Origin of the sequence: Rhodovarius crocodyli, assembly GCF_004005855.1 — a bacterium.
GTDB classification, from domain to species: Bacteria; Pseudomonadota; Alphaproteobacteria; order Acetobacterales; family Acetobacteraceae; genus Rhodovarius; species Rhodovarius crocodyli.
Genome location: NZ_SACL01000012.1, coordinates 1 through 56,515 on the forward strand (window position 1 = coordinate 1; position 56,515 = coordinate 56,515).

The 56,515-nt window shown below is 69.9% G+C and carries 50 protein-coding genes (1 of these 50 cut by a window edge); 14 read left to right on the forward strand and 36 right to left on the reverse strand.

The window, feature by feature from the left end:
* Positions 1 to 206: 206 nt before the first annotated feature.
* The 8 genes from EOD42_RS22925 to fliF all read right to left on the reverse strand — a co-directional run bounded on the left by EOD42_RS22925 (position 207) and on the right by fliF (position 10,276).
* Positions 207 to 2,129, reverse strand: a complete 1,923-nt coding sequence (locus EOD42_RS22925; RefSeq protein WP_127789928.1) for a PhoX family protein — start codon at positions 2,127 to 2,129, stop codon at positions 207 to 209.
* A gap of 30 nt (positions 2,130 to 2,159) precedes the next feature.
* A complete protein-coding gene (locus EOD42_RS22930) occupies positions 2,160 to 2,933 on the reverse strand; it encodes a nucleotide-binding protein (RefSeq protein WP_127789929.1) in 774 nt (257 codons plus the stop codon).
* Entirely contained in the window at positions 2,930 to 3,736 is an 807-nt protein-coding gene (locus EOD42_RS22935; RefSeq protein ID WP_164868084.1) for a flagellar biosynthesis protein FlhF, read from the reverse strand. The genes EOD42_RS22930 and EOD42_RS22935 overlap by 4 nt, the downstream gene beginning before the upstream one ends.
* Positions 3,737 to 3,827: 91 nt before the next feature.
* Positions 3,828 to 5,894 carry a flagellar biosynthesis protein FlhA gene (flhA, locus tag EOD42_RS22940; protein ID WP_127789931.1) on the reverse strand — a complete coding sequence of 689 codons (2,067 nt, stop codon included), beginning with the start codon at positions 5,892 to 5,894 and terminating at the stop codon, positions 3,828 to 3,830.
* Positions 5,891 to 7,288 (reverse strand): sigma-54-dependent transcriptional regulator, encoded by a 1,398-nt coding sequence (locus tag EOD42_RS22945; RefSeq protein WP_127789932.1) that lies wholly within the window; start codon positions 7,286 to 7,288, stop codon positions 5,891 to 5,893. The genes flhA and EOD42_RS22945 overlap by 4 nt, the downstream gene beginning before the upstream one ends.
* Positions 7,288 to 7,590, reverse strand: a complete 303-nt coding sequence (gene fliN / locus EOD42_RS22950) for a flagellar motor switch protein FliN (RefSeq protein ID WP_408902182.1) — start codon at positions 7,588 to 7,590, stop codon at positions 7,288 to 7,290. Before fliN ends, EOD42_RS22945 begins: the two co-directional genes overlap by 1 nt.
* A 20-nt stretch (positions 7,591 to 7,610) precedes the next feature.
* Complete coding sequence (gene fliG, locus EOD42_RS22955; RefSeq protein ID WP_240655261.1) at positions 7,611 to 8,609, reverse strand: flagellar motor switch protein FliG; 999 nt, start codon at positions 8,607 to 8,609, stop codon at positions 7,611 to 7,613.
* A complete protein-coding gene (fliF, locus tag EOD42_RS22960; protein WP_127789933.1) occupies positions 8,606 to 10,276 on the reverse strand; it encodes a flagellar basal-body MS-ring/collar protein FliF in 1,671 nt (556 codons plus the stop codon). Before fliF ends, fliG begins: the two co-directional genes overlap by 4 nt.
* A gap of 237 nt (positions 10,277 to 10,513) precedes the next feature.
* Between fliF and EOD42_RS22965 the strand changes: the two genes are divergently transcribed.
* The 5 genes from EOD42_RS22965 to EOD42_RS22985 all read left to right on the forward strand — a co-directional run bounded on the left by EOD42_RS22965 (position 10,514) and on the right by EOD42_RS22985 (position 16,363).
* Positions 10,514 to 11,308: an enoyl-CoA hydratase gene (locus tag EOD42_RS22965; RefSeq protein WP_240655262.1), complete on the forward strand. Its 795-nt coding sequence runs from the start codon at positions 10,514 to 10,516 to the stop codon at positions 11,306 to 11,308.
* Positions 11,309 to 11,310: 2 nt separating this feature from the next.
* Positions 11,311 to 12,279 (forward strand): Bug family tripartite tricarboxylate transporter substrate binding protein, encoded by a 969-nt coding sequence (locus EOD42_RS22970; protein ID WP_240655263.1) that lies wholly within the window; start codon positions 11,311 to 11,313, stop codon positions 12,277 to 12,279.
* 280 nt (positions 12,280 to 12,559) lie between these two features.
* Positions 12,560 to 13,609 carry a GHMP family kinase ATP-binding protein gene (locus EOD42_RS22975; RefSeq protein WP_127789936.1) on the forward strand — a complete coding sequence of 350 codons (1,050 nt, stop codon included), beginning with the start codon at positions 12,560 to 12,562 and terminating at the stop codon, positions 13,607 to 13,609.
* The gene (locus EOD42_RS22980) at positions 13,606 to 14,832 is read left to right on the forward strand and encodes an HAD-IIIA family hydrolase (protein ID WP_206020445.1); all 1,227 of its coding nucleotides are present in this window, start codon (positions 13,606 to 13,608) and stop codon (positions 14,830 to 14,832) included. The genes EOD42_RS22975 and EOD42_RS22980 overlap by 4 nt, the downstream gene beginning before the upstream one ends.
* Positions 14,833 to 14,887: 55 nt before the next feature.
* On the forward strand, positions 14,888 to 16,363 hold the full coding sequence (locus EOD42_RS22985; RefSeq protein ID WP_127789937.1) for an amidase: 1,476 nt from the start codon (positions 14,888 to 14,890) through the stop codon (positions 16,361 to 16,363).
* A gap of 198 nt (positions 16,364 to 16,561) precedes the next feature.
* On the opposite strand, the gene EOD42_RS22990 is transcribed toward EOD42_RS22985, so the two are convergent.
* The 12 genes from EOD42_RS22990 to EOD42_RS23045 form a co-directional block, all read right to left on the reverse strand.
* Positions 16,562 to 17,356 carry an FAD binding domain-containing protein gene (locus EOD42_RS22990; protein WP_127789938.1) on the reverse strand — a complete coding sequence of 265 codons (795 nt, stop codon included), beginning with the start codon at positions 17,354 to 17,356 and terminating at the stop codon, positions 16,562 to 16,564.
* Positions 17,357 to 17,391: 35 nt separating this feature from the next.
* Complete coding sequence (locus tag EOD42_RS22995; RefSeq protein WP_456308127.1) at positions 17,392 to 19,737, reverse strand: xanthine dehydrogenase family protein molybdopterin-binding subunit; 2,346 nt, start codon at positions 19,735 to 19,737, stop codon at positions 17,392 to 17,394.
* Positions 19,738 to 19,886: 149 nt separating this feature from the next.
* The gene (locus EOD42_RS23000) at positions 19,887 to 20,390 is read right to left on the reverse strand and encodes a (2Fe-2S)-binding protein (RefSeq protein WP_127789940.1); all 504 of its coding nucleotides are present in this window, start codon (positions 20,388 to 20,390) and stop codon (positions 19,887 to 19,889) included.
* Positions 20,391 to 20,447: 57 nt separating this feature from the next.
* Entirely contained in the window at positions 20,448 to 20,750 is a 303-nt protein-coding gene (locus EOD42_RS23005) for a hypothetical protein (protein ID WP_127789941.1), read from the reverse strand.
* Positions 20,747 to 21,784 (reverse strand): ABC transporter ATP-binding protein, encoded by a 1,038-nt coding sequence (locus EOD42_RS23010; RefSeq protein ID WP_127789942.1) that lies wholly within the window; start codon positions 21,782 to 21,784, stop codon positions 20,747 to 20,749. Before EOD42_RS23010 ends, EOD42_RS23005 begins: the two co-directional genes overlap by 4 nt.
* On the reverse strand, positions 21,781 to 22,776 hold the full coding sequence (locus tag EOD42_RS23015; protein ID WP_127789943.1) for an ABC transporter ATP-binding protein: 996 nt from the start codon (positions 22,774 to 22,776) through the stop codon (positions 21,781 to 21,783). Before EOD42_RS23015 ends, EOD42_RS23010 begins: the two co-directional genes overlap by 4 nt.
* Before the next feature lie 4 nt (positions 22,777 to 22,780).
* Complete coding sequence (locus tag EOD42_RS23020; RefSeq protein ID WP_456308128.1) at positions 22,781 to 23,716, reverse strand: ABC transporter permease; 936 nt, start codon at positions 23,714 to 23,716, stop codon at positions 22,781 to 22,783.
* Positions 23,713 to 24,654, reverse strand: coding sequence for an ABC transporter permease (locus EOD42_RS23025; RefSeq protein WP_127789944.1), 942 nt, complete (start codon positions 24,652 to 24,654; stop codon positions 23,713 to 23,715). The genes EOD42_RS23020 and EOD42_RS23025 overlap by 4 nt, the downstream gene beginning before the upstream one ends.
* Positions 24,655 to 24,815: 161 nt before the next feature.
* Positions 24,816 to 26,396 (reverse strand): ABC transporter substrate-binding protein, encoded by a 1,581-nt coding sequence (locus EOD42_RS23030; RefSeq protein WP_127789945.1) that lies wholly within the window; start codon positions 26,394 to 26,396, stop codon positions 24,816 to 24,818.
* 183 nt (positions 26,397 to 26,579) lie between these two features.
* Entirely contained in the window at positions 26,580 to 28,151 is a 1,572-nt protein-coding gene (locus EOD42_RS23035) for an ABC transporter substrate-binding protein (protein ID WP_127789946.1), read from the reverse strand.
* 237 nt (positions 28,152 to 28,388) lie between these two features.
* The gene (locus EOD42_RS23040) at positions 28,389 to 29,963 is read right to left on the reverse strand and encodes an ABC transporter substrate-binding protein (RefSeq protein ID WP_127790019.1); all 1,575 of its coding nucleotides are present in this window, start codon (positions 29,961 to 29,963) and stop codon (positions 28,389 to 28,391) included.
* A gap of 77 nt (positions 29,964 to 30,040) precedes the next feature.
* Positions 30,041 to 30,661 carry a DUF1194 domain-containing protein gene (locus EOD42_RS23045; protein ID WP_127789947.1) on the reverse strand — a complete coding sequence of 207 codons (621 nt, stop codon included), beginning with the start codon at positions 30,659 to 30,661 and terminating at the stop codon, positions 30,041 to 30,043.
* A gap of 81 nt (positions 30,662 to 30,742) precedes the next feature.
* On the opposite strand from EOD42_RS23045, the gene EOD42_RS23050 reads away from it, so the two are divergent.
* The 3 genes from EOD42_RS23050 (at position 30,743) to EOD42_RS23060 (ending at position 34,390) form a co-directional block, all read left to right on the forward strand.
* A complete protein-coding gene (locus EOD42_RS23050) occupies positions 30,743 to 32,158 on the forward strand; it encodes a DUF4214 domain-containing protein (RefSeq protein ID WP_164868085.1) in 1,416 nt (471 codons plus the stop codon).
* Positions 32,159 to 32,285: 127 nt separating this feature from the next.
* Complete coding sequence (locus tag EOD42_RS23055) at positions 32,286 to 33,263, forward strand: Bug family tripartite tricarboxylate transporter substrate binding protein (protein WP_164868086.1); 978 nt, start codon at positions 32,286 to 32,288, stop codon at positions 33,261 to 33,263.
* On the forward strand, positions 33,263 to 34,390 hold the full coding sequence (locus EOD42_RS23060) for a CaiB/BaiF CoA transferase family protein (protein WP_127789950.1): 1,128 nt from the start codon (positions 33,263 to 33,265) through the stop codon (positions 34,388 to 34,390). Before EOD42_RS23055 ends, EOD42_RS23060 begins: the two co-directional genes overlap by 1 nt.
* A gap of 33 nt (positions 34,391 to 34,423) precedes the next feature.
* Here EOD42_RS23060 and EOD42_RS23065 read toward each other — a convergent pair whose 3' ends face one another.
* From EOD42_RS23065 to def, 4 genes are all read right to left on the reverse strand, one after another.
* A complete protein-coding gene (locus tag EOD42_RS23065; protein WP_127789951.1) occupies positions 34,424 to 36,787 on the reverse strand; it encodes a methyl-accepting chemotaxis protein in 2,364 nt (787 codons plus the stop codon).
* 173 nt (positions 36,788 to 36,960) lie between these two features.
* Positions 36,961 to 37,536 (reverse strand): hypothetical protein, encoded by a 576-nt coding sequence (locus tag EOD42_RS23070; protein WP_127789952.1) that lies wholly within the window; start codon positions 37,534 to 37,536, stop codon positions 36,961 to 36,963.
* Between the two features lie 134 nt (positions 37,537 to 37,670).
* Complete coding sequence (locus tag EOD42_RS23075; protein ID WP_127789953.1) at positions 37,671 to 38,216, reverse strand: COQ9 family protein; 546 nt, start codon at positions 38,214 to 38,216, stop codon at positions 37,671 to 37,673.
* Complete coding sequence (gene def / locus EOD42_RS23080) at positions 38,209 to 38,706, reverse strand: peptide deformylase (RefSeq protein ID WP_127789954.1); 498 nt, start codon at positions 38,704 to 38,706, stop codon at positions 38,209 to 38,211. Before def ends, EOD42_RS23075 begins: the two co-directional genes overlap by 8 nt.
* 171 nt (positions 38,707 to 38,877) lie before the next feature.
* Here def and rpsU point away from each other — a divergent pair, with 171 nt between their 5' ends.
* Both rpsU and EOD42_RS23090 read left to right on the forward strand, forming a co-directional pair.
* A complete protein-coding gene (rpsU, locus tag EOD42_RS23085; RefSeq protein ID WP_019459559.1) occupies positions 38,878 to 39,081 on the forward strand; it encodes a 30S ribosomal protein S21 in 204 nt (67 codons plus the stop codon).
* Positions 39,082 to 39,236: 155 nt separating this feature from the next.
* Positions 39,237 to 39,986, forward strand: coding sequence for a hypothetical protein (locus EOD42_RS23090; RefSeq protein ID WP_127789955.1), 750 nt, complete (start codon positions 39,237 to 39,239; stop codon positions 39,984 to 39,986).
* Here the strand turns inward: EOD42_RS23090 and EOD42_RS23095 are convergent.
* The 10 genes from EOD42_RS23095 to EOD42_RS23140 all read right to left on the reverse strand — a co-directional run bounded on the left by EOD42_RS23095 (position 39,983) and on the right by EOD42_RS23140 (position 51,144).
* The gene (locus tag EOD42_RS23095; protein WP_127789956.1) at positions 39,983 to 40,489 is read right to left on the reverse strand and encodes a hypothetical protein; all 507 of its coding nucleotides are present in this window, start codon (positions 40,487 to 40,489) and stop codon (positions 39,983 to 39,985) included. The genes EOD42_RS23090 and EOD42_RS23095 overlap by 4 nt on opposite strands.
* Positions 40,490 to 40,574: 85 nt before the next feature.
* Positions 40,575 to 42,191: a caspase family protein gene (locus EOD42_RS23100; RefSeq protein ID WP_127789957.1), complete on the reverse strand. Its 1,617-nt coding sequence runs from the start codon at positions 42,189 to 42,191 to the stop codon at positions 40,575 to 40,577.
* The gene (locus tag EOD42_RS26560; protein WP_127789958.1) at positions 42,188 to 45,352 is read right to left on the reverse strand and encodes a caspase family protein; all 3,165 of its coding nucleotides are present in this window, start codon (positions 45,350 to 45,352) and stop codon (positions 42,188 to 42,190) included. The genes EOD42_RS23100 and EOD42_RS26560 overlap by 4 nt, the downstream gene beginning before the upstream one ends.
* Before the next feature lie 8 nt (positions 45,353 to 45,360).
* Positions 45,361 to 46,512, reverse strand: a complete 1,152-nt coding sequence (locus EOD42_RS23110) for an SH3 domain-containing protein (RefSeq protein WP_127789959.1) — start codon at positions 46,510 to 46,512, stop codon at positions 45,361 to 45,363.
* A 171-nt stretch (positions 46,513 to 46,683) separates the two neighbouring features.
* Positions 46,684 to 47,433 (reverse strand): SDR family oxidoreductase, encoded by a 750-nt coding sequence (locus tag EOD42_RS23115; protein ID WP_127789960.1) that lies wholly within the window; start codon positions 47,431 to 47,433, stop codon positions 46,684 to 46,686.
* A gap of 223 nt (positions 47,434 to 47,656) precedes the next feature.
* Positions 47,657 to 48,604 carry a beta-ketoacyl-ACP synthase III gene (locus tag EOD42_RS23120; protein ID WP_127790021.1) on the reverse strand — a complete coding sequence of 316 codons (948 nt, stop codon included), beginning with the start codon at positions 48,602 to 48,604 and terminating at the stop codon, positions 47,657 to 47,659.
* A gap of 11 nt (positions 48,605 to 48,615) precedes the next feature.
* Positions 48,616 to 49,677 carry a phosphate acyltransferase PlsX gene (gene plsX / locus EOD42_RS23125; protein ID WP_276318167.1) on the reverse strand — a complete coding sequence of 354 codons (1,062 nt, stop codon included), beginning with the start codon at positions 49,675 to 49,677 and terminating at the stop codon, positions 48,616 to 48,618.
* A 93-nt stretch (positions 49,678 to 49,770) separates the two neighbouring features.
* Positions 49,771 to 49,971, reverse strand: coding sequence for a 50S ribosomal protein L32 (gene rpmF, locus EOD42_RS23130; protein WP_127789961.1), 201 nt, complete (start codon positions 49,969 to 49,971; stop codon positions 49,771 to 49,773).
* A 121-nt stretch (positions 49,972 to 50,092) separates the two neighbouring features.
* Positions 50,093 to 50,599: a YceD family protein gene (locus EOD42_RS23135; protein ID WP_127789962.1), complete on the reverse strand. Its 507-nt coding sequence runs from the start codon at positions 50,597 to 50,599 to the stop codon at positions 50,093 to 50,095.
* Positions 50,596 to 51,144, reverse strand: coding sequence for a ubiquinol-cytochrome C chaperone family protein (locus EOD42_RS23140; RefSeq protein ID WP_127789963.1), 549 nt, complete (start codon positions 51,142 to 51,144; stop codon positions 50,596 to 50,598). The genes EOD42_RS23135 and EOD42_RS23140 overlap by 4 nt, the downstream gene beginning before the upstream one ends.
* A 75-nt stretch (positions 51,145 to 51,219) precedes the next feature.
* On the opposite strand from EOD42_RS23140, the gene EOD42_RS23145 reads away from it, so the two are divergent.
* From EOD42_RS23145 to EOD42_RS23160, 4 genes are read left to right on the forward strand one after another with little or no spacing between them, the layout of a single operon-like run.
* A complete protein-coding gene (locus EOD42_RS23145; protein ID WP_127789964.1) occupies positions 51,220 to 51,774 on the forward strand; it encodes an outer membrane protein assembly factor BamE in 555 nt (184 codons plus the stop codon).
* A 4-nt stretch (positions 51,775 to 51,778) separates the two neighbouring features.
* Positions 51,779 to 52,690 carry a TylF/MycF/NovP-related O-methyltransferase gene (locus tag EOD42_RS23150; RefSeq protein WP_127789965.1) on the forward strand — a complete coding sequence of 304 codons (912 nt, stop codon included), beginning with the start codon at positions 51,779 to 51,781 and terminating at the stop codon, positions 52,688 to 52,690.
* Positions 52,690 to 53,571 carry a class I SAM-dependent methyltransferase gene (locus EOD42_RS23155; RefSeq protein WP_127789966.1) on the forward strand — a complete coding sequence of 294 codons (882 nt, stop codon included), beginning with the start codon at positions 52,690 to 52,692 and terminating at the stop codon, positions 53,569 to 53,571. The genes EOD42_RS23150 and EOD42_RS23155 overlap by 1 nt, the downstream gene beginning before the upstream one ends.
* Entirely contained in the window at positions 53,568 to 53,894 is a 327-nt protein-coding gene (locus EOD42_RS23160) for a DUF167 domain-containing protein (RefSeq protein WP_127789967.1), read from the forward strand. The genes EOD42_RS23155 and EOD42_RS23160 overlap by 4 nt, the downstream gene beginning before the upstream one ends.
* Here the strand turns inward: EOD42_RS23160 and EOD42_RS23165 are convergent.
* Both EOD42_RS23165 and EOD42_RS23170 read right to left on the reverse strand, forming a co-directional pair.
* The gene (locus EOD42_RS23165; protein WP_127789968.1) at positions 53,865 to 54,548 is read right to left on the reverse strand and encodes an isochorismatase family protein; all 684 of its coding nucleotides are present in this window, start codon (positions 54,546 to 54,548) and stop codon (positions 53,865 to 53,867) included. The two genes, EOD42_RS23160 and EOD42_RS23165, sit on opposite strands and share 30 nt — an antisense overlap.
* Positions 54,549 to 54,583: 35 nt before the next feature.
* Positions 54,584 to 56,515: the 3' portion of a response regulator gene (locus tag EOD42_RS23170; protein WP_127789969.1), read on the reverse strand. It continues 87 nt past the right edge of the window; only the last 1,932 of its 2,019 coding nucleotides appear in the window; its start codon lies off the right edge, out of view; the stop codon is at positions 54,584 to 54,586.

A 56,515-nucleotide genomic window follows, 5' to 3' on the forward strand; every position in this document is an offset into this window, starting at 1 on the left:
CAAAGGGCTCCGCCCTCTGGACACCCGCCAGGAGCCTGTGGCCCCTGGACCCACTTGAGTTAATTGAAAAAGCCGGAGAGGGACGATGTCCCTCTCCGGCTTTTTCAACTCCCGGTTTCCAAAGGCCTTTCGGCCTTTGGCGGGTCCAGGGCAGAGCCCTGGTGGGGGCCCGGGGGTGAAACCCCCGAAGCGCGCCCTCCCCTGCTTCAGCTCCCGACCGCGCCGCCGCCCTTCTTCACGATGGCGATGACGGAGGAGCGGGCCGGCAAGGCCGGGTCGAAGTCGGGCCAGCGGGTCGAGGGGTTTTCGTAGCTGCTGCCTTCGGCCGGGTGCTGGATCGCCAGGAACAGGGTGGTGTCGTCCGGCGTGAAGCAGGGCCCGCAGACCTCGGCGCCGACGACGGTCTGGTAGAACAGCCGGGTCAGGCCGCGGCCGGCGCCCGAGGTATCGGCGGCGTAGACGGCGTCGGCCACGCCCGCGGCGCTGGGGGCGCCGTCGGTCGCGATCCAGATGCGGCCCTTGCTGTCGAAGGTGCAGTTGTCCGGGCAGGACAGCCAGCCGTTCTCGCTGGTGGCGCGGTGATAGCGCGCGCCCGCGTCGATGCCGGGCTTGCCCGCCATCAGGAACATCTCCCACCGCGCTTCGTTGGCGGCGTGGTCCACGCGGGGCGTGCCGGCGCCGGGGGGGATGATCTCCACGACATGGCCGTGGATGTTGCGCGGGCGCGGGTTGGCGGCGTTCAGCCGGTCCGCCGCGCGGCGCGCGTTGTTGGTCAGCATCACATAGACGCGGCCGTTGACCGGGTTGGCTTCCACGTCCTCGGGGCGGTCCATGGGGGTGGCACCCAGCAGGTCGGCGGCGCGGCGGGTCTCGATCAGCACATCGGCCTGGCTGGCGAAGTTGTTGGCGGCGGTCAGCGGCCCCTCGCCGAACACCAGCGGCATCCACACCAGCTTGCCGTCATCCTCCAGGCGCGCGACCGAGAGCGTGCCTTCATCCAGCAGGTCGCGGTTGGCGGCCGGGTTCTCGCGGTTGAAGGGGCGCGCGGTGACGAAGCGATAGACGTAGTCGTTCATCTCGTCGTCGCCCATGTAGAACACCACGCGGCCGTCGGGCGCCATCGCCTGGGTGCAGCCCTCATGCTTGAAGCGGCCGAGGGCCGTGCGCTTGATGGGCGTGCTGTTGGGGTCGAACGGGTCGATCTCGACCACCCAGCCGAAGCGGTTGGGCTCGTTGGGCTCGCGGTCCAGGTTGAAGCGCAGCTCGAAACGCTCCCAGGCGTTGGGGGAGGCGGGCTGGATGCCGTAGCGGCGATAGGCCGCGGCCTGGGCGCCGGTGCGGGCGGCCTCACCACCGAAATAGGTGTTGAAGTTCTCCTCGCAGGTCAGGACCGTACCCCAGGGGGTGGTGCCGCCGGCGCAGTTGTTCAGCATGCCCAGCACCTGGGTGCCGTTCGGGTCCGCGCTGGTCTTCATGCGCTCATGCCCGGCGGCGGGGCCGGAGATGCGCATGGGCGTGGAGGCGGTGATGCGGCGGTTCATCGCACCGCCGGGCACGGGGGCCCACTTGCCGTCCTTGCGCTGGATTTCCACGACGCTGCCGCCATGGGCCATCATCTCGGTGCGCGCCTGCAGTTCCGTCTTGGCGGCGCGGATGGCGCTGTTGCCGGCCGGAAGGCCCGGGAACATGGAGCCGGTCGAGCAATATTCGTGGTTCACCCACAGCAGCCCGTGATCCGAGCCGTTGCTGCCGCGCGGCAGCGGCATGAAGGCCAGGAAGTCGTTGTTCTGGCCGAACTGGCGCGCCTGGGCGTCGGGCGTCTGGCGCGCGGGGTCGAAGGCGGGGGCGCCGGCCAGCACCGCGTCGCCCCAGCGCATCACCACCTGCACCTCATGGCCCTCGGCCACGGAATCGGTCTGGGCGAGCTGGTGCGTCAGTTCCGGAAAGGCGAGGGTCGAGGGGCCGCCGGTGCGGGGCACCTGGGCCTCGGCGGCGGTGGCCGTCAGCGCCGCGGCGCCGCCCAGAACGGCGCGGCGGCCGAAGCGGGCGGCCGCGATCTCCTCGAAGCGGCGGCCGGGGGCCGGGTTGCTGCCGATGTCCTCGATTTCAACAATATCATCATCATGCATGGGTCATGTTCCGGCAAAGGATCGGCCGGTTCATGCGCCCGAGGCGGCCAGCGTGGTGTGACGATTCGATGAAAGACCTTCCGCCGCCAGCCCGGCCGCGACGCGGCGGATGTCCTCCGCCGCCCCGCAACCGGGGTGGCGGGACAGCAGCGGCTGCTGGTGGCGGATCGCGTCCGCCACCTTGCCGTCGCGCCGCACATGGCCGGCCTGTACCACGCCGCGCCCCAGGAAATTGCGCGCCGCCCCGTCCAGCACCTGCCACACCCGCAGCGCCGCCGCGCCCTGGGCCATATTGGCCAGCACGCGCGCATCGGCGCCCGGTGCGTCGCGCCACAGCAGCTTCAGCACGGCATAGGCGTCGGTCAGGCTCGTCGGTTCCTCGGTGGCGACCAGCAGGGTGGTGTCGGCCATGGCCACCAGGCGCCGCTGGGCGCGCTGCACCCCGGCGCCCAAATCGACCACCACCTGGTCATGGGTCTCGGCCGCCCGGCGCAGCAGGGCCTCCAGCGCCTCCGCCCCCACCCCGGCCAGCGCCCCGCTGCCGGAACGCCCCGGCAGCACCGCGAAGCCACTCGGATGCCGCTGCACGGCCTGTTCCAGCGTGGCCTTTCCCGCCAGCACCTGGCCCAGATCCGCACCGGCCGGCAGGCCCATCTGCACATCCACATTGGCCAGGCCCGTATCGGCATCCACCAGCAGCACGCGGCCGCCCTGCTCCGCCAGCGCCTGCGCCAGCCCGATCGCCAGCGCCGTCTTGCCCACGCCCCCCTTGCCGGAGGCCACGGCAACAATTCGCCCACTCATGCGCTTCTCCCTTGCAGGCGTGTCGCCACCCAGTCCGGGGTGATACGCACCAGATCATTTGCCGGGTCGGGGCCGGTCCCCGCCTCGGTCAGTGTCAGCCCGGCGCGGGCGGCGGCCAGCACGCTGCCGCCGCGCCGCGCCACATCCATGCGGGTGGGCAGCAGATGCCGCGCCCCCATGGCGTGAAAGGCCCGCGCCTCCTCCTCCGCTTCCTCCGGGCACAGCCCGCCGGGCTGCACCAGCACCGGGTGGCCCAGCCCATGGATCAGCCCCAGCAAGGCCCGCACCCGAGCATCGTCGAACGGGTTGCAGCCGGCGGTATCGACCAGCACCGGCTGGCCGGGCACCGCGTTCTCCAGGGCGCGGACCAGCGCGGTGCGGCTGCCGGCGACGGCCAGCGCCAGGCCCAGCGCGCGCATGCAGGCGCCCAGCTGCTCGACCGCCCCCGCGCGCTCGCCATCGGTGGTGACCACCAGCGGCTGGCGCCCGGCCAGAACATGGCGGGTGGCCAGCTTCACGCAGGTCATGGTCTTGCCCGCGCCAGGCGTGCCGATCAGGAACAGCGGCGCGTCCTCGGGCAGCGGCCCCAGCTGGTTGTCCCTCGGGCGGTTGTCGGCGGGCACGGCGGGCACATTGGCCAGCCAGGGCTCGTCGTCATCCTCATCAGGGGGAATGGCGGCGGTGATCTCGACGCCGCCGCGACCGCTGCGGGTGTCCAGCAGCACGGCGTCGTCGCCCAGCTCACGGCGCAGCGCCGCCATGGCCTGCGCCATAGTGGGCGCGCGAAAGACGGAAAGCCTCATGGCCGTGTCGCCCTCCCCGGGGCGTGGGTCCGGTTCGGCGCGGGCGGTGGGGGGCATGGCCGCCCGGCGCGGGTTTCAGAAAAGGGCAGCATCAGATGCTGCCCAGGGAGCGGATGCGGACCCGCGGGTGGATCTCGGCCTGGGACAGCACGGCGGTCGCCGGGCGGAAGCGCTCCAGGATGGCGCGGATATGCGGGCGCAGCGCGGCGGAGGTGACGATCGCCGCCGTCTCGCCCTGCGCATCGGCGTTGTCGAGCGCGTCGCGCAGCCGGTTCAGGAACTCCGACAGCTTCACGGGCTCCATGGCCAGCTGCCGGTCTTCCGGCGGGCCGACCAGCGCCTCGGTGAAGGCCACCTCCCAGTCGGGGGACAGGGTGATGATGGGCACATGGCCCATGGCGCCGCGCGCGGCCTCGCTGATCTGGCGGGCCAGCTTGGCGCGCACCACGGCCACCATGCCGTGCAGGCTGCGCATGTTGGCCGCCATGGCCTCCTGCATGCCTTCCAGGATGGTGGGCAGGTCGCGCACCGAGACGCGCTCGGCCAGCAGCGATTGCAGCACCCGCTGCACGGTCGAGACATTGACCTGCGCCGGGATCAGGTCGGTGACGAGCTTCTGCTGCTCCTTCGGCAGCTCATCCAGCAGCTTCTGGGTCTCGCTGAAGGACAGCAGCTCGGGCATGTGCTCGCGCACGATCTCGGTGATGTGGGTGGCCAGCACGCCGGGGCAGTCCACCACCGTGACGCCGCGCGCCAGCGCCTCCTCGCGGTTGCGCTCCTCGATCCACAGGGCGGGAAGACCGAAGGTGGGCTCGCTGGTGCGGTCGCCCTGCATGTCCGGCAGGCCGCCATTAGGGTCGATGGCCAGCAGCAGCGGCGGGCGCAGCTGGCCGCGCCCGGCCTCGATTTCCTTCACGCGCAGGATGTAGGTATCGGGCGGCAGTTCCAGATTGTCCTGGATGCGGATGCTGGGCAGGACGAAGCCCATCTCCTGCGCGATGGAGCGGCGCAGCCCCCTGATCTGCTCGGTCAGGCGCGGCGCGTCGCCGGCCGCCAGCGACAGCAGGCCATAGCCCAGCTCCAGCCGCAGCAGGTCCATCCGCAGCACCTGGCCGATAGGCTGCTCCGTCTCGGCGGAGGGCGCCGAGTGGCTGACCGTGTCCTCCTTCGGGGCGGTCTGTTCCTTGCGCTTGTACCAGGCGGCCACGCCCGTGCCGCCGGCCAGGATGGCGAAGGGCAGCAGCGGCATGCCGGGCAGCACGCCCATCATCGCGGATGCGCCCGAGGCCACCGCCAGCGGCTTCCAGCCCGAGAGCTGGTTGGCCATCTGGATATCCGCGCGCTCATCGCTGCCGCCCTTGGTGACGACGATGGCGGCCGCGACCGAGACCAGCAGCGCGGGGATCTGGCCCACCAGCCCGTCACCCACGGTCAGGATGGAATAGGTCATGACGGCATCGCCCGCCGACATGCCATGGCGCAGCGTGCCGATGGCGAAGCCGCCCAGCAGGTTGATGAAGGTGGAAACCAGGCCCGCCGTCGCGTCGCCCTTCACGAATTTGGAGGCACCATCCATGGCGCCGTGGAAGGAGCTTTCCTCCTCCAGCTCCTTGCGGCGGCGGCGGGCCTCCTTTTCGTCGATGTTGCCGGCGTTCAGGTCGGCGTCGATCGCCATCTGCTTGCCGGGCAGGCCGTCGAGGTGGAAGCGCGCCGCCACCTCGGCCACGCGGCCGGCACCCTTGGAGACCACCACATGGTTCACCAGCAGCAGGATGGCGAAGACGATCATGCCCACCACGATGTCGCCGCCCATCAGGTAGCGGCCGAAGGTGGCGATGATGGCGCCCGCCGCATCCACGCCCTGCTGGCCGTCGGCCAGGATGGCGCGGGTGGTGGCCACGTTCAGGCCGAGGCGGAACAGGGTGGTGATCAGCAGGATCTGCGGGAAGGAGGCGAATTCCAGCGGCTTCACCAGCAGCAGCGCTACCATCAGCACCAGCACCGAGATGGTGGTGTTCAGCGCCTGCGCCGCATCCAGCAGCGCCGAGGGCAAGGGCACCACCAGGATGCCCAGCACCAGCGCCACGCCCGTGATCAGCGCGGCATCCGACCCAACCCGCAGATTGGCCAGCCATGGCGGCAGGGCGAGGGCTTTCATCCGGGCAGCATCTCCCCAGGCGCCAGCTGGCTCGGCGCCGGCGGCACCGGCACGCCCTGGCCGCGATACTCATGCAGCTTGTTGCGCAGGGTGCGGATGGAGATGCCCAGGATCTCGGCCGCGCGGGTGCGGTTGCCGAGGCAGCGCGACAGCGTCTCCAGGATCAGGTCGCGCTCGACCTCGTTCATCCGCTTGCCGACCAGGGCCGAGATCGGGTTGGCCGGCGGCTTGGGCACCGGGGCCGCGCTGGCCGGCAGCAGGACAGGCGTCGGGATCGGGATGGGCGCGGCCGAGGGCACCGCCGTGATCTCGATGGCCTCGACGCCCAGCTCCCGCCCCTCGGCCAGCAGCACGGCGCGGTGGATGGTGTTCTCCAGCTCACGCACATTGCCCGGCCAGGAATGGCCCAGCAGCATGCCCCGTGCGGCGGGCGAGAGCGGGCGCGCCGGCAACCCGTTCACCTGGGCATAGCGGCGGGCGAAATGCTCTGCCAAAGGCAGGATGTCGGCCAGGCGTTCCCGCAGCGGCGGGATGCGCAGGTTGACCACGTTCAGGCGGAAATACAGGTCCTCCCGGAAGCGGCCGGCCCGCACCTCGGCCGCAAGATCGCGGTGGGTGGCGGCGAGGATGCGCACATCGACCTTCACGGGGGCCGAGCCGCCGAGGCGGTCGATCTCGCGCTCCTGCAGGGCGCGCAGCAGCTTGGCCTGCAGATGCGGCTGCATCTCCCCGATCTCGTCCAGCAGCAGGGTTCCGCCATCCGCCTGCTCGAACTTGCCCTTGCGGCTGGCGACCGCGCCGCTGAAGGCGCCCTTCTCATGGCCGAACAGCTCGCTCTCCAGCAGGCTTTCCGGCAGGGCCGCGACGTTCAGCGCCACGAAGGGCCCCTGGGCGCGGCGAGAGGCCGCGTGGATATGGCGGGCCATCACCTCCTTGCCGGTGCCGCTCTCGCCGGTGATGAGCACGGAGGCCTCGGCGCGCGCGACTTGGGCCGCGCGTTCCAGCAGGGCCTGCATCGCGGGGTCCTGCACCACCGGGGCCTCGGCCTCCCCGGTCACGGCGGCCAGCATGGCGGCGATGAGTTCCGCATCCGGCGGCAGGGGCAGGAAATCCTTCGCGCCGGCCCGGATGGCGCGAAGCGCCGCATCGGCATCCCGCGTGCGGCCGCAGGCGATGACGGGGGTGGCGATCCGCTCCTCCGCCATGGTCTGCACCAGCCAGGCGACGTCATAGGTGATGTCGCAGAAGACCAGGTCCGCGCCCTGCCCGCGCAACACGTCCAGGCCGCGCGTGGCGCCCTCGGCCAGCAGCAGCTTGGCGCCACGCGCCTGGGCCAGCTTGGCGGCCTGGCCCAGCTCGCCGCTCAGGCCGCCGATGATGAGAAGCCGCGCCATCAGCCGCCCGCCCGGTCGGACTTGATGATTTCCGTCATGGTCACGCCCAGGCGGTTGTCCTCGACCATCACCACCTCCCCGCGCGCGACGAGCCGGTTGTTGACGTAGATGTCCACCGCCTCGCCCAGCTTGCGGTCCAGCTCGACCACGGCACCGCGTCCGAGCTTCAGCAGCTGGCTGACCTGCATGGTCGCGCGCCCCAGCACGGCGCTGACCTGGACGGGGATGTCATAGACGGCCTCCAGGTCACGCGGGGCGGAGGCCGCGCGCGGCTGGGCGACCTCGGTCACCGGGGCGGGGATGAATTGCTGGGGGGTGTCGCTCAACCGACCATCTCCTCGTCAGGGCCATTGGCCATGTTGATCTGGCCCTGGGCGGCCAGCTCCTTCGCGGTGGTCACGATGCCCACCTGGGCCTCGTCCACCTCCTTCAGCCGCACGGGGCCGAGGGCCGCGATGTCGTCGCGCAGCAGCTTGGCCGCGCGCTCGGTCATGTTGCCCAGGAACAGGCCGCGCAGATCCTCGCTGGCGCCCTTGAGCGCGAGGGCCAGGCGGTCCTTCTCCACGCTGCGCAGCAGGGTCTGCAGGCTGCCGCCATCCAGCCGGCGCAGGTCGTCGAAGGTGAACATCAGGCTGCGGATGCGCTCGGCGCTCTCGCGGTTGCGCTCCTCCAGCGCGGACATGATCCGGCCCTCGGAGGCGCGGTCGAGGTTGTTGAAGATCTCGGCCATGACCTCGTGGCTGTCGCGGCGGCTGCTGCGGGCCAGGTTGGACATGAACTCGGCCTTCAGCGTGCGCTCCACGCCTTCCAGCGCGTCCTTCTGGACGTTCTCCATGCGCAGCATGCGCATCACCACTTCCATGGCGAAGCCTTCGGGCAGCAGCGCGATGACGCGGGCTGCGTGGTCGGGCCGGATCTTGGACATCACCACGGCGACGGTCTGGGGGTATTCGTTCTTCAGGTAGTTCGCGAGAACCGCCTCGTTCACGTTGCCCAGCTTGTCCCACATGGTGCGGCCGGCGGGGCCGCGGATCTCCTCCATGATCTGCATGACCCTGTCCTTCGGCAGGGTCTTGAGGAGCATGCGCTCCGTCGTCTCGAAGGAGCCGATGAGGTGGCCGGTGGAGCCGAGCGCCGAGGAGAACTCCTTCAGCACCTCCTCCACCAGTTCGGCCGTCAGCGTGCCGAGATTGGACATGGCGAGCGACATGTCGCGCACCTCGTCCTCATGCATGCGGCCGATCAGCAGGGCCGCATCCTCCTCGGCGAGCGCCAGGATCAGGGCGGCCGCCTTCTGCTGGCTGGTCAGTTCTCGGCTCACAGGTCATCTCCCGGGGTCAGCCAGCGGCGCAGCACGGCCAGGGCCTCATCGGGCTGCTGGCGCACGAGCTCGGACAGGCGTGCGATGGAGGAGGCCCGCATGCGGCCCTCGATGTTGGCGACACTCACCATGTCGTCCTCGCTGAGCGGCGTGCCGTCGGGGTGGGTGGCACCCGGCAGGGCGGCCCCCGGCAGGCTGGCCACGGGCTTGCCGTCCGCGCCGATCGCGGCCGGCACCGGCTGGCCGTCCGGCCCGATGGCGGCGGCAACGCCGCCCGGCCCGGCCAGCGCCGCGGCCGGCGCCAGTGAGATGGCGAGCCGCCGCGCCACCGGCCGCCCGATCAGCAGGATGGCCAGCAGCCCCACCACCGAGATCACGGCGGTCTCGATCAGCCGGGCGATGGTGGCCTGCGGCAGGTCGAGGCCCAGCGGGCCGCGCGCGGGTTCCGCGATCTGCGGCTCCGCGAAGCGCATGGAGACGATCTCCACCCGGTCGCCGCGCTGCTCGTTGAAGCCGACCGCGCTGCGGACCAGCGCGGTCAGGCGCTGCAGTTCCTCGGTCGTGCGTTCGCGCACCCGGGCCTGGCCGTCCACCACCTCGGCCACGCCGTCCACCAGCACCGCGACCGACATGCGGCGCAGGTTGGGGTGTTCGCGCAGCGTGTTGCGGGTGGTGCGGCCGATCTCGAAATTGGTGGTTTCCTCCTGGCGGGATTCCTGGGTGCCCGCCCCCGCGCCATTGTCCCCGCCCGGCAGGTTGTTCTGCACCGAGACATTGCCCGGCTCCTGGCTGCGGTTGGTCTCCTGCACGGATTGGGTGGAGCGCGGGACGGAGTTCTCGGGGTCGAAGCGCTCCTCACGCGTCTCCACCCGGTCGAAATCCATGTCCAGGCTCACCTCGGCACGCACGCGGCCCGGGCCCACCGTGCGCTCCAGCATTTCCTCCACCGCGCGGGACAGGCGCATTTCCTGGGCGCGGCGGACGTCCTCCTGGGTGGTGGTGCTGCCGCCCACCGTCTGGCCGCCGCGCGCCAGCAGCTCTCCCCGGCTGTCGACGATGGAGACGTTGCGCGGGGCGAGGCCCGGCACCGCCATGGCCACCAGGTGCAGCACCGCCTGCACGCCCTCGCGGTCCAGCCGCTGGCTGCCCACCATGCCCAGCACGACGGAGGCCTGGGCCTCCCCGCGCTCCCGCGAGAAGGCCTCGCGGCGCGGCAGCACCAGATGCACCCGGGCGTTGCGCACGCCCGCCAGGCCGCGGATGGTGCGCGACAGCTCGCCCTCCAGCGCGCGGACGCGGTTCATGTCCTGCTGGAAGGGGGTGGTGGTCAGGCTCTCGGAACGGTCGAACAGCTCATAGCCGACGGAGCCGCCGGCGGGCAGGCCGTCACGCGCCAGCATCAGCCGCAGGCGCGCCACGTCATCGGCGGGCACCATGATCTGGCTGCCGCCGGCGGCCACGCGATACGGCACGCGCTGGCGGTCCAGCGCCGCGATCACGGCCCCGCCGTCCCGTGCGTCCAGCTCCCCGTAGAGAAGCGCCATGGGCGGGGTCGAGGCCCGCATGGTCAGGAACCCGATGCCGATCAGCAGCGCCGCCGCCACGCCGGCGATGGCCGCCAGGCGCAGTCGCCCCAGCGCCATCAGGTTGTCGATGATCTGCTTCATGGAAGCAGAGGCCCTTCCTGGGCCATGCTCGCGATGGTCAACGCCATGGCGGCAGAATGTGCCGGGTTGGTTTCCAGCCGGTTAAGGCGGCCGACCCACCCGGCAGAATCTTCCGTGCTTCTGTTCGGCCCGCGCGTGCTCTAGGCTTCGGCCCATGGAAACGAACAAGTCAGACGCGGCGCCCGTGAGAGGCGCCGTGCGCTTCATCTCGCCCTCGTTTGCGAAGGGGGAATGAGCATGGAATTCGCCGAAGGAAAGATCCTGGCCGAGATCTCGGCAGGGGTCGGCACCATCACCTTCAACCAGCCCGAAAAGCGCAACGCCATGTCGATCACGATGTGGGACGGCATGGCCCAGGCGCTGGATGCCTTCGAGGCAGACCGCAGCGTGCGCTGCGTGGTGCTGCGCGGCGCGGGCGGCAAGGCCTTCGTCTCGGGCGCCGACATCTCGCAGTTCGACAAGAACCGCTCGGACGCCGAGGCGCAGAAGGAATACGGCCGCCGCACCCTGCATGGCCGCACCCGGCTGACGGAATTCCCCAAGCCCGTGATCGCGCTGATCCAGGGCTTCTGCATGGGAGGGGGCCTGGGCATCGCCATGTCCTGCGACATCCGCATCGCGGGCACGGGCAGCGAGTTCGGCATCCCGGCGGCGCGCCTCGGCATCGCCTATGGCTTCGACATGGTGAAAAGCCTGGTCAGCCTGGTGGGCCCCGCCCACGCGCACATGATCCTGATGACCGGCGGGCGCTTCAGCGCCGAGGAAGCCGAGCGCGTGGGCCTCATCAACAAGCTGGTGCCGGCCGAGGATCTGGAGGCCGAGGTCGCGAAGCTGACCGCGCAGCTGGCCATCAACGCGCCGCTGTCGCTGGTCGCCAACAAGCGCACGGTGCGCGCCGTGCAGGCGGATGCCGCCGACCGCGACATGGCCGCGATCGAGGCCGCGATGGCCGCCTGCTTCGACAGCCAGGATTACGCCGAGGGCCGCAAGGCGTTCATGGGCAAGCGCAAGCCCGAGTTCCGGGGGGAATGATCATGCTGACACGCCGCACGCTGTTCGCAGCGCCCACCCTGCTGGCCACGCCGGCGCTGGCTCAGGCCTGGCCGTCCAGGCCCGTGACCATGCTGGTGCCCTTCGTCGCCGGCGGCCCGTCGGACCTGACGGCGCGCGCCATCACCATCAAGCTGACGGAGCGCATCGGCCAGCCGGTGGTGGCCGAGAACCGCCCCGGGGCCAATGGCGCGGTCGCCGCCCAGTTCCTGGCGCGCCAGGCGCCGGACGGCCACACGCTGATGGTCGGCAGCATCGGCACCTATGCCATCAACGCCGCCATCCGCCCCACCGGCCTGGGCTATGACCCGGTGCGGGACCTGACGCCCATCTCGCTGGCCGTGACCACGCCGAACGTGCTGGTGGTGAACCCGCAGCGCGTGCCCGCCAACACGCTGGGCGAGTTCATCGACTGGCTGAAGCGCAACGGCTCCACCGCCAGCTACTCGACCTCGGGCGTCGGCAGTTCGGACCAGCTGACGACGGAGCTGTTCAAGCAGCGCACCGGTACGGATGCGACCCATGTGCCCTATCAGGGTGGTGCGGCGGCAGCGACCGCGCTGCTGGCGGGCGACGTGCAGCTGTCCTTCCAGAACCTCGGCACGGTCGCCGCCCATATCCAGGGCGGGCGGCTGAAGGCACTGGCCGTGACGGGGCGCGAGCGCCACCGGGTGCTGCCCGATGTGCCGACCTGCGTGGAAAGCGGCATGACCGATTTCGTCGTCACCTCCTGGCAGGCGGTCATGGCGCCGGGCAACATGCTCGCTGCCCTGCGCGACAAGGTGAGCGAGGAGGTGCGCGCCAGCCTGGATGCCGCCGATACCCGCCAGCGGCTGGGCGCCATCGGCCTGGATGTGGCCGCCACCGGCGCCGAGGAATACAGCACCTTCCAGCGCGCGGAGGTGGATCGCTGGAAGGAAGTGGTGCGCGCGGCAGGTATTCGTGCAGAATAAGTGACGTTCTTTTTTGTAAAAAAGAACCAAAAAACTTTTAGCAATTTTATGAATAGCCAGTGAGAAGGGTGACCTTCTCACTGGCATCACCTCGAACTCGAAAAGTCTTTTTGCTTCTTTTTCTTCAGAAAAAGAAGAACCTTTCACGCCACCCCCTCGGCTGGCCGCCAGCGCCGCATTGTGCCAGGAAGGTGAAGCAAACTGATGCCGATTCCACCGACTACCGGAGCCGCTTCGATACCATGCCGACTTTCAACGCTGACGATTGTGGTGGCGACCGATGAGCCAGGCCGTGCAGATCAGGAAAGTACGCGCCAAGGCCCCGCTGCGCCTGGGCCTGGCGGGCGGCGGCACGGACCTCTCGCCCTTCTGCGACGAGTTCGGCGGCAACGTCCTGAACATCACCATCAGCGTCTTCGCCCATTGCTCGATCGAGCAGCGGCTGGACGGCAACGTGCATTTCAACGCGCTGGACATCGAGGAGGAGGAGGAGCTGCCGCTGGCAGCCGAATACCCCCTCTCCGGCCTCGTGCTGCATCGCGGCGTCTATAACCGCATCGTCCGGCAGTTCCATTCGGGACAGCCCCTGCCCGTCACCGTCTCCACCTCCGTCGAGGCGCCGCCGGGATCGGGGCTCGGCTCCTCCTCCGCCCTCGTGGTCGCGATGGTGAAGGCCTATGCCGAGTATCTGGAACTGCCGCTGGGCGACTACGACGTGGCGCGGCTGGCCTTCGAGATCGAGCGCGTGGACCTGGGCATGGCGGGCGGCCGGCAGGACCAGTATGCGGCGGCCTTCGGCGGCTGCAACTTCATCGAGTTCCTGCCCGGCGACCGCGTCATCGTGAACCCGCTGCGGGTGCATGAGGCCCATTGGCTGGAGCTGGAGGCCTCACTGCTGGTCTGCCACACCGGCCGGTCGCGCGTGTCGTCCGAGATCATCGAGAACCAGACCAGCGCGATGCGCCGCCAGGACGGCAGCTCCGTCCAGGCCATGGAGCAGATCAAGGCGGACGCCGTGCAGATGAAGCTGCGCCTGCTGCGCGGCGACGTGCGCGGTGTGGCGGAGGTGCTGAACCGCAGCTGGGATGCGAAGAAGCGCACGGCGCGCAGCGTCTCCAACGACCGCATCGACGGCATCTACCAGATGGCGATCGACAGCGGTGCCTGGGCCGGGAAAATCTCGGGCGCGGGCGGCGGCGGCTTCATGATGCTGATGGTGCCCCCCGAACGGAAGCCGCAATTGGCGCGCGCCCTGGAAGGCGCCGATTTGACGGTGCTGCATTTCCAGTTCACCCATCGCGGCGCGGAATCCTGGACGGTGCAACCATGAGCGTGGCCCCCCACTCGATGGTACGGCAATGCGTGATCCTGGTCGGCGGCATGGGCACCCGGCTGGGTGACCTGACCAAGGCCGTGCCCAAGCCCATGCTGCCCGTGAACGGCCGCCCCTTCGTGGACATGCTGATCGATGAGGCGGCGCGCCACGGCTTCGATCGCATCGTGCTCCTGGCCGGCTATCTGGGCGGCCAGGTGATGGAGCATTGCGCGGGCACCCGCCGCATCGCCGGCCGCGACATCGAGGTGAGCGTGATCGTGGAGCCGGAAGCGGCCGGCACGGGCGGCGCGCTGACCTTCCTGCGCGATGTCGCCGAGGACAATTTCCTGCTGATGAACGGCGACAGCTGGTTCGACCTGGACCTGCGCGAATTCGCCACCGTGGAACCCGGCACCACCCCCTTCCTGCTGCGCATGGCGCTGCGCCCCGTGGCCGATGCCAGCCGCTTCGGCACCGTCACGCTGGAGGGCGACCGCGTGCGCGCCTTCCTGCCGCGCGGCACGGCCGAGGGCGGGCTGATGAACGCCGGCATCTATCTGGTGCGCCGCGCCCTGCTCGATCAGATCTACCGCAAGCCCTGCTCGCTGGAGGGCGACATCTTCCCGATGCTGGCGGGCCATGGCCTGATCCAAGGCAAGGTGCGCGATGCCTTCCTGATCGATATCGGCGTGCCGGCCGACTATGCCGCAGCCCCCGAGCTGCTGGCGAAGCACCGCACCCGCCCCGCAGTCTTCTTCGACCGCGACGGCGTGCTGAACCACGACGCGGGCTATACCCACAAGCCCGAGGAACTGGTCTGGCTGCCGGGCGCGAAGGAGGCGATCGGCCAGGTGAACCGCATGGGCTGGTATGCCTTCGTGGTGACCAACCAGGGCGGCATCGGCCGTGGCCTTTACGGCATCAGGGATGCCGAGGCCTTCCACGCCAGGATGAACGAGGATCTGGCGGAGACCGGCGCGCATATCGACGAATTCCGCCTCAGCCCCTTCCACCCGCAGGGCAGCGTGCCGGAGTTCACCGGCGATTCGCCCTGCCGCAAGCCCAACCCCGGCATGCTGACGGACCTGGCGGCGCTGTGGCCGATCGACATGGCCCGCAGCCTGATGTTCGGCGACAAGCAGAGCGACATGCAGGCCGCGGCCGCCGCCGGCGTGCGGGGCATCCTGCACGAGGGCGGCGACCTGCAGGCGCGGCTGAACGCGGCGCTGCGGGGGTAGCCCGGCCCCGGCAACGGGCCTAGCCTCCGGCCTTTACGGATTGGGGGCAGTTGCCATGACGCTGGCGATGAGTTGGGACGAATGGGCCGCGACGGATGCGGTCGGGCTGGCCGGGCTGATCCGCCAGGGCAAGCTCTCCGCCGCCGAGGCCGCCGCCCAGGCCGCCGCCGGCATCGCCCGGATGAACCCCACCCTGAACGGCGTCGTCGAGGTCTTCGACGATGTGGTGGCCGATCCGCTGAAGGACGGCATGAACCCCGCCGGGCCGCTCGGCGGCGTGCCCTATCTGATGAAGGATCTGGGGCCCACCCTGAAGGGGCGGCTGCAGGAGATGGGCAGCAAGCTGATGGTGGGCAACCGAGCCGCCGCCGACAGCTTCCTGGCCGGCAAGATCCGCAACGCCGGCCTGAACGTGATCGGGCGCAGCACCACGCCTGAATTCGGCTGCTGCTCCTCGGCCGAGAACCCGGCCATGTATGTCACGCGCAACCCCTGGAACCTGGAATACACGACCAACGGGTCGTCGGCCGGCACGGCGGCGATGGTCGGCGCGGGCGTGCTGCCGATCTCCCACGCGACGGACGGCGGCGGGTCCATCCGCATCCCGGCGGGGGCCACCGGCAGCATCGGCCTGAAGCCCTCACGCGGGGTGTTCTCCATCGCGCCCTATGCGTCGGACCTGACGGGCCTCGTCTCCATCCAGGGTTGCCACACGCGCACGGTGCGCGACACGGCGGCCTTCGTGGATGCCTGCCGCGGCGGCGCGCCCGGCGAGTTCATGCCCTATTGGCAGCCGGCCGAACCCTATACCCGGCTGATCCAGCGCGACCCCGGCCGCCTGCGCATCGCGCTGTCGCATGAATGGGGCGAGTACCGCGCCATCCCGCATTTCGTGGCCGAGCTGGAACGCGCGGGCCGCCTGCTGGAGAGCCTGGGCCATCATGTGGAATGGGCGCTGCCGAAGGTGGATTTCCGCGCGGCCTTCGCGGCGCAGACCACCTGCTACATCAGCAACTTCGCGCAGACGGTGAACAACCTGGTCACCTCGCTGGGCCTGGACAGCCCGCCGGCGGATCTGGTGGAGCCCATCAATATCCGCATCTGGCAGGAGGGGATGAAGACCAGCTTCACGGAGCGCGCGAAGATGCAGGCGGTGTTCAACAGCACCTCCCGCGCCTTCGGTGAGTTCTTTGAGGAATGGGACATCATCCTGACGCCCATCACCGCCCTGCCGACGCCGCGCCTGGGCACCACCGAGTACCTGACGATCAGCGACAACCCGGACATTTACGACTGGTTCGCCAATCTGTGGCGCCAGTTCTCCTACACGCCGCTGGAGAACCTGGCCGGCATCCCGGCCGTGTCACTGCCCATGGGCATGCAGGAAAGCGGCGTGCCGCTGGGCATCCAGGCGATCGCGGGCCAGGCGCAGGACGGGCTGCTGCTGCAGCTGGCGGCGCAGATCGAGCGTGCGCTGGATGGCCGCTGGAATGACGGCCGAAAGGCCGGGGTGCATGTGACGGCGGGTTGAGGCACCAGGGGCTTCGCCCCCGCCCCCACCGGAGGGCGCTGCCCTCCGCCCCCCCGCCCAGGGTCGTAGCCGCCCCTGGGAACCCATGAGCGAACTGAAAAGGCCGGGAGGGACATCGTCCCCTCCCGGCCTTTTCAGCTATCCGTCCCCAAAGGCCTTTCAGCCTTTGGCGGGGTCCGGGGCAAAGCCCCGGCTCGTTCAGCCGGCCGCGGCAACCGCGCGCTTGGCCATCACCGTCACCAGATGGGCGCGGTATTCGGCACTGCCGTGGATGTCGCTGTTCATGTCGTCGGCGGGCTGCTTGATGCCGGCCACGGCCTCGGGCGACCAGTTGGCTGCGAGGGCCGCTTCCATCTCCGCCTGGCGGAACACACAGGCGGCCGCGCCGTTGATGGCCACGCGCACGCCGGCCGGCCCCTTGGAGACGAAGGCACCCGCCATGACGTAGCGGCTGGCGGGGTTCTTCATCTTGGCGTAGCCGGCCTTCTCCGGGATCGGGAACTCGATCGCGACCAGCAGCTCGTCAGGCTCCATGGCCGTGGTGAACATGCCCAGGAAGAACTCGTCGGCCGGGATCTTGCGGCTGGAGGTGTGGATGGTGGCGCCCAGCCCCAGCACGGCCGAGGGATAATCCGCCGCCGGGTCGTTGTTGGAGACGCTGCCGCCGATCGTGCCGCGGTTGCGCACCTGGTTGTCCCCGATATGGGAGGCCAGGTAGGCCAGCGCCGGGATGGTGGACTTCACCAGCGCGCTCGTCGCGACCTCGACATGGCGGGTGAAGGCGCCGATCACGATGGCGTTGCCGACCTGCTTGATGCCCTTCATCTCCGCGATGCCGGAGAGATCGACGAGGGAGGTCGGCTTGTTGAGGCGATGCTTCAGCGCCGGGATCAGCGTGTGCCCGCCCGAGACGGCCTTGGCGTCGGGGTCGGCGGCCAGCAGCGCCACGGCATCGGCCACGGTGGTCGGCTTGTGATAATCGAAATCATACATGCTGGGTCACTCCGTGATGCTGATCGTGGCCTGGCTCATTCTGCGGCCGCACGCTGCGCGCTGCCATGGATGATGGACCATATTTTGGCGGGTGTCGCGGGCATGTCCACATGCCGGACATCATATTCCTTCAGCGCGTCCACCACCGCGTTGATCACGGCGGGCGGGCTGCCGATCGCGCCTACCTCACCACAGCCCTTCACCCCCAGCGGGTTGTGGGTGCACAGCGTGGTGTGGGTGGCCACCGAGACCGGCGCCAGGTCATCGGCGCGCGGCATGGTGTAGTCCATCAGCGAGCCCGACAGCAGCTGGCCGTCGCTGCCGTAGACGCAGGCCTCCAGCAGCGCCTGGCCGATGCCCTGGGCGACGCCGCCCTGCACCTGGCCCTCGACGATCATCGGGTTGATGACGCGGCCCACATCGTCCACGGCGGTGAAGTTCACCATCCGCACATGGCCGGTCTCGGGCTCGATCTCCACCTCAGCGATGTGGCAGCCGCCGGGATAGGTGAAGTTCTTGGGGTCGTAGAAGGCGGTCTCCTCCAGCCCCGGCTCGATCTCGTCGATCGGGTAGTTGTGGGGCACATAGGCCGTCAGCGCGATCTCGGCGAAGGCCTTGGTCTTGTCGGTGCCGGCCACGCGGAACTCGCCGTTCGCGAACTCCACATCCTCGACCGAGGCCTCCATCAGATGGGCCGCGATCCGCTTGGCCTTGGCGATGATCTTGTCCATCGCCTTGACCATGGCGCTGCCGCCCACGGCCAGGCTGCGGCTGCCGTAGGTGCCCATGCCGAAGGGGATCTTGGCGGTGTCGCCATGGACGATGTCCACCTTGTCGAAGGGCACGCCGAGCTGGTCGCAGACGAGCTGCGCCAGCGTCGTCTCATGCCCCTGGCCATGGCTGTGCGTGCCCGTCAGCACCGTGACGGAGCCCGTGGGGTGGACGCGGATGGTACCCACCTCATACAGCCCCGCGCGCGCGCCCAGCGCGCCCACCACGGCCGAGGGCGCGATGCCGCATGCCTCCAGATAGGTGGAGATGCCGATGCCGCGCAGCTTGCCCTGTGCGCGGGCTGCGGCGCGACGCGCCTCGAACCCCGCCCAGTCGGCGGCCTTCAGCCCCATCTCCAGCGTCGAGAAGTAATCGCCGCTGTCGTATTCCAGCGCGACCGGCGTCTGGTACGGGAACTGGTCGGGCTTGATGAAGTTCCGGCGGCGGATCTCCAGCTTGTCGATGCCGGTGTCGCGCGCGGCCACATCCACCAGCCGTTCGAGCAGGAAGGTCGCCTCCGGCCGCCCTGCCCCGCGATAGGCATCGACCGGCACGGTGGTGGTGAAGACGGCCTTCACCTCCGCGTAGATGGCGGGGGTGGTGTACACGCCCGCCAGCAGCGTGGCGTAGAGATAGGTCGGCACCGAGGTCGCGAAGGTGGACAGGTAGGCGCCCATGTTCGCGCGCGTCGCGACATGCAGGCCCAGGAAGGTGCCGTGCTCATCCAGCGCCAGCTTCGCGACCGAGACATGGTCGCGCCCATGGGCGTCGGTCATGAAGCTCTCGGTGCGGTCGGCGGTCCATTTGATGGGGCGCGCGATTCGCGCGGCGGCCCAGGTGACGGCCGCTTCCTCGATGTAATGGAAGATCTTGGAGCCGAAGCCGCCGCCCACATCGGGGGCCACCACCCGCAGCTTGTGCTCGGGGATGTTCAGCACGAAGGCGCCCATCAGCAGCCGGATCACATGCGGGTTCTGGCTGGTGGTGTAGAGGGTGTGGTCGCCCGTGGTCGGGTCGTAGTCGCCGATCGCGGAGCGCGGCTCCATCGCGTTCGGGATCAGCCGGTTGTTGGTCAGTTCCAGCGTGACGATGTGCTTCGCGCCGCTGAAGGCCGCGCGCATCGCGGCCTCGTCGCCGATGTGCCAGTCATAGCAGAGGTTGCCCGGCACATCGTCATGCACGAGCGCGGCACCGGGCGTCAGCGCATTGTCCATGCCGACGGCGGGCAGCACGTCGTATTCGACCGTCACGGCCTCTGCCGCGTCGCGCGCCTGCTGGCGGGTCTCGGCGATGACCATGGCCACCGCATCGCCCACGAACCGCGCCTTGCCCTGGGCGAGCACCGGGTGCGGCGGCTCGCGCATCGGCGTGCCGTCCTTGTTGTGGATCAGCCAGCCGCAGGGCACGCCGCCGATGCCCGTCATGTCGGCGCCGGTGAAGATGGCGACGACACCCGGCATGCCGGCCGCAGCGGCGGTATCGAGCGAGGCGATGCGCGCATGCGCATGCGGGCTGCGGACGAACCAGCAATGGGTCTGGCCGGGGCGGGAAATATCGTCGGTGTAATGGCCGCGGCCGGAGAGGAAGCGCAGGTCTTCCTTGCGCTTCACGGACGCACCAATGCCTGCGAAAGGAGTCGCGTTCTCGACGCCGGTATCCATGACGTTCACTCCCTGATGGCAGGCGGGGTTGCTCCCCGCTCCGCTTGACGTCTCATGGCTAGGCTAGCGGTCCGGGGCCATGGGCCCCGGGGTAGTCGTTACTCGGCGGCGGCCGCCACCGAGGCGCGGCGGCCGTGCATGACCTCCTGCGCGGCGTCGATCGCCTTGACGATGTTGTGGTAGCCCGTGCAGCGGCACAGGTTGCCTTCGAGGCCCTCGCGGATCTCCTGCTCGGACAGGCCCTCAGGGTGCTTCTGCACCAGGTCCACGGCCGACATCACCATGCCCGGCGTGCAGAAGCCGCACTGCAGGGCGTGGTATTCGCGGAACGCTTCCTGCATCGGGTGCAGGGTGCCGTCGGCGGCGGCCAGCCCCTCGATGGTGGTGACGGAACAACCGTCGACCGCCACAGCGAGGGTGGTGCAGCTTTTCAGCGAATTGCCGTCCACATGCACCACGCAGGCGCCACACTGACTCGTGTCGCAGCCGACGTGGGTGCCGGTCAGACGCAGCTTCTCACGCAGCAGCTCGACGAGCAGGGTACGGCCCTCGACCTCGACGCTGTGCTGCTTTCCGTTAACGGTGAGAGTGACTTGCGGCATCGGGTGCCTCCCGTCCTTCGAGATTTAGGCCCAGCGTCGCGAAACCCCGTCGCGCCGTCAAGCGTGAGGTGGGGGCTGTTCGATCACCATCAAGCGGCCCCGCGTCATGAGCGCGAGGATAGCGAAGATGGGCACGCCGAAAAGCCAGACGGCCGACAGCACGCCGATGGCCCCGCCCCCCATGATGAAGGCGAACAGGCCGAGGTCGGGATCGCTGCCGTTCATGGCCGTGGTGGTGGCCGCGCAAGTGCCGAACATCAGCACCGGCGGGACCAGCAGGAACACCCAGAACAGCGCCTTCATGGCCTGGCCGAAGGCGCTGCGCGGGGCGCGTGCGACGAATCGCAGCGGTTTGCTCAAGCGGCGCGGAACGCCGTGGCGCCGGTCTTGTGCAGCAGCGGGTTCTCCGCCTCCGGCAGGTCATGCAGGTGGCAGGCGGCCAGATGCCCGGTGGCATCGGGCTTCAGCAGCGGCTCCTCGGTCTTGCAGCGGGGCATGACATAGGGGCAGCGCGTGTGGAACCGGCAGCCGGAAGGCGGGCGGATCGGGCTCGGCACGTCGCCCTGCAGGACGATGCGGTCGCGCTTCGCCGTGGGGTCGGGCACCGGCACCGCCGACAGCAGCGCCTCCGTGTAGGGGTGGCGCGGTTGGCCGAACAGCGACTTCTTCTCCGCCACCTCGACGATCTTGCCCAGATACATGACGGCCACGCGGTGGGTCATGTGCTCGACGATCGCGAGGTCGTGGCTGATGAACAGCATCGCCAGGCCCAGCTCCTTCTGCAGGTCCTGCAGAAGGTTCACCACCTGCGCCTTCACCGACACGTCGAGCGCGGAGACCGCCTCGTCGCAGATGATGACCTCGGGCTCGGCCGCGAGCGCGCGGGCGATGCCGATGCGCTGGCGCTGGCCGCCCGAGAACTCATGCGGCCAGCGGCCGGCGGCGTCGGTCGGCAGGCGCACGGTATCGAGCGCCTTGGCCACGCGGCGGTCCACATCGGCGCTGTCCTTGGCCAGGCCGAAGTTCAGGATGGGCTCCGCGATGATGTCGCGCACGCGCATGCGCGGGTTCAGGGAGCTGAACGGGTCCTGGAAGACCACCTGCATCTTGCGGCGCAGGGCGCGCAGCGAGGATGCCGGCATGTCGTCGATGCGCTTGCCGTCCAGCACCACCTGGCCCGCGGTCAGCGGGAACAGGCGCAGCACCGACTTGCCCACGGTGGACTTGCCGCAGCCCGATTCACCCACGAGCGACAGTGTCTCACCCCGGCGAATCGAGAAGGAGACGCCATCCACCGCGTAGACATAGCCCTTGGTGGTGCCCAGCAGGCCGCCGCGCAGGGGGAAGTGCTTCTTGAGGTCCGAGACCTCCAGAACGACCGGTGCGGTGCTCATGCTGCGGCTGCCTCCTTCAGGGCGTAATGGCAGGCGGCGACGTGCTCGGGGCCCTTGGTCTCCAGCGCCGGCGCCACGGCGCGGCACAGGTCCGTCGCCTCCGCGCAGCGGCCGGCGAAGACGCAGCCATCGATCTTCTTCTTCAGGCTGGGCACCAGGCCCGGGATCTCGGCCAGGCGCTCCTCATGGCCCGTCAGGGAGGAGCCGAGCTTCGGCACCGACCCCAGCAGGCCGCGGGTGTAGGGATGGCGCGGGTTGGCGAACAGCTTGCCCACCGGCGCTTCCTCGACCTTGCGGCCGGCGTACATGACGATCACGCGCTCGGCCACTTCGGCCACCACGCCCAGGTCATGGGTGATGAGCACGATGGCCGCACCCACGCGGCGCTTCAGGTCGCGCATCAGGTCCAGGATCTGGGCCTGGATGGTCACGTCCAGCGCCGTGGTGGGCTCATCCGCGATCAGCAGCTTCGGGTTGCAGGCGAGCGCGATGGCGATCATCACGCGCTGGCGCATGCCGCCCGAGAGCTGGTGCGGGTATTCCTTCACGCGGCGGCCGGGTTCGGGAATACCCACCAGCTCCAGCATCTCGATCGCCTTCTTCTCGGCGTCGGAGGCGGACATGCCCTGATGCAGGCGCAGCGTCTCACCGATCTGGCGGCCGACGGTCAGCACCGGGTTCAGGCTGGTCATCGGCTCCTGGAAGATCATGCTGATCGAGTTGCCGCGGATCTTGCGCATCTCCTTGTCGGAGAGCTTCAGAAGGTCGCGGCCCTCGAACTTGATCGCGCCCGCGATCTTGCCCGGGGGCTCGGGGATCAGCCGCAGGATCGACATCGAGGTGACCGACTTGCCGCAGCCCGACTCACCCACGATCGCCACCGTCTCACCGGCGTTGACGTGGAAGGTGATGCCGTCGACGGCGCGGTTCACGCCGTCGGGGGTGCGGAAATGGGTCTGCAGGTTCTCGACGGAGAGGAGAGGTTCGGTCATCGCGTCACAGCCTCTTCGCCAGGCGGGGGTCGATGGCGTCACGCAGCCCGTCGCCGAGCAGGTTCACAGCCAGAACCGTGATGGAGAGGAAGATGGCGGGGAAGAAGACGATATACGGCTTCACCTGCCACAGGGCGCGGCCTTCGGCCATGATGTTGCCCCAGCTCGGGATGATCGGCGGGGTGCCCGCGCCGATGAAGCTCAGGATCGCCTCGGTGATCATCGCGGCGGCGCAGACATAGGTGGCCTGCACCGTCAGCGGCGCCAGCGTGTTCGGCAGGATGTGCTTGAACATGATGACGGGGGTGCGGGTGCCGGCGGCGACCGCGGCCTCGACATAGGGCTGCTCACGCAGGGACAGCACGACGCCGCGCACCAGGCGCGACACGCGCGGGACATCCGCGATGGTGATGGCGATGATGACGTTCTGCACGGAACCGCGCGTGAGCGCCATCAGCGCGATGGCCAGCAGGATGGAGGGGATGGACATCAGCCCGTCCATCACGCGCATCACGATGCTGTCGACCACGCGGTTGAAGCCCGCGACGATGCCGATGAACAGGCCGATGACACTGGCCAGGATGGCGACGGAGAAGCCCACCAGCAGCGAGACGCGCGCGCCGTAGAGAACGCGCGAATAGACGTCGCGGCCCAGCATGTCGGTGCCGAACCACCAGCGCGCCGAAGGCTCACGCGTGCGCAGCGCCGGCGCCAGGGCCGTCGGGTCCTTGGTGAACAGATAGGGCGCGAAGATCGCGATGCACAGCATCAACAGCAGCAGGAAACCGCCGATCGCCATGGTCGGGTGACGACGCACGAAGCCGATGAAACCCTTGCGCGGCTTAACCGGGGGAAGGACATCCGGCATGGGCTGCGCAATGGCGAGCCCAGGCGGGATCTGCGCGGGGTCGAACCCCGGCGGAAGGGCGGTGGCGCTCAATAGCGGATCCTCGGATCGAAGACAGTGTAGAGGATGTCGATCGCCAGGTTGACGATCACGTAGACGAAGCTGAACAGCAGCACGACGCCCTGGATGACGGGGTAGTCGCGGCGCAGGATCGCATCGACGGTCAGGCGGCCGAGGCCGGGGATGGCGAAGACGCTCTCGGTCACCACCGCGCCGCCGATCAGGCCGGCGAAGCCGATGCCGACGACGGTGACGATGGGCACGGCCGCGTTCTTCAGCGCATGCACGAACAGGATGGAGGTCTGGCCGGCGCCCTTGGCGCGCGCGGTGCGCACGTAATCCTGGCTCAGCACCTCAAGCATCGAGGCGCGCGTGATGCGCGCGATCAGCGCGATGTACACGCCGCCCAGCGCGACGGCCGGCAGGATCAGGTTCTCCAGCCAGTAGGGAATGCCCTCGGACAGCGGCGTGTAGCCCTGCACCGGCAGCCAATCCAGTTCCAGCGCGAAGGTATAGGCCAGCAGATAGCCCACGACGAAGACCGGGACGGAGAAGCCGAGAACGGCCACGCCCATCACGATGCGGTCGATGGTGGTGCCCTGCTTCCAGGCCGCGATCACGCCCATCGGGATGGCGATGGACAGCGCGAGGCAGAGGGTGACGACCATGAGCGACAGGGTCGGCTCCACGCGCTGCTTGATCATGGTCACGACCGGCAGGTTGGTGAAGATCGACACGCCCAGGTCGCCCTGGACGATACGGAAGGCCCACTCGCCGAACCGCACCAGGAAGGGACGATCGAGGCCGAGCGAGGCGCGGATGCGTTCCACATCCTCGGGCGTTGCCTGGTCGCCGGCAATGACCGCAGCCGGGTCACCGGGGGCGAGATACAGCAACGAGAAGACGAAGAGGGCGACGATCGCCATCACCGGTATGGTGGCGACGACGCGCCTGACAATATAGGCCCACATGCGACCCGGCTCAGCTCCTACTCTAGCGTTCCGGCACCGAGGCACCCCCGATGGGGCGTCCGGCACCTTCGGCCAGTTACGTTGTCAGTGACCCCGCCCATGGCCCTCGCCGGCAAGCCGGCGAAGGCGGAGGAAGGGACACCGTTTCAGGGGAAGGCGTTTCAGGACTTGGAAACGCCCCAGGCGAAGGGCACCGGCGCCTTGACGATGCCCGAGATGTTGCTGCGCCAAGCGGTATAACCCAGGAAGAACCCGGTCGGCGCGTAGGTGACGTGCTCCAGCGAGGCACGGTTGAGGCCACGGATGGCGGCCTTCTCGGCATCCAGGTTCGGCGCGGCATACCATTCCGCGACCTTGGCCTCGGCCTCGGGGATGTTCGGCCAGCCGAACCACGCGCCGTCGCCGGTCGCGCGGATGGCCTGGTAGGCGGCGGGGTTGGTGCAGTCCGCCCCCGCATGCCAGGAGAAGAAGATGTTCCAGCCGCCCTGGGCGGGGGGCGCCTTCACGGCGCGGCGCTGGCCGACGGTGCCCCAGTCGGTGGCCACGAAGTCGACATTCATGCCCAGCCGCTTCAGCAGGTCCGCCGTCACGTCGCCGAAGGCCTTGGTGATGGGCTGATCCTGCGCGGCCAGTACCACGACCGGCTGGTTGGTGTAGCCCGCCTCACGCAGCAGGCGCTTCGCGCCCTCGAGGTCGCGCGGGCCCTTCAGGACCTCGCCGCCTTCCTCGGTGTAGAGCGAGGTGCCCGGCGTGAAGAAGCCCGGCAGCGCCTTCCACAGATTGTCGTCCGAACCGACGACGGCGCGCATGTAGTCTTCCTGGCTCATCGCCATCAGCAGGGCGCGGCGGGCGCGCACGTCGTTGAACGGCGGGTGCAGGTGGTTCAGGCGCATCGTGCCGATATTGCCGAGCGGGTCGGCGATGTCGGTGCGGATGTTGCGGTTGCGGCGCAGGACCGGGATCAGGTCCGACAGCGGGTTCTCCCACCAGTCGACCTCGCCGGACTGCAGGGCCGCCGCGGCCGTCGCGGGGTCCGGCATGACGGTCCATTCCAGGCGGTCGATCAGCACGCGCTTGCCGCCGGCCAGCCAGTTCGCGGGCTCGTCACGGGGCACATAGCCGTCGAACTTCTGGAAAACGGCCTTGGCACCCGGCACCCACTCGTTGCGCACGAAGCGGAAGGGGCCGGAGCCGATGTATTCGCTGATCTGCTGGAAGGGGTCCGTGCGCGCGATGCGCTCGGGCATGATGAAGGCCATGGGCGAGTTGTTCTTGCCCAGGGCGTACAGCATCTTCGGATAGGGAGAGCGCAGCACGATCTTGAAGGTGCGGTCGTCCACCGCCGAGATGTCCACGAGCAGGTCGCGGATCATCAGGCCCATCGTGTCGCGCGCCATCCAGCGCTTCAGGGACTGCACGCAGTCCTTGGCCAGCACGGGCTCGTTGTCATGGAACTTCAGGCCGCTGCGCAGCTTGAAGGTCCAGGTCAGACCGTCGGAGGAGACTTCCTCGCCCTCGGCCATCTGGCGCTGCGGCATCAGGTCGGAGTCCACGCCGTACAGCGTGTCCCACACGTTCACCGAGGCGTTGCGCACCACATACTGGGTGCCCCAGATCGGATCAAAATTGGCGAGGTTCGCCTGCGGTACGAAGCGCAGCGTACGCGCAGCCGCATTCTGCGCCAGAGCGGGCGCGGAAAAGGCGGAAGCGGCGCCGAGCGCGAGGACATCACGACGGTTCATCAAGCTCTCCCAGGAGAGGGGTATGGCCCCTCGTTTGCTGTCTATCACGTAACCTTGGGCGCCTGCCCCGCGCGGCGCCGGGAATCCCCCGCCGCCGCACAGCATGCCGCACTGTATTCAGGCAGGATGCCCCAGCGCGAAGCAAAATTCCAGTGGCCCCGCGACCACCGGCACAGCGTGGCCTCAGCCCTTGCCGAGGCCCCAGAAGACCGTGGTGGGGCTGCGGAACACGCCAGTGACATTCCTGCGCCACACGGAAGGCTGCCAGTAATATCCCACAGGGACATAGGGCAGCACCTGCATGGCCCTCGCGTTCAGCTGCCGGCCGATGGCCTTGGCGGCGTCCTCGTTGGGCGCCTCCAGCCAGGCGGCGCGCAGGCGCTCGATCTCGTCGTCCTGCGGCCAGCCGAACCAGGCATTGGGCCCGTTCGCGCGCAGGAACAGGTGCACCACCGGCAGGTCCAGCGCATCGCCGGAGGCCGTGGTGTGGATCACGCTCCAGCCGCCGCGCTCCACCGGCTCGCGACTCGTGCGGCGCTGCACCAGCGTGCCCCAGTCGACGCTCTGCACCTCGACATTCATGCCCAGCCTGCGCAGCAGATCGGCCGTGACCAGCGAGATCGCGTTGATCTGCGGGTAGTCGCCCGGGGCGATCAGCACCACGCGCTCCCCGTTGTAGCCGGCGGCCGCGAGGGCAGCGCGGCCGCGCTCCACGCTGCGGATCTTGAGGATGTCGCTGCCTTCCTCATTGGCCAGCGGCGTGTCGCAGGTGAACACGCCCTCGCAGGTGCCCCAGCCGGCCGGGTCCTCACCCGCCACCGCGCGCAGGTAGTCGCGCTGGTCGACGGCCATGGCCACCGCCCGGCGGATCTCCACGTTGTTGAAGGGCGCATGCAGGTGGTTGAAGCGCAGCGCGCCGTAGGTGCCGGACTGCAGGCGCTGCTGCACCACCAGCTGGCGGTTGCGGCGCATCAGCGGCAGCAGGTCGTGCAGCGGGTATTCCCAGTAATCCTGCTCACCGGTCTGCATCGCGCTGGCGGCGGTGGAGGGGTCGGAGATGACGGTCCATTCCACGCGGTCCAGCCGCGGCACGCGCCCGCCCGCCAGGCCGCTGATGGGCTCATTGCGCGGCACATAGCGGTCCCACTTCGCCCAGACCGCCTTCTGGCCCGGGTTCCATTCATTGGCGACGAAGCGGAACGGGCCGGAGCCGATGGCCTCGCGGATCTGGGTGTTGGGGTCGGTGTTCGCGATGCGCTCGGGCATCACCGGCACCGGGCCCTGGCTGCGGCCCATCGCCAGCGCCAGGGTCGGGAACGGATGCTTCAGGCGGAAGCGGAAGCGCTTGTCGTCCAGCGCCGCCAACTCATTGGTCGCGGCCCACATCACCTGGCCAAAGGTGTCGCGCGCCGCCCAGCGCTTGATGCTGGCCACACAATCCTTGGCCGTCACGCGCTCCCCGTCATGGAAGAACAGGTTGTCGCGCAGCGTGAAGGTCCAGCTCTTGCCGTCATCCTCGATGGCCCAGCCCTCGACCATCTGCGGCTTGGGCACGCCGTGCTCGTCCACGGAGGTGATGTGGTCGAACACCATCATGCCGTGGTTGCGGGTGACGACCGCCGTGGTCCAGACCGGATCCAGGCTGGTGAGATTGGCCTGCGGGATCACCCGCAGGGTGTTCGCGGCACCCTGCCCCAATGCCGGCGCCGCGAATCCGGCCGCGGCCACACCACCCAACAACGAACGCCGATGCATGGTCTTCTCCATTTTTGGGACCCTGGGGCGAATGTGCGCCGGAGGGCGGGAATGCGGGAAGGTATCATTGAGAGGGGCTTTGCCCGCCTCGAACTCACGCCGCCTAAAGGCGAGGGGCCTTTGGAAACCGGGGGCTGAAAGTGATGGGGGGCCAGGAGCCACAGGCCCTGGGCCGGTGGGGTCTGGGGAGGGCGCCGCCCCCCCCAACTCGGCCTCACCGCATCCGAGCCCTGCGGCTCAGACCCGCTTCAGGTTCCAGAAGATAGCAAAGCCGTTCACCCGGTCGCGCAGGTTGGCGCGATGGGCGGTGACGGACTTGTAGGCACCGACGGGGATGAAGGGCACCTCGTCGAGCGCGGTGGTCTGCATCTCGCGCGCGATGCGCTTCTGCGCGTCCATGTCGGGCGCGTCGAACCACGCGTCGCGCAGTTCCTCCAGCTTCGGAATGCTCGGCCAGCCGAACCAGGCCGAGGCCCCGTTACCGCGCAGCGGGAAATGCCCGGCCGGGTTCATGAAATCCGTCGAGGAGAAGGAGGTGAGGAAGATGTTCCAGCCGCCCTGGTCGATCGGCGCGCGGTTGGCGCGGCGCTGCACCACGGTGCCCCAGTCGGTCAGCACGAAGTCCAGGTTCACGTCCAGCCGGCGCAGCAGGTCGCCCGCCACCTGGGTCATGGCGGCCGGCGCCAGGATGTCCGTGGGGCCGATCAGGCGGATGGTCTGGTTGGTATAGCCCGCCTCGCGCAGCAGCGCCTTCGCCCGGTCCAGGCTGCGCGGCCCGGTCAGGGCCTGCATGCCGGCATCATTGGCCAGCGGGGTGCCGGGGGTGAAGATGCCGCACTTGTCGTCGTACAGCGAGGCATCGGTGCCGACGATCGCCGTCATGAAGTCGGTCTGGCTGATGGCGGGCAGCAGGGCCTGGCGCATCTTCTTGTCGTTGAAGGGGCCGTGCAGGTGGTTGAAGCGCAGCACGCCCGGCAGCGGCTTCTCGTCGATCGGGGCGATGGTGATGTTGCGGTTGCGCCGCATCAGCTGCTGCAGCTCCGGCGGGGGCTGCTCGTACCAGTCGATCTCGTTGGCCTGCAGGGCAGCCGCGCTGGTCGCGGGGTCGGTGATGATCCGCCATTCCACGCGGTCGAAATTCGCGACCTTGGGGCCCGCCGTCAGCGTGGGCGCGCCATCATTGCGCGGCACATAGTCGGCGAAGCGCTCATAGACGACCAGGCTGCCGGAATTGTACTCGCCCTGGACGAACTTGTAGGGGCCGGAACCGATCGCCTCGCGGATCTGCTGGAAGGGGTCGGTGTTCGCCAGACGCTCGGGCATCATGAAGGCGACAGGGTTCACCGGCGCCGCGAGCGACGCGAACAGAAGCGGGAAGGCCTTCTTCAGCCGGAACTGGATGCGCGTGTCATCCAGCGCGGTCAGTTCCTCCAGCTGGCGCTCCAGCTGCTGGCCGGAGGGGTTGCGCTTCATCCAGCGCTTCACGCTGGCCACGCAGTCCTTGGCCGTGACGGAACCGCCGTCATGCCACTTGAGGCCGGCGCGCAGCGTGATGGTCACGCGCTTGCCGTCATCCTCGACGCTGTGGCCCGAGGCCATCTGCGGATGGACGTCGAAGTTGGAATCCATGCCGTACAGGGTGTCGAACACCATGAAGGCGTGGTTGCGGGTGACGTTGGCCGTGGTCCAGATCGGATCCAGGCTGGTCAGATTCGCCTGCGGAACGAAACGCAGCAGGCGCGGCGCCTGCGCGACGGCAGGCGCAGCCATGCCGAGGGCGGCGGCCCCCAGCATCATGTCGCGACGACGCATCATGAAAACTCCCTGTCTTCTGGATGAGAGCGGAGCAATTTAGCGCAACGGCGTCAACTGGCGCGAGACTTGACATGTCAGGCTGTGAGCACGCCCCGGAACTCCCTGAGGAGCTTCATGCGCATCGCTTGGGCAAAATCGGCGTAGTCCGCGCATGAAAGCGCAAAACTGCCCGGCCCGCCGATCACTTCCGCCTCGTAATGCGCCAGCAGGTCGGGTTCCTCGTTCAGCACGGCCAGCCCGTTGATCGTGACACCCGCGGCCACCCCCACATCGCGCACCGGGGCCGGCGCGCGCCCCCGGTTGTTCGCGCCGTCACCCGAGACATCCAGCACCAGCCGCGTCGCCTCCGCCGGGCAGCGTGCCAGCTCCGCAAGGCCCGACACCATGGCCTGGCCGAGCCCGGTCGCCCCGCCGCGCGGAATACGGGGCGCCTGCTCCAGCCGATCGGCGAAGCCCCGGGCGGCTTCCTCACTGTCCAGCAGGCTCCATTCGACCGCGACCTCGGCCGAGCCGGGGTCGGCCCAGAACAGGGCGCACACCGCTACCGAGGCGCGAGGTCCGGCCAGCGCCGCCGCCACCACCTCGGGCGAGCGCAGCGCTTCCGCTAGCCCGCCCACCATCAGCATGAACTCATCAAAATCAACGCTGTCCGACACGTCGATGGCCAGGCACAGCGCGACATCCACGGGCTGCATGATCAGGCTTTCGTGAGAAGGGTTAATACTGTCTAAAAAATGAGTTGCGCTACCGATGGTTGCGCTGTTTACCATTCATTCATGGTTTCCCCCGACTACACCACCCTGCTGTCCCGGAACACGAGCTGGCACGACGCGGCCGCCACGGCCGACGGCACGCCCATGGTGGTGACCTACAGCTTCGCGACCACGGCCGAGGCGGGCAGCACCGGCTTCCAGGCCTTCTCCACCGCGCAGCGCGCCTCCGCCCGGCTGGCGCTGGATGCCTGGGCGGCGGTCTCGGGGCTCAGCTTCGTCGAGGTGCCGGACACCTCGGACGGCACCGGCATCGACATCCGCTTCGACCTGGAACGCCTGTCCAGCATCACGACCATGGGCGTGACCACGCTCGCGCCCTATGGCGACGTGACGATGAATTCCCGGCTGTTCGCCTATGACAGCTTCGCGCCCGACCCCTATCGCGTCTCGTACCAGGCGCTGCTGCACGAGGTGGGGCACGCGCTCGGCCTGTCGCACCCCGCCTCGGACAGCGCGGAGGCGCTGGCCAACACCATCATGGTCTCGGTGCTGGGTACGGGCCGGCCCATCAATGCGCCGCTGGCCTGGGACGTGTCGGCCATCCAGGCGCTGTACGGCACGCCCGCGGATCGCGCGGCGCTGGGCATTTCCTGGAGCTGGGACGCCAACTACGGCGCCGTGCACGGCACCGGAACGGCGGGCGATGACAGCCTGACCGGCACGGCCTGGCGGGACGTGCTGATCGGGGGCGCGGGCGACGACATACTGAACGGGCGCGAGAGCGACGACATACTGGTGCCCGGCATGGGCAACGACACGCTGATCGGGGGCGCGGGCTTCGACACGGTGGTGCTCAACGCGACGCGCGGCGGCGTCACGCTGGATGCGCTGGGCGGCTGGCTGATCAGTGCGGAGGGCACGGACCATATCAGCGGGATCGAGGCCGTGCGGATGCTCGACGGCACGCTCTATCTCTCGCGCCCCGATGCGTTGAGCCGGATCGCCGCCTTGTATGAGGTGGCGCTCGGCCGCACGCCCGACACGGGCGGGCTCGCGCATTGGTGGGCCGAGTTCCAGGCCGGCGCCAGCCTGCGCCAGATCGCGGACGGCTTCCTGGACAGCGCGGAATACGCGGCCGGCCATCCTGTCCGCGTCGGTGCCGATGCGCTGCTGGACCAGGCGGCGGCCCGGCCTGCCTCGCTGCCCGCCGACGGCTTCTGGGTGCCCGACCCCGACGCGCAGCTGGTCGCGCGCCTCTATGAGCTGGCACTCGGCCGCGCGCCGGAGGCCGCCGGCTTCGCGGCCTGGCTGGCGGAGATGGACGGCGGGCTGGATGAGGCCGGTCTCGCGCGCGGGTTCTTCCTGAGCCACGAGGCGGAAAGCAACGGCGGAACGGGCTTTGCCTCGGCCGAGGATCTGCTGGCGGCGGCGCGGACGGATGCGTGGCGCCTGCATGTGGATGGCGTCAGCCTGTTATAAAGTGAATCTATAGCTCGGCACGCGCAACAGCGTTGCGCGGATGCCATGCCACTTATAATAAACGCACAAAGGGCCGCGGGAACTTCGCGCGCCGTATCGCCCCATGAGGCCAATCCAGGAGGAAACCATGGTCCTGTCCCGGCGCACCCTGATGGGTGCGGCTGCTGCTGCCGCGTCGCTTGCCGCCCCGCGGGTTCATGCACAGCCCTGGGCGCCCAGCCGCACCGTCACCATTCTCATCCCCTTCGCGGCGGGTGGCGCGACTGACGTGATGGGCCGGCTGATCGCGGGCCCGATGAGCCAGAAGCTGGGCCAGACCGTGGTGGTCGAGAACATGGCGGGTGGCTCCGGCGGCGTGGCCGCCGCGCGGGTGCTACGCACGGCGGCCGACGGGCACATGCTGTTCCTGGGCCATGTCGGCGTGTTCGCGCTGAACTATCACCTGTTCAACCGCCTGCCCTATGGCCAGGACGATTTCGCGGCCATCGGCATGGTGGCCACCAACCCGATGATCCTGCTGACCTCGCGCAACTCCGGCATCACGACCATGCCGCAGCTGCGCCAGGCGGCCTCCACCCGCAGGCTCTCAATCGGCAGCTCCGGCCTCGGCACCACGCTGCACATGGGCGGCGTGATGGCCAACCAGGCTCTCGGCGGCGGCGGTGAGCTGATCCCCTATCGCGGCGGCGGCCCGGCCCTGAACGACCTCTACGCCGGGGTGCTGGACGTGGTGGTGGACCAGGCGCTGACCGCCCTGCCCGCGCTGGACAACGGCGCCAAGGCCATTGCGGTAACGGGCCCTTCCCGCCTGCCGCAGATCCCCGACGTGCCGACCACGACGGAGGCCGGGCTGCCGGGGCTGAGCCTTGAGGTGTGGAACATCCTGACCGCGCACAAGAACACGCCCGCACCGATCATCCAGGCCTGCAACGAGGCGCTGAACCACGCGCTCGACGACGCTCACGTCAAAACGCGCTTCGCCGCGGCCTCCGCACGGGTTCCCAACGGGGCCGAACGGAGCCCAGAATACAGCGCGAATTTCATGCGTTCCGAGGCCGAGGCCTGGGGCCGCTTCATCCGCGAGGCGAGGATCGAACGAGAATAATGACTCCCGGTAAACCTCTCGAGGGCCTTCTGGTCGTCTCGATGGAGCAGGCGGTGGCTGCCCCCGTCTGCTCCGGCAAGCTGGCCGATGCCGGCGCGCGCGTCATCAAGATCGAGCGCGCCGAAGGCGACTTCGCCCGTGGCTATGACGCCGCCTGCAACGGGCAATCCACCTATTTCGTCTGGCTGAACCGCGGCAAGGAATCCGTGGTGCTGGACATCAAGAACCCGGCCGACAAGGCGGTGCTGGCCAACCTGCTGGCCCAGGCCGACGTGTTCATCCAGAACCTGGCACCGGGTGCGATGGGCCGCGCGGGCTTCGGCTCCGCCGAGTTGCGCGCGAAGCACCCGAAGCTGATCACCGTCGACATCTCGGGCTATGGCGAGGAAGGCGAATACGCCTCCATGAAGGCCTATGACCTGCTGGTGCAGGCGGAATCGGGCCTGGCCAGCGTGACCGGCCGCCCCGAGGGCCCGGGCCGCGTCGGCTTCTCGGTCTGCGACATCGCCTGCGGCACCATGGCCCATGCGGCCGTGCTGGAGGCGCTGATCGAGCGCGGCATCACCGGCCGCGGCAAGGGCGTCGCGGTCAGCCTGTTCGACGGCATGGCGGATTGGATGAACGTGCCGCTGTTGTATTTCGAAGGCACCGGCAAGGCGCCGGGGCGCATCGGCCTGGCCCATCCCTCCATCTGCCCCTATGGCGCCTTTGAAACCAGCGACGGCGCGCTGGTGCTGATCTCGATCCAGAACGAGCGCGAATGGGCCAAGTTCTGCGCCCTGTTCCTGGGCGAGCCCGACCTGCCCAAGCGGGAAGGCTTCCGCACCAATGTGGAGCGCGTGGCGCAGCGCCCGATGGTCGATGCCCATGTGGGCGCGGGCTTCAAGCGGCTGACGCGCGCGGATTGCGCCACCCGCCTGAATGAGGCCGGCATCGCCTATGGCTTCGTGAACGGGGTGGACGGGCTGTCCAAGCACCCTGCCCTGCGCCGCGTGGCGGTGGAGACCGAGGCGGGCGTGGTGCAGGTGGCTGCCCCCGCCGCCCGCTTCTCCGATGGCCTGCGCGCCTTCGGCCCCGTGCCGAAGCTGGGCGAGCACACGGACAAGGTGCGCGCCGAGTTCGGCTGAACCCGGCGCCCTGGCAGGGTCAGGCGTACATGGTCAGGCGGCCAGCGCCTGACCCGCCTGCCGGATGATGCCCCGCAGCGCTTCCTCCTGCATCGCGCCCAGCGCATCGAAGGCGACGCCCACACCATCGGCGTCACGGCGCACCACCCGGGCCTCGACCGGCGACAGGCCCGGAATGTTCAGCCGCAGCAGGCGGGCATGGGCGGGCACCGCCGCCTCCAGCCGCGCCCCGCCCGCCGACAGGTCGCGGATGCGCCCCGCGATCGGCTTGCCGTCCACCAGAACCTCGACGGCCAGGCCGCTGTCGATCTGCACCCGCTGCTCCTGCCGGCGGTCAAGCTCCGTGATGCGGGAGCGCATCAGCCCGGTGATGTGCCCGCCCAGGCTTTCCATGGCCCTCACCACCTCATCGGTGCCGCTGCGCACCAGATCGGCACGCTGCGCCCCTTCGCGGACACCCACCGAGAGGTTGTCGATCTCACCGGCCACATCCTGCACGCCGCCCGAGAGCTGCTCGATGGCGCGCGCGATGTCGCGGGTGGTGGCGGACTGTTCCTCGATCGCGGCGCCGATGGCCACCGCCACCTGGTCGATCTGCCCCACCGCATCCGCGACCCCGCGCATGACCTGCAGCGCCTCACGCGCGGAGCCGTCGATGGCGGCGATGCGGCTGCCGATCTCCTCCGTGCTGCGGGCGGTCTGGGCGGCGAGGTTCTTCACCTCGGTCGCGACCACCGCGAAGCCCTTGCCGGCCTCACCGGCGCGGGCGGCCTCGATGGTGGCGTTCAGCGCCAGCAGGTTGGTCCGCGCCGCGATATCCGCGATCAGGTCCGCGACCTTGCCGACCTCCGCCATGTTGCCGCTCAGCTCGTCGAACACCTGGCGGCCCTGCTCGGTCAGCCCCACCGCATCACGCGTGACGCGGCTGGCGCGGGCCATCTGCTCGGCCACCTCGCCCACCGCCTTGGCCAGTTCGCCGGTGGAGTGCGCGGCGCTCTCGGCCTCTCGCCGGCTGTCGGCGGAGATGTCGGCGGCGCTGCCGGCGGAGGCCGCGGCCCGGTTCGCGATCTCGGACAGGGCCCCGGTCATGGAGGCCAGCTCACCCGCACGCGTGCTGACCTTGCGGACAGCCAGCGAGGTCTCGTGCTCGATGACGCCCGCCATCTCGATCAGGGCCTCGCTGCGGGCGGCGACGGCGCGCTGCTCCATCGCCACGCGCTCGGCCGCATGGCTCTGCGCTTCCCGGGCGGCCTGCTGATAGGCCCGCGTGGCCTGGGCCAGCGCGCCCAGCTCATCCTTGCGGGGGATGGCGGGAATGGCGGTCTCGACCCTGCCCGCCGTGATGTCCGTCAACGCCGCCACGATGCCGCGCATGGGCCGCACGACCTGACGCATCACTGACCACCCGGCACCGGCCACCAGCATCACGCCCAGCACCAGGAAACCCAGGTCGCGGATCAGGGCGATGTTGGCGCTGCGGCCGTCCTCCTGCAGGCGCTGGCCGAGGCTTTCGGTCATGGCGGCCTGGGCGGCGCGCAGCCCGTCGATGGCCGTCGTGCTCAGGCTCCACCATTGCGGGGCGCCGAGCGGCCATTCGGCGCCGCTCATTCCCGCCTGCAGCACCCTGGCGCGCGTCGGGGCGAAATCGCGTTCCAGCGCGGCCAGGGCGGCTGTCACCGGCTGGGCGACATCCGCGGGCAGCAGCGCCAGGCGGGGCAGCATGCGTTCCCGCGCGCCCATCACATGCCCTTCGGCGAAGCCAAGCTGCTGGACCTCAGACGGATCGAGCGCGCGGCGGGCGGCGATGGCGCCGTTCACCACGCCGCGTTCACGGCCCAGGAACTCACGCATTTCGGCCAGCGCGTCACGCACGCCGTACATCCGGTCGGCCGCGGCCTCATGACGGATCTCGGCCTCCAGCGCCCGGCGCAGGGCGGTCACCGCCTCGATCCGGCGAGAGGTGGCGGCGAACCAATCGGCGGCAGCGGGCCGGGAGGCGCCGCCCGCATCGATCGCCCGGCGCATCTCCTCCACCGCCTGCACGGCGTAGGCCTGGCTGTCACGGGCAGCGGCGACGCGGGCGCTCTGGCCTGCCAACAGGCCGATGCCCGTCATGGTGCGTGCCAGCGCGGCCTCGCCTTCCTCACGGGAACGACGGACGGATGCCCAGGCCTGCGGGTTGCCGTCGCCGCTGAGAAGCAGGCCGTTGGCCACCCCGCGCTCAGCCGCTAAGGCGGCTTCGGCTGTCATCAGCGCATGGGTTTCACGCGAGACCTTCGAACTGGCGTCGGTGGCCAGCAATGCGTCCCAGGCCCGGTTGACGCCGGAGCCGAGCAGAATGACCAGAACCAGACCAAGAACGAACACCGGCATCATCAGCCGCACGCCAATATTCATGACAGCCTCGCTTCATCTGTGCGTTGCTGCCCGGATACGATCTCCCTGTTAACGACTCCTTCCCGCGACCACGGGCGACGATTAAAAGGCGATCATTTTCCCATGATCCGCCGGGCACAAAAAAAGGGCCGGGGATGACCCCGGCCCTTTCGCATGGCGTCCTCGCGGACGGTTCAGCTGCGCGGCGCGGTGCTGCTGGCCGGGCGGGCCTGGCGCTCGGCGGCCGGGCGCTGCGCGGGGCGCGCGTTGGCCGGGCGATGCGTGGTGCTGGAGGCGCTGCGCGTGGCGGTGCCGCAGGCGGTCGGGCTGTAGACCTGCGAGATCTGGCGCTGCTGAGAGAGCTGCGCGAGCTGGTCGCGGGTGGTCGAGGCCAGCGCCGCCGGGAACAGGCCGGCCTGGTTGCTGCAGAACAGGCTGCCCTGGCTGATGCCGACCTGGCTGTGGCCGTTCGCGGTGTTGGTGATGTACTCGTCCAGGCGACGCTGGCCGGCACCGCCGTAGACGCGGCGGAAGTGGCGCTGCACCTGATTGTACACGCTGCCCAGCGTGCCGCGGTGCTGCGTGACGAAGCGGTTGTACTGCTCTTCCTGCTGGCAGGTCAGGGCCAGGACCATCAGCTGGCTCTGCAGGGCGCGGATATCGAGCGCGGAGCGCTCCTCCGGCGTGGCGCAGGTCGGGCCGTTGGCAAAGGCCGGGGTGGCGAGACTGGCGGCCAGCAGGCCCGTCATAACGGTACGAATGGGCGACATGGGCGCCATCTCTCCGGTTCTGAAAAAGAGGTATCGAGCCCTTCTTTTAGACTCGAAAACGGCGCGCGCGAAGCCCCTATATAATCGTTACAATTCAAGTCCGTATGGCAATTCTTGAGTAAATTGCTGTAAGTTCACGCGGCCGGACGGCTTTTTTGCAGCCGCGCCACCCCCGCCAGCCTGCGGTCGAGAAAGGCCATCACCTGCGGCATGTTGCCCGCCGGCTGGCGCAGCCAGAAGGCCAGTGTGGCGCTGTAGACCGCGACCAGCGTGGCGCGCCGCGTATAGCGGGAGATGTCGCTGGAGGTATCCCCCGCAGCCATCCACATCGCGTCCGCCGTCTCGGCCACCAGCCGCATCCCCAGCGGCGCATTCCACGGCAGGGCCAGCACCGCCATGGCCTGGCGCACGGCCTCGCGATGGGGTTCGGCGCGGGTAAGCCGGCACTCGATCAGGCGGCGGATGCGCGCCGGGGTGCGCAGCCCGTCAAGCTCGCCCGCATCCTCCACCATCAGCCGGTCCGCGCGGCGGCTCATGGCGGCCACGGCATCGCGCGGGCCGCCGGGAAAGGCGTTGAGCGCCAGGGCCTCGTCGCCCGCCGCCTGTGCCAGGGCCCGCCGGGTCCAGCCCAGTTGCGGCACCAGCGCCTGCACCCTGTCCAGCAGCGCGTCCTCAGGCATGGCCCTGGGCCCTCGCGAGTTCCTCGGTGAACCCCAGCTTCGTCAGGTCTGGCATGCGGCTGAGGTAGAGGATGCCGTCCAGGTGGTCCGTCTCATGCTGCATCACCCGGGCGGCAAGCCCCTCGGCGGTGCCCTCGACAGGGTCACCGTTCGCGTCCAGCCCCTCGAAGCGGATGCGGGACGCACGCGGCACCTCGCCCCTGATGCCGGGGATGGAGAGGCAGCCTTCCCAAGCGGCCTCGACCGGCCCTTCCAGCGGCGTAAGTATCGGATTAAACAGCACTTCCACCCCACCTGCCCCCCGCCAGACGAACAGGCGCAGCGGCACATGGACCTGTGGTGCCGCAAGCCCCACCCCACCCGCATCCAGCATCGTCTCCGCCATGTCCGCCACCAGGCGGCGGATCTCGGGGTGGTGGGGGTCGGCAACGGGTTCCGCCCGCTGCAGCAGCACGGGGTGACCCATGCGCGCGATCTTCAGGATGGCCATGGGGCCAATCTGGCAATGCATTTCCGCAGAGAAAAGCCCTTTTCCCGCGCAGGATGAAAGCGTATACGGCACTCCAACAGCGGCGCTGCCGGATTCCCGGATTGGCGGCGCACGTTTTCGTTTAACTATGATGTTCAACCATCATCAGATGCGACCAGGAGTGATTGCCGCGTGCAAGTCGTCGTTCGGGACAACAATGTCGATCAGGCGCTGAAGGCGCTCAAGAAGAAGCTGCAGCGTGAAGGCGTGTTCCGTGAGATGAAGCTGCGCCGGCACTACGAGAAGCCGTCCGAGCGTCGCGCTCGTGAGGCTGCCGAGGCCGTCCGCCGCGCCCGCAAGGTGGAGCGCAAGCGCCTGGAGCGCGAGGGCTTCTGAGCCTGCGGCTTTCGCCGAGAATTTGGGGCGGTGGCCTTTTGGCCGCCGCCCTTTTCGCGTTTCCGGCCTGGGGTCAGGGATGGTCTCGGGCCGAGCCCTTTCTGGTCCAGTCCGTCTGCGCGAACCCCGCGCTTCTGCCCTTCGAGCCGGGCTGCATGGACCCGCGCCCCGCGCGATCCGCCCCCACCCTGCCCTGGCGCAAGTTCGACCTGGCCGGTGAACAAGCCAGCGACGCGCTGCTGCTGGGCCCGGGCCAGGCCACCCACAGCTTCGACTTTGGCGATGCGCCCCGGCGATTCGGGCAGCGTGACGCAGGGCGGGGCGATGGCGGCAATCTCATCGCCTCACGCGGTGCGGATATACTGGTGGCGATGACCGAGGATGGCGGCGCCGGCATCCAGTGGTTCCACGGCCCGGAATGCGGCGGCAGCCAGGAGGCCTCTCCGGGCGGCTGGCTGCTGTTCCGCCTGCCGGCGGGGCCGGACTGGGCGGAAGCCACCACCCGCCTGCAGCGCACCGCGGCCCCCGATCGCTGCCCCGCCCGCTATGTGCCGAGCTTCACCCGCTGGCGCCGCGTGACGGTCGACTACCCCTGGATGGACGACACCGCCCCGCGCCCGCCCTTCCGCGCGGACAGCATGATCTCCGAGCATTTCGGCGGGCGTGACATCATGACCGCCGACCACCTGGAACGCTTCTGGTTCGCCCAGGGACTCGGCATGGTCCGGTGGGAACGCTGGGAAGCGCCCAACGCCGTGTCGCCGGCGCCGTCACGCCCGGGCGCTGCCGAACAGTGCCCGCTGGTGACGGGCGGCGATGCCCCCGGCCCCGGCTGGGTCCTGACCGATTGCCGGATGTGGACGCGCTTCCGGCGCGGTGAGCAGCAGGCGATGCCCTGGCCCTAGGGCTTGTCGGCGCATTCGTGCAGGAAGTTGAACAACGGCAGGCTGCCCCGCAGCGGGTAGTTCAGCTGGATCTGCCCTGCCCGGATGAAGAAGGTCCGGCCATTGCGCAGCGCATCCGTGCTGCCGGGCTCGTCATTCCCCTCGGTGAAGCTGGCATAGCCGGCGGGGCCCACGGTGGCCGTGGTATCCTTGCCGGTCGCTTCGTCATCCACCCAGTAGCGCACCGGGAAACTGGCACCGAGGCCGTCGATCTGCCCGGGCGCACCGCTGAAGGTGAAGCGATAGGTATAGCCGCCCTCGCGCGCCGGGATGGCGCTGAAGCGGATCAGGCCTGCCGGGCTGCTCCGCTCCCCGTCGCAGCGCACGGCGCGGCCATTGGCACCGACGACCCGCGTGGCACGCCATTCGCCGATCTGGCGGCTGGCCTGCGGGGTGCCTTCTTGGGCGACAGCCGGCCGGGTCAGACAGAGGGCAGCGGCTGCCGCTGCAAACAGGATCTTCATGGGACGCACCTCACGAAAACGCGATCGGTTGTCGTGACAGTGCAGCCCCATGCAGCGGACGTAAAGGCTTGTTCTTGCGTCGCTCTCAAGCCCGGCGTCGAAACAGCCCCACAAGACCGATCTGCCAGCCGCCTTCCGGCAGCCCGTCCAGCGCCAGCCGCACCGCCTGCATCGGCGCCTTGGTCTCATCCAGCCGGATCAGCCGCTGCGCCACCTCGGTCAGCGGGCGGTTGCTGCACAGCGCTACCACGTGGTCGGCGCCAAGCGGCGGCCGCACCACCACATCGTCCAGCACCATGCGCCCACCCGGCGGGGCGGTGGGGGTCTCGCGGTCCTGCGGGTACAGCATCTGCACCGTGCCGTTGCCCGCGATGTTGAACATCACGAAATTCGGGAAGCGCAGCTGCTCGACGACCAGCTTCAGCCTGGTGCCCAGCGGGTGGTCCGCATTGGCCGCCCGGCGCTGCTCGGCCGTGGAACCGGCGGGCGGGTTCATCAGCTCCAGCCGCAGTTCCAGGGGCTGGCGGGCCGTGGCCTCCTGCACCAGCCACAGGGCACGCTGGCGCTCCACGGCCATGGGCAGCTGTTCCTGGCCGATCTCGGCCGAGATCATGTCCCCGAGCGGTGAGACCAGCACCCGGTCATTCGCGCGCCAGATCAGGTCGGCGGGGTCGAGCGGGCCCGCGCGCCGGGCGCCCTCGGGCAGCGCGCCACCCAGCGCGCCCTCCATGCGGATGCGCACCTCACGCGGCTGGTTGTCGGCCTGCGGGCGGGGGCTGACGAGGCCCCGCAGCAGGCGCGGCCCTTCGGTGCCCAGTGCGATCTGGGGGTTCTGCCGGGCATCCACCAGGGCGCGCACGGTCTGCACCGCTTCGGTCGCCAAGGCCGGCAGGGCCACCACGGCCTCCTGCGGGCCCACGGCCCCGCGCGCGAAGCCGGCCGCGATGGCGATGCTCAGCGCCCCATGCTGGCTGCCCTGGAAGGTGATCTCGGGCACCGGCTCGGTCTCCAGGCTGGCGGCGAAGAAATGCACCTGGGTCAGCTGGCTCGGCGGCGGCGTGGGAGGCGCCGGCGGCACCAGCCCGCGCATCTGGGAGGGCGGGAAGGAGCCGGTCATGGTGCGATAGCGCACCTCGCGCGCGGCCAGCGGGTCCACGCTGCGCGTCAGCGTGCCGGAATGGCAGCAATCGGCCACGAACATCACCGAGACGCGGCGCCGCCCCTGCTCGGCGAACATCACCTCGATCTCGTTGTCGACCAGCAGCTCGGTCGGCGCCTGCTGCGGGTGCAGCGGCTGGAAGGCGATGACGTCGTCCATGCCGTCATCCTCCGAGCCCGGCACGGTCTCCGGGATGCGGAAGCCGTGGCCGGAGAAGGAGAAGAACACCATGTCCCCCGCCCCGCAGCGCGCCGTCACCTGGCGCCAGGCCGCGAGGAAGTTGGCGCGCGTCGCCTGCTCATCCAGCAGCACGGTGGTGCTGGCCACGAAGGGCCGCACGGCCGCGGCCAGCAGCTGGGCATCGTTCACGCAGCCGCGCAGGGGCGAGATGCGGTAATTGTTGATGCCCACCACCAGCGCATGCACCGCGCGCGCCTGCTGGCTGGCCTGCACCAGCCCGCGCTCGTTGCCGGTCTGCGCCAGGGCCGGCGCCGCGGCCCCGGCCAGCCCCGCCAGCGCGGCGCGGCGCGAGAACTTCCTCATTGCCGGGCCTCCGTCAGCGGGAAGGGTTCGGGGATCTCGCCCGCGCTCATCCGGAAGGCGACGCGCTGGTCGACGCCGACCTCACGCGCCAGCACCGGGGTGCGGTTGCGCACATGCAGGCCCAGCTGCAGCTGGTCCGTCACGCCGCGTGTGGCGATGTCGCGAGTCGCACCCGTCAGCGCCTCCTGGATCGCGACGCTGAAGGGCGAGTTGCGGCGCCCGGCGGCCGTGTCGGCCGCCGATTGCTGCGCGCTGGCCGCCGCCAGCACGAAGCGCCCCGTCTCGTTCTGCAGGGTGCCCGCGAAATCGAGGTTGAAGGCGCCGGCGTGGCAGGTGTCGAGCAGCAGGATGCTGTTGCGCGCCGGCAGGCTGGCCCAGAGCGCCACTAGGCGCCGGTCATCCAGCGAGTCGCGGCGGATGGCGTCCATGGTCGCGGCCTGCGGCAGATAGGGCACGAACAGATAGCGCTGCCCGTCCGCCATGCCGTGGCCCGCGATGAAGATCACCACCGTGTCCTCCTCCTTCACCTCCGCGCGCAGCCGCTCGAAGGCGGCCTCGATGGAGGGCAGGCTGGCGTCGCGGTCGTTCAGCACCACGCTGTTGACGCGGCCATAGGCGCGGGCCGGGCGGCCCTGGATGCCGCGCACCAGGGTCTGGGCGTCCTCCGCGGCGTTGGAGAGGCTGCGCAGCCCCTCCGCCGCGGTGGCGGTGTAATCGTCCACGCCGATGGACAGCACATGCAGCACCGGCTGGCGCGGGGCCTCGGCGGTGCGGGACCGCACGGGGGCGCGCAGCTCCACCAGCTCGCTCTGCCCGAAGGCGGAATTGCCGGCATCGAAGGCGCGCAGCTGCAGGGTGTTGGTGCCCGGCTCCAGGCGGATGCGGCGTTCCAGCGGCTGGGCGCCGGCCGGCAGCGGGGTGGGTGCCGGGGCCGCGGGTGCCTCCCGGCGCAGGCCGCGCGTTTCGGCCCGGCCCTGGTTGCGGCCGTTCACGAAGACATCCACCTGCCCCACGCCGCCGCCGCGCTCGAACAGGGCGGCGCGCAGCACCACCTCCGTCACGCCTTCCGGCAGTTCCAGGCCATTGGTGGCGGCGGGGATGGGGGTGGTTCCGCCCAGGTTGGTGGCCGCGGCCTCGCCGCCCGAATCGCGCACCCGGCCCAGGCCGCGCGTCGCGCCGGTGGGCGAGACGGGGCGGCACTCCTCGCTGCCCGTCGGCAGCGCGTAGCACAGGGCGGACAGCGTGACGCGCGGCGGATTCGCCCCGGCCAGCAGCCGGCGCACATCGCCGATCTGGGCCAGGCGTTCCCGCATCGGGGCCTCATCGGCGAAGGCCAGGCGCCGGCGCACCAGGTCCTCGGCGTAGAAGACGCGGTGCAGCTGGTTGAAGGCGATCCATTCGGCCGATTCATTGGCCGCGCGGTTCAGGTGGAAGCCCGCGAGGTTCTGCCCACCCTCATCCGAATGGTCGAAGAAGCCCTCGGGCGTCCAGAGCAGCCAGCGCCGGGCATCGCCATGCACGAACAGGGCCGCGCGCGGCGCCAGCGCATTGGTGGGGTTCAGGTCGTACCAGCGCAGCGTGCCGTCACCCAGGGCTGCCACCACCTGGCGGCCATCGGCCGTGGGCTGCACGCCCCAGACGGCGGCGGGCGCCACCATGCTGGCCTGCAGGTTGCCGTTCATGTCGAACCAGCGGATGGCGAAATCCGTGCCGAGCAGGAAGCCGCTGTTGCCCGGCAGCAGGGCGGCGCTGCGGGCGCGCTCCCCCTCATCCAGCTGCAGCAGCTTGTCGGCGAAGCGCGGCGACTGGCCGTTCAGCCATTCGCGCAACGGCAGCACGCCCGGCACCGGGCCGGGCAGGTTGCTGGGGCCCTGAAGGCGGGTCAGGCGGCGTTCCGCCACGTCGAAGCGCAGCACATCCTGCCCGCCCTGGTGCAGGCCGAACTCCACGGCCATGCCATCGGGCGAGACGCGGAAACTGCCCGGCCCCTGGCGGGTGAAGCCGAATTCGGTGCGGTCCACGCCCGGCTGGGAAAGCCCCTGCGCCACGCCGCGGAAATCGGCGCGGCTGGGCGCGACACGCAGGCCGGACTTGGCATCCAGCGCCAGCACGCCCCAGGCGGGGTCGGCGGCAGCGAACAGCATGCGCCCGTCAGGCAGGGCGTTGAGCTGGAGGATGGCATCCGTGCCGCCCAGCGCCAGCAGCGCGGCGGGCTGGGCCGCCAGGTTGGACCAGCGCAGCGCGACCGACTGCCCCTGGGGGTTCAGCACATAGCCGGCGGCGACCAGGGCGGCGCCGCCCGGCCCGGGCACCCAGGCCACGGAGCGCAGGTCCTGGCGCTGCTGCCCCAGCCCGTTGCCGATCGGCGGGTTGCGCTGGGCGCGCAGGCTGGCGGCATCCAGCAGGCGCACCTGCGGCATGTTGGCCATGCCCACCGCCAGCAGCTTGCCGTCAGGGGAGAAGGCGATATCGCCGGGCTGCCCGCCCTCGGTCAGCCGGTGCTGGGCGATGGGCCGGAAATCGGGCGCCAGCAGCCGAACGGAGCCGTCGCCCGAGGCGACCGCGAGCCGCCCGGAACGGTCGAAGGCCAGGGAGCGCACGCCGTTGGCGATGCCCAGATCCGGCCGGTGATAGACCTCACGCCGCTGGAAATCGATGATGGCGATGCCGCCGCTGCGGGCGAAGCCCACCGCCAGGCGCTGCCCGTCGGCCGAAGGCGCCAGCGCCGTCACGCTGGCGGGCACGCCGGTGTTGAGGCGGCGCATCGCGCCGTCCTCGATGTTGAAGGCATAGACGACCGCCGTGCGGCCCCAGGCGGCACCCGTCTGCCCGGCCACCCAGGCCGTGGCGCCATCGGGCGAGACGGCCGCCGCCGCCAGCGCGCCTTCATCGCCGTCGCCGATCGGCGGGCGGAAGCTGCGCAGCATGGAGCCGTCCGCGGCCCAGAGCCGCGCGGTCTTGTCGAGGGAGACGGTCAGCACCCGCTGACCGTCGGGCAGCGGCACCACGCGGGTGATCGGTGCGGAATGCGTGCCGAGCTCGATCCTCAGGAAGGGCGAGACCGGCGGTTGCCCGCCGCCCTGGCCCCAACCCGGCCCCGACGCCAGCGTCAGAGCCAGGACCAGGGAGAGGCGGCGCGCCAGGGCGGCGAGGCTTTTCATGTCAGATACTACCCATCAAGGCTCAGGCGGCGCGCCTCGCTGGCGAGGCCGGTGGCCCCCTGCGAGAAGGCGTCGCGGGCCGCCACGGCGGTGGCGGCGGAGGAGACGACCTCACGGCCGGAATTGTCGACCTGGGCCGGGCGCAGCGCCGTGGCGCGGACGAAGGACTTGCTCGGCCCCTGGTCCACCACCAGCCAGCCCGGCATGGTGCCGACCACGCGATAGGGGCTGCCATTGGCCACACGGCCGACCTCGGCCGCGCTGTCCGTCGCCTCGGCGCGGAGCGACTGCTCGGAACCGCCCACATAGGCGCGGCTGCCGGTGGAGCGCGCGAGGTAGGTTGAGCGCACATAGCCCGACCGGCCGCGGCCCATCGAGATCTGCAGCCAGCCGCCGCTCTGCGCCGTCACCTGCACCGTCTGGCCGACCGAGAGCTGGCCCGCCTGGCCGGACCCCGCATCGGGCGCCACATAGGCGGGGCCGCCACGCGCCAGGATGGCGGAATAGGGCCGGAAGGAGCGTTCCTGCTCATAGACGGTGGCATCGACGTAGCGGGTCGATTCCTCCAGCTGGCGGGTGTCGTTGGCCAGGCGCTGGTCGAAGGCGCCGACCAGCATCGTGTCGCCCTCATACCAGCTGCGGACCTCGTTCAGCCGCGCCTCGGCGACCGGGCGCGGGGTCGCGCCGCTGCGCAGATCGGCGCGGATGGCGGCCACCTGGCCGCGACGGCAATCGGACAGGCGCTCCAGCGACTGGGTGGCGCCGGTCACGCGCTCACCATACTTGTCCACCGCGACGGTCTGCTGCAGCAGCGCCTGGCGGCGGGCCTCCTGGTCCAGCTGGCGGAAATTGGCGTTGACCAGCGTGGCGGTGATGCCGACGGCAGCCACCGACAGGCCCGTCACGAGGCCCGCGCGGCTGTTGCCGGTCAGCGCGCCGACCAGCAGGCCGGCGGCGACGCCACCGGCAGCCGAAAGGGCCACGCCCTGCGCCACCTCGTTGAAGGAGGATTCGGTCTGGCGGAAAATCGCGCGGTGGACCGCGCAGTTGTCGTTCGGCGCGTCGACGACCACCGGCCCCTGCGGCTGGCACGCCGCCAGCAGCGGCATGCTGATCGCGACCGCAAGCAACGGCAGGGCCTTCTTCTTTGGCGCAGGCATGGGAAAACCTCCTCCTCACAGGCTATTGCGCGTGATGATACGCCTCAGGGGGATGAGCCCCCAGCGTTTCATGCCCGACTGCATGAGCCTCGGATAAATCCATGTCCATATTGCGGCAGGTAACAGAGCTTGGAAATCGCTCAAATGGCTGAATAGCGAGGCGTTTCGGTGTCAGAGCGGCCTGGCCTGCGCCGCCAGATAGCCCCGATTGCGGGTCGGCGTGATCAGAACCTCATTGATACAGACATGAGGAGGCTGCGCCGCAATATAGCGGATCATGTTCGCGCAATCCTCGGGCTGCACCATCTCGGCCCTTTGTTCCGGTGTCAGTTTATTCGGCCGCTTGTCCAGGATCGGCGTGTTCACCTCGCCGGGACACAGCGAGGTGCTGCGGATGCCGTTGCCGCATTCCTCCATGTTGATGGAGTGGCTCATCGCCACCACGGCATGCTTGCTGGCGGCATAGCCGGGGCCAGACATGGGGCTGACGAAACGCCCGGCCATGGAGGCCGTGTGGATCATCTGCCCCCCGCCCTGGGCGCGCATCATCGGCAGCACCGCCCGCGCGCAATAGAAGGCGCTGAACAGATTGCCGTTGATCAGCGTCTCGATCCCCTCGGGGGAGATGCGCTTCCAGTCGCGCTCGACGATGTTGAGGCCCGCGTTGCTGACCAGCAGGTCCAGCCGGCCGAAACGGGCCTGGATGGCATCGACGATGCGCTGCACATCGGCCGCCTTGCCCAGATCGCCGGTTTCCACCACCGCCTCACCGCCCGCGGCCGTGATGCGGGCGGCCACATCCTCCAGCGGTTCACGGCGGCGGCCGGTCAGGACGATGGTGTAGCCATCCTGCGCGAGGCCGATGGCCGCGGCCTCACCGATGCCGGTGCCGGCACCGGTTACCCAGGCGATCTTGGACATGTCGTTTTCTCCCTTGGTGAGGGGAGAGTGAAGCAAGGGGATGGGGTTGGAAAGGGCGGCAGTCAGGGGCGTTGGCACCGACACCTCCATTGAGGGGCGCTGCCCCTCAAACTCCCCACCAGGAGATAATATCTCCTGGACCTGATAGGAGTTTTGCGCCAGCTCCCCGAGGTCCAGGGCCGATACGGTCCTGGCGGGCATGCAAGGGGCAGACCCCCAGCCTTCACCAGCGCAGCAGCGTGGCACCCCAGGTCAGCCCGCCGCCGATCGCTTCCAGCAGGAGCAGGTCCCCGGGCTGGAAGCGCCCCTCGCCCACCGCCTCGGCCATCGCCAGCGGAATGGAGGCCGCCGAGGTATTCGCATGCCGCTGCACCGTCGTGATCACGCGCTCCGGCGCCAGGTGCAGCTTCTTGCCCATCGCCTCGATGATGCGGATGTTGGCCTGGTGCGGCACCAGCCAGTTCACGTCGCCGCGCTCCAGCCCGTTGGCGGTCAGTGCCTCATCGACGGCGGAGGCCAGCTTGGTCACGGCGTGCTTGAACACCTCGCGGCCGGCCATGCGCAGCAGGCCCGTGCCGCCGGTGCTGCCCGGCCCGCCCTCGACATGCAGGATGCCGCCATGGCGGCCATCGGCATGGATATGGCTGGACAGGATGCCGGCCTCGCCTTCCTCGGCGCGCAGCACCACCGCACCCGCGCCGTCGCCGAACAGCACGCAGGTGGTGCGGTCGGTCCAGTCCAGGATGCGCGAATAGGTCTCGGCGCCGATCACCAGCGCGGTGCGGCACTGGCCGGTGCGGATCATCGCATCGGCCACGCTGAGGGCGTAGATGAAGCCCGTGCAGGCGGCCAGCAGATCGAAGGCGAAGCCGCGCGTGATGCCGAGGCCCGCCTGGATGCGCACGGCGGTGGCCGGGAAGCTGCTGTCCGGGGTCGCGGTCGCCACGATCACGGCATCGACCTCGGCCGCATCGACGCCCGCGCGCTCCAGCGCCTGCCGGGCGGCCTTGATGCCCATGGAGGATGCGGTCTCACCCGGGGCGGCCAGATGGCGCTGGCGGATGCCCGTGCGCTCCTGGATCCATTCGTCGGAGGTATCCAGCCCATAGCGGCGGGCGAGTTCCTCGTTCGTCACCAGGTCAGCCGGCAGATAGCCGCCGGCCGACAGCATGCGGGAGCGGATCACGAGGGGTCCCCGGCCAGCTCACGGGTGTTGATGCTGGCCAGACCCTCGCGGATCCGGGCCGTGAAGCCGTGAGTCACCATATCCATCGCCACATCCACCGCATGGGCGAAGCCCATCGCGTCCGTTCCGCCATGGGATTTGACCACGACGCCGTTGAGACCGAGCAGGATGGCGCCGTTGTAGCGCCGGGGGTCCATCCATTCCCGCAGCCGGTCCAGCGCCGGGCGCGCCAGCAGATAGCCGATGCGCGCGAGAATCGAGGAGGTGAAGACCTGGCGCAGCAGGTCGCGCATCAGCTTCAGCGCGCCTTCGCCGGTCTTGAGGGCGATATTGCCCGTGAAACCGTCGGTGATGATGACGTCCACCGTGCCGCGGGTGATGTCATGGCCTTCGACGAATCCGTGGAAGTTCAGGCTCGGATGGGCCTTCAGCACCTCGGCGGCCTGGCGCACCCGGTCATCGCCCTTCAGCTCCTCGGAACCCACGTTCAGCAGGCCGATGGTGGGGCTGGGCAGGCCGAGCACGGCGCGCGCCATGGCATCGCCCATGATGGCGAATTCGACCAGGTTGCGGCTGTCGCACTGAACATTGGCGCCGAGGTCGAGCATGATCACGTCGCCACGGCCCGAGGGCGTGACGGCGGCCAGCGCCGGCCGGTCGATTTCCGGCAGCGTCTTCAGCACGATCTTGGCAAGCGCCATCAGCGCGCCGGTATTGCCGGCCGAGACCACGCCCGCCACCTCTCCGGCCGCCACGGCATCGATGGCCATGCGCATGGAGGCACCGCGCATGCGCAGCGCCAGCGTGGGCTTCATCTCGCCGGGGATGGCGTCGGGGGTGTGGCGCAGGATGCAGGCAGCCCGCGCACGCGGGTGCTGCTCCAGCAGCGGTTCCAGCTTCGCGGTATCGCCGATCAGGAGGAACTTCGCGCCGGGATGGCGCTCAGCGGCCAGTTCCAGCCCGGCGAGCACCACGCCGGGGGCGTCATCGCCGCCCATGGCGTCGATCGCCAGGGCCGCCACGCCGCCATTGCTGCCATGGTTCACGCCGTCAGACACCCGGATTCACCCTGCCTCTCCCCTGCTGGCTACACCGTTCCGGCCCGATTGGGCAGGGGTAGCCCCCGCCCGGCCAGCACAGGGCATGCCGCATCAGGCGCGGATGGCGGACTTCAGCTTCTCGGCCGGCACCACTTCGCGGCCGTCATAGTGGCCGCAATGGCTGCACACATGGTGCGGGCGGGCCAGCTCACCGCAGTTGGAGCACTCGATGTAGGCCTCGGTGCCCAGGGCGTGGTGCGAGCGGCGCATGCCACGGCGGGACGGGGAGGTCTTTTTCTTAGGGACGGCCATGGTGGCGGGCCTTTCACGAACGAATGGAAGTTCCCGACCATCACTGACCGGAGAGAGCGGGGCACCTAGCAGATGGCCGGGTGGGGTGTCCAGTAGGGGCAGCCCGGGAGAGCCTCCCGGCCTATTCCTTTTTCGCCTGCCTCAGTTGCAGCAGCGCACCGAAGGGCGAGGCCTCGGGGTCGCTGGCCTCCGGCGGCAGTTCCGCGCCTTCCTTGCGCGGATAGGGGTCGAGCGCCAGCGAGAGCAGCTGCGCCAGCACCTCACCCAGCTCGGCATGGCCGGCCACCGTCTCCACCTCATCCTCGGCATCGGGCGACTCGGAGGGTTCCTGGCCCTCGGCGATGATCCGGAAGGCGAATTCCTCCCGAACGCTTTGCCGCACCGGCTCCATGGTGACCACGCAGGCCTGCTCTACCTCGGCCGAGAGGCTGCCGCGCACCTCCACGCCGCCCAGGCTGTCGGGCGACAGGGCCAGGTCGGCCGAGAAATCATGCAGGGCCAGCAGCCCCAGGCGGGCGGCGAGTGCCGCGCGCTCGGGCGCGGTGGCGCTCAGCGCCAGGCGGTGCCCCGCGCGGGGCACGCCGGCCACCCGCAACGGACGGGAAAATTCGATCGGCTCTTCCATCATGCCTGCTCCATCACAGGGAAATCGACCTGTCCGGCCTTCAAGGCGGCCATGCCCTGCCCGGCCAGCACGGCCGAGAGCGCGAAGGCCCGCGCGGCCAGCCGGGCGGGCGCGTCGGGCGGGTCCATCTCGTGCCCGCCCCACAGGTTGCGCAGCAGCGCGTCGGCCAGGGCGGCCTCGTCACCCGCCTCCAGCGCCTCCTCATAGGCCTTGGCGCGGCCGTGGAAGGCTTCCCACATGCGCTTCACGCGCTTGCCGATGCCCATGTCGCCCACGCCCATCTCGCGCAGGTTCAGGTCCATGTCGTTGAACATGGCGTCGAACACGGCCTGGGCCAGATCCTTGCCCGCCGGGTCCGCATCCAGCCGCAGGCGGCGGATCAGCAGGCCCACATGCAGGCAGATCAGGTCGAAGCGCCCCTCCAGCGTATCAGGCGCGGCGAGCACCGTGTACAGGGCGGGGTCCCGCGCGGCCGTGACGGCGGCGGTGTAGAGTTCATAGCCTTCCCTGAGGAAGGGCTTGCGGCGGAACAGCCTGGCCAGGACCATTGCGGGGGCGGTATCCTCGTCAAATCGGGCGGCGCAAACTTGACCCGGATGGGCCAAACTGGCACGTCGCAGCACATGGACACGAAGCCGTTGGCGGTCAATCTCGGGCGTAAGGCTGGGGGCATCCTCGCGATCGCCCTGGCGGGCATTTCTCTGTCGGCCTGCGCGTACCTGCCACCCGCGCCGGAACGCCCGCGCGACGTGTTCAACGCGCCGGTCTCGGCGCGCGGCCACCTGGTCACGGCGGAGCAGCTGCAGCAGATCACCCCAGGCGTCACGCGCCAGGCCGATGTGCAGGAACTGCTCGGCAGCCCCAGCCAGACCAGCACCTTCGGCGACAGCGCCTGGTATTATATCAGCAGCGTCACGCGGCAGCGCCCCGGCCGGGCGCTCTCCGTCTCCGACAGCCGGATCGTCGCGATCAACTTCAACCCCGACGGCACGGTGAAGGACATCACCGAGCTGGGCCAGCAGGACCAGCGCAGCGTCGCCATGGTGGGCCGCGAAACCCCGGCCCCGGGCAATGACCGCACCGTGCTGCAGGCGCTGTTCGGCAATATCGGCCGCTTCAACCCGGCGGGCGTGCCCTCCCAGCAGTCGCCGGGCAACATGACCGGCTCGGGCCGCTAGCCCCATGACCAGCCCGCCCCCCGCCGCCCGCGCCCTGCTCGCCAGGCTGCGGAGCCTGGTGGAGGCGGAGCAGCGCGACACGCTGGCGGCGCTCGACTGGATCGAGAACCGCCCGGCGGGGTCCGATGACGACGCGTCCGCCACCATCGCAGCCCTTCGGGCGGAAAACGCGGCCCTGCGTGCCCGGCTGAACGCCACGCACCAGCACGCCGAATACGAGATGTGGTTCCAGCAGGCTCTCGGCACCAAGCTCGCGACCCCCAACACCTGGCCCTTCACCACCTTCGCCCAGGGCACGCCCTGGTGCGACAAGGTGGTCTACGGCATGCAGGACGGCGAGTTCCTCTACGCCGAGCACCTGATCCAGGAGCTGGACGCCCAGGGCATCGAAGGCGACATCGTCGAATTCGGCACCTATGGCGGCACCTGGATGGAAATGCTGGCCCGCGTGGTCGAGAAGCAGGCCAATGGCCGCACCCTGTGGGGCTTCGACAGCTTCGAGGGCCTGCCCGAGCCCGATACCGCCAAGGACGGCACCATCTGGCACAAGGGCCAGTATGCCGCGACGCTGGAGGATGTGTCGGCCCAGCTTCGCGTCCAGGACCGCCCCTTCCTGAAGCTGGTGAAGGGCTGGTTCTGCGACACGCTGCCGGTGGAACCCGCAGCCTCCGTCCGCAAGATCGCCTATGCCCGCATCGACGGCGACCTCTATTCCTCCTGCGTGGATTGCCTGGCCTATCTGAAGGACCGTCTGGTGGACGGCGCCATCCTGGTCTTCGACGACTGGCAGTTCAGCATCAACCACGGCGAGACGCTGGCCTTCCGCGAGTTCCAGGCCGCGAACCCGCAATTCCGATTCGAGTTCCTGGGCATGAACATGTGGGCGCACCTGTACCTGCGCGTGCATCGCCGCTGATGAGCGCGCCCGAGATCTTCGACCGCGCCCTGCTCGCCCGCCGGCGGGACCGGGCGGCGGGGCTGGTCGGCCATGTGGCCCCCATCCTGGAAGCCGCGGCCGAGATGCTGCTGGACCGGCTGGACGACACCACCCGCCGCTTCACCCGCGCGCTGGAAATCGGCGGACGGGGCGTCGTGGCGCCCTTGCTGCGGGCGCGCGGCATTCCGCTCGTGGTCAGCATGGACCTGTCGCCGCGCATGGCCGCGCTGAACGGCGGCCCCGCGGTCACGGGCGATGAGGAATGGCTGCCCTTCGCGCCCGCCAGCTTCGACCTGGTGGTGGCCAGCCTGTCCCTGCACACGGTGAACGACCTGCCGGGCGCGCTGGTGCAGATCCGCCGGGCCCTGGCGCCGGACGGGCTGTTCATCGCCTCCCTGCCCGGGCTCGGCACGCTGCAGAACCTGCGCGAGGCGCTGATCGGCGCCGAGGCCGAGGTGTCTGGCGGTGCCTCACCCCGCGTGGCCCCCTTCCCCGAGCTGCGGGACATGGCCGCGCTGCTGCAGCGCGCGGGGCTCGCCCTGCCGGTGGCCGATGTTCAGGAACTGCCGCTGGCCTATCGCAGCGCCATGGGGCTGGTGGCCGACCTGCGCGCGGCCGGCGAGCAGAACACCGTGAAGGCGCGCGACCCGCGCATCCCGCCCCGCGCCCTGTTCGCCGAGGCCTTCGCCCGGCTGCAGGCCGAAACCCCGATCCCGGCCGCCCTGCCCCTGCTGATGATGACCGGCTGGGCCCCGCATGAGAGCCAGTCCCAGCCTGCCCGCCCCGGCAGCGCGGACACCAGGCTGGCCGATGTGCTGGGCGTGCGCGAACAGAGCACGGGCGAGAAGGCGGGGCGGTGAGCCCGCCCTATGCCGCCATTCCCGGCGGGGCGCGGCTGGCGGTGCGGCTGACGCCGCGCGCGCATCACGACAAGGTGGAAGGCATCGCCCCAGACGCACAGGGCCGGCCCGTGCTGCTGCTGAAACTGACGGCCCCGCCCGTGGAGGGCGCGGCCAATGCGGCGCTCATCGCCTATGTCGCGAAGTCTCTGGGCCTGCCGAAATCCGCGGTCGTGATCGCGGCCGGCGACACCAGCCGCCAGAAAAGCCTGCGTATCCAGGCCCCCGATGCGCTGGAGCGGCTGGAGCGCTGGCTAGCCGTTGCTGCCGAGGGCCGCGCGTAGCTCCGCCCCGCTGGTCAGCCAGCCGAAGAAGCGCAGCACGTTGAACTCCGTGGCCTCCTGCGCGCCGGGCCCTGCGGCCATGGTCGCGTCCGTCACCATCACGGGAAAGAACTCGCGGTGATAGGCATCGCGGATGGTGCTCTCGACGCAGACATTGGTCGCCACCCCGATGACCAGCACATGGCGGATGCGCTTCGCATGCAGCATCTGCTCAAGATTCGTGCCCGCGAAGCCGCTGTAGCGCGTCTTGGGCACCACCAGGTCACCGGGCTCGGGCGTCAGCTCATCGACGATCGCGTAGTCCCAGGTGCCGCGCGTGATCAGCTGCCCGGCATATTCGGGGTTGTCGCGCATGAAGCGCAGCGCGTTGGATTTATGCCAGACCGGCGCCGTCTCACCCCCTATGTCCGCGCCATCGGGCGCGAAGCCGTTCTGCAGGTAGATCACGGGAATCCCGGCCTCACGGCAGGCGCCGATCACGGCGCGCGCTTCCTCGATGACCGGTGCGGCGCCAGAGACGTCGAAGCCCACCAGGTCCAGGTAGCCGCCCTTGCTGCAATAGGCGTTCTGCATGTCGACCACGATCAGCGCCGTGTCCGCGACGCTGACGGTGATGGGTTCCGGCCGGGCCGGCAGGGTGATGGTGCTGCTCATGCCCGGACGGCATGCACGCGCCGTGCCAAGGCGCGTCAGACCATGCGGAGAAGCGGGCTGGGCAGGGCCGCGATGCTGCGCTCCGCCAGGGCGGGCAATGCGGCCATCAGGGGCGCTGCGGCGGCATCATCCCCCGCGGTCAGCACGGCCAGCAGCGCCGTGGCCGCGTCACGCAGGGCCACCGTGCCGAAGGTCGAGGCGGCGTCGCGCAGGGCCGATACCTCGCGCACAGCCCGCTCGGACGGCACATCCGGCAGCAGCGCCACCCGGCCACGGGTTTCCTCGGCGAACAGGGTCAGCAGCTTCGGCAGCCTGCCGGGCCCGATCGCCTGCCGCAGCTCGGCCAGGGTGACGCGGTCCACCAGCACGGCGGGGGCGCCTGGCTCGGTTGCCGGCGGCCGCGCGCGGGCACGAAGCGGCGGGGTAAGCAGCACGGCCTCCACCGCCGCCAGCAGCGCGCGCCGCTCCAGCGGCTTGGCCAGATGCGCGTCCATGCCGGCGGCCAGCGCCGCCGCCACATCGGCGGGCATGGCGAAGGCGGTCAGCGCCACGATGGGCACGCGGCCACGCTCTCCGGGCAAGGCGCGCACGCGGCGTGTCAGGGTCAGCCCATCCATGCCCGGCAGCGCGAAATCCACCAGCAGCAGGTCGAATTCCGAGACACGGGCGGCCGCCAGCGCCTCCGCACCGTCATGCACCGTCTCCACCTGATAGCCTTCCCGGCGCAGGATGGCCGCGGCCACCAGCTGGTTCACGGCGCCCTCCTCCGCGAGCAGGATCCGCCCGCGCACGCCGGCGACAGGCACAGCCGGGGCCAGCGTCACCTTGCGCGGCGGCTTGCCCGAGTCCGCGACCGGGACCAGCGGGATGTCGAAGAAGAAGGTGCTGCCCTTGCCGGGCTTGCTGTCGATCGCCAGCCGCCCGCCCATCAGCTTCACCAGCCGATGGCAGGTCGTCAGCCCGATACCCACCCCCTGCCCGCCCGGCAGCGCGAACGGTCCCTTGCCCGCGACCAGCGCCTGGCGCTGCGCGGCCGGCATGCCCGATCCCGTATCGGTGACCGCGATGCCGATCCGGGCATCCGGCAGCGAGGTGACATGAATGAGGATGCTACCGCGTTCGGTGAAGCTTACCGCGTTCTCGGCCAGATTCAGGATCACCTGGCCCAGCCGGTCCGCATCGCCCACCACCCGCGCGGGCAGGCCGCTGTCGATCGTGACGGACAGCGCCAGCCCCTTCTCCTCGACGGCGGGGGCGATCAGTTCCATCGTGCCCCGCAGCGCATCGGCCAGCGCGAAGGGCTCCTGCGCCAGAGAGAGGCGCCCGCTCTCGATCAGCGAGATGTCGAGCAGTTCATTCACCCGCGAGAGCAGCATGTCGCCCGCCGCGGTGGCGGTCTCGGAATAGGCGCTCTGCTCCGCGTTCAGCACCGTGTCCCGCAGAAGGGAGAGGGAGCCGATCAACCCGGCCAGCGGCGTGCGGATCTCATGGCTCACGAAGGTGAGGAAATCGGTCTTCTCGCGGCTGGCGCGCTCGGACACGGCACGGGCGCGCTCGGTGGCCGCGGCCGCGCGCACGGTGGGCGAGATATCATTCTGCACGCCGACGAAGGCGGTCAGCCGCCCCTCGGCATCGCGCACCGGCGCCAGGCGCAGCTCGTTGCTGAAGCGCCTGCCGTCGCGGCGGCGGTTGGTGAGGTTGATGGTGATGGGCTCGCCCGCGGCCAGCGCGCGGCGGATCGCCATCAGCGCCTCGGGCTCGCTGCCGGTTCCCTGCAGGAAACGGCAATTGCGGCCGAGGATCTCCTCCGGCTCATAGCCCGTGATGGCGGTGAAGCCCGGGTTGCAGAAGATGATCGGGTTGTCGGGCAGGTTGGGGTCGGTGATCACGACCCCGGTGGGCGCGGCGGCGACCGCCGCAGCGAGCGGGCCATCGAAGCCCGCCTGCCGCACCGTGCCGAGGGCGGC

Excerpts from the sequence above, each read along its gene's own strand:
- EOD42_RS22925 (WP_127789928.1), bottom strand. The coding sequence starts at position 2,129 with ATGCATGATGATGATATTGTTGAAATCGAGGACATCGGCAGCAACCCG.
- EOD42_RS22930 (WP_127789929.1), bottom strand. The coding sequence starts at position 2,933 with ATGAGTGGGCGAATTGTTGCCGTGGCCTCCGGCAAGGGGGGCGTGGGC.
- EOD42_RS22935 (WP_164868084.1), bottom strand. The coding sequence starts at position 3,736 with ATGAGGCTTTCCGTCTTTCGCGCGCCCACTATGGCGCAGGCCATGGCG.
- flhA (WP_127789931.1), bottom strand. The coding sequence starts at position 5,894 with ATGAAAGCCCTCGCCCTGCCGCCATGGCTGGCCAATCTGCGGGTTGGG.
- EOD42_RS22945 (WP_127789932.1), bottom strand. The coding sequence starts at position 7,288 with ATGGCGCGGCTTCTCATCATCGGCGGCCTGAGCGGCGAGCTGGGCCAG.
- fliF (WP_127789933.1), bottom strand. The coding sequence starts at position 10,276 with ATGAAGCAGATCATCGACAACCTGATGGCGCTGGGGCGACTGCGCCTG.
- EOD42_RS22965 (WP_240655262.1), top strand. The coding sequence starts at position 10,514 with ATGGAATTCGCCGAAGGAAAGATCCTGGCCGAGATCTCGGCAGGGGTC.
- EOD42_RS22970 (WP_240655263.1), top strand. The coding sequence starts at position 11,311 with ATGCTGACACGCCGCACGCTGTTCGCAGCGCCCACCCTGCTGGCCACG.
- EOD42_RS22975 (WP_127789936.1), top strand. The coding sequence starts at position 12,560 with ATGAGCCAGGCCGTGCAGATCAGGAAAGTACGCGCCAAGGCCCCGCTG.
- EOD42_RS22980 (WP_206020445.1), top strand. The coding sequence starts at position 13,606 with ATGAGCGTGGCCCCCCACTCGATGGTACGGCAATGCGTGATCCTGGTC.
- EOD42_RS22985 (WP_127789937.1), top strand. The coding sequence starts at position 14,888 with ATGACGCTGGCGATGAGTTGGGACGAATGGGCCGCGACGGATGCGGTC.
- EOD42_RS22990 (WP_127789938.1), bottom strand. The coding sequence starts at position 17,356 with ATGTATGATTTCGATTATCACAAGCCGACCACCGTGGCCGATGCCGTG.
- EOD42_RS23000 (WP_127789940.1), bottom strand. The coding sequence starts at position 20,390 with ATGCCGCAAGTCACTCTCACCGTTAACGGAAAGCAGCACAGCGTCGAG.
- EOD42_RS23010 (WP_127789942.1), bottom strand. The coding sequence starts at position 21,784 with ATGAGCACCGCACCGGTCGTTCTGGAGGTCTCGGACCTCAAGAAGCAC.
- EOD42_RS23015 (WP_127789943.1), bottom strand. The coding sequence starts at position 22,776 with ATGACCGAACCTCTCCTCTCCGTCGAGAACCTGCAGACCCATTTCCGC.
- EOD42_RS23025 (WP_127789944.1), bottom strand. The coding sequence starts at position 24,654 with ATGTGGGCCTATATTGTCAGGCGCGTCGTCGCCACCATACCGGTGATG.
- EOD42_RS23030 (WP_127789945.1), bottom strand. The coding sequence starts at position 26,396 with ATGAACCGTCGTGATGTCCTCGCGCTCGGCGCCGCTTCCGCCTTTTCC.
- EOD42_RS23035 (WP_127789946.1), bottom strand. The coding sequence starts at position 28,151 with ATGCATCGGCGTTCGTTGTTGGGTGGTGTGGCCGCGGCCGGATTCGCG.
- EOD42_RS23040 (WP_127790019.1), bottom strand. The coding sequence starts at position 29,963 with ATGCGTCGTCGCGACATGATGCTGGGGGCCGCCGCCCTCGGCATGGCT.
- EOD42_RS23045 (WP_127789947.1), bottom strand. The coding sequence starts at position 30,661 with ATGCAGCCCGTGGATGTCGCGCTGTGCCTGGCCATCGACGTGTCGGAC.
- EOD42_RS23050 (WP_164868085.1), top strand. The coding sequence starts at position 30,743 with ATGGTTTCCCCCGACTACACCACCCTGCTGTCCCGGAACACGAGCTGG.
- EOD42_RS23055 (WP_164868086.1), top strand. The coding sequence starts at position 32,286 with ATGGTCCTGTCCCGGCGCACCCTGATGGGTGCGGCTGCTGCTGCCGCG.
- EOD42_RS23060 (WP_127789950.1), top strand. The coding sequence starts at position 33,263 with ATGACTCCCGGTAAACCTCTCGAGGGCCTTCTGGTCGTCTCGATGGAG.
- EOD42_RS23065 (WP_127789951.1), bottom strand. The coding sequence starts at position 36,787 with ATGAATATTGGCGTGCGGCTGATGATGCCGGTGTTCGTTCTTGGTCTG.
- EOD42_RS23070 (WP_127789952.1), bottom strand. The coding sequence starts at position 37,536 with ATGTCGCCCATTCGTACCGTTATGACGGGCCTGCTGGCCGCCAGTCTC.
- EOD42_RS23075 (WP_127789953.1), bottom strand. The coding sequence starts at position 38,216 with ATGCCTGAGGACGCGCTGCTGGACAGGGTGCAGGCGCTGGTGCCGCAA.
- def (WP_127789954.1), bottom strand. The coding sequence starts at position 38,706 with ATGGCCATCCTGAAGATCGCGCGCATGGGTCACCCCGTGCTGCTGCAG.
- EOD42_RS23090 (WP_127789955.1), top strand. The coding sequence starts at position 39,237 with ATGGACCCGCGCCCCGCGCGATCCGCCCCCACCCTGCCCTGGCGCAAG.
- EOD42_RS23095 (WP_127789956.1), bottom strand. The coding sequence starts at position 40,489 with ATGAAGATCCTGTTTGCAGCGGCAGCCGCTGCCCTCTGTCTGACCCGG.
- EOD42_RS23100 (WP_127789957.1), bottom strand. The coding sequence starts at position 42,191 with ATGAGGAAGTTCTCGCGCCGCGCCGCGCTGGCGGGGCTGGCCGGGGCC.
- EOD42_RS26560 (WP_127789958.1), bottom strand. The coding sequence starts at position 45,352 with ATGAAAAGCCTCGCCGCCCTGGCGCGCCGCCTCTCCCTGGTCCTGGCT.
- EOD42_RS23110 (WP_127789959.1), bottom strand. The coding sequence starts at position 46,512 with ATGCCTGCGCCAAAGAAGAAGGCCCTGCCGTTGCTTGCGGTCGCGATC.
- EOD42_RS23115 (WP_127789960.1), bottom strand. The coding sequence starts at position 47,433 with ATGTCCAAGATCGCCTGGGTAACCGGTGCCGGCACCGGCATCGGTGAG.
- EOD42_RS23120 (WP_127790021.1), bottom strand. The coding sequence starts at position 48,604 with ATGCTGTCGGCCGGCGGCTATCTGCCGGCTGACCTGGTGACGAACGAG.
- rpmF (WP_127789961.1), bottom strand. The coding sequence starts at position 49,971 with ATGGCCGTCCCTAAGAAAAAGACCTCCCCGTCCCGCCGTGGCATGCGC.
- EOD42_RS23135 (WP_127789962.1), bottom strand. The coding sequence starts at position 50,599 with ATGATGGAAGAGCCGATCGAATTTTCCCGTCCGTTGCGGGTGGCCGGC.
- EOD42_RS23140 (WP_127789963.1), bottom strand. The coding sequence starts at position 51,144 with ATGGTCCTGGCCAGGCTGTTCCGCCGCAAGCCCTTCCTCAGGGAAGGC.
- EOD42_RS23145 (WP_127789964.1), top strand. The coding sequence starts at position 51,220 with ATGGACACGAAGCCGTTGGCGGTCAATCTCGGGCGTAAGGCTGGGGGC.
- EOD42_RS23150 (WP_127789965.1), top strand. The coding sequence starts at position 51,779 with ATGACCAGCCCGCCCCCCGCCGCCCGCGCCCTGCTCGCCAGGCTGCGG.
- EOD42_RS23155 (WP_127789966.1), top strand. The coding sequence starts at position 52,690 with ATGAGCGCGCCCGAGATCTTCGACCGCGCCCTGCTCGCCCGCCGGCGG.
- EOD42_RS23165 (WP_127789968.1), bottom strand. The coding sequence starts at position 54,548 with ATGAGCAGCACCATCACCCTGCCGGCCCGGCCGGAACCCATCACCGTC.